Annotated in this window: 52 protein-coding genes, 1 tRNA gene and 1 pseudogene; 28 read left to right on the top strand and 26 right to left on the bottom strand. The window is 68.5% G+C overall.

Annotated features, from left to right (window positions below; genetic code table 11):
* Positions 1–937: cell wall hydrolase (locus Q0V34_RS15115; protein WP_297513307.1), on the bottom strand; the 937-nt coding region annotated here is incomplete at its 3' end.
* 557 nt (positions 938–1,494) lie between these two features.
* Here Q0V34_RS15115 and Q0V34_RS15110 point away from each other — a divergent pair.
* From Q0V34_RS15110 to Q0V34_RS15075, 8 genes are all read left to right on the top strand, one after another.
* Positions 1,495–1,944, top strand: a complete 450-nt coding sequence (locus Q0V34_RS15110; protein WP_297513305.1) for a DUF1810 domain-containing protein — start codon at positions 1,495–1,497, stop codon at positions 1,942–1,944.
* A gap of 238 nt (positions 1,945–2,182) precedes the next feature.
* On the top strand, positions 2,183–2,557 hold the full coding sequence (locus Q0V34_RS15105) for a hypothetical protein (RefSeq protein ID WP_297513303.1): 375 nt from the start codon (positions 2,183–2,185) through the stop codon (positions 2,555–2,557).
* A 35-nt stretch (positions 2,558–2,592) separates the two neighbouring features.
* Positions 2,593–3,024, top strand: a complete 432-nt coding sequence (locus tag Q0V34_RS15100; protein WP_297513301.1) for a hypothetical protein — start codon at positions 2,593–2,595, stop codon at positions 3,022–3,024.
* A 22-nt stretch (positions 3,025–3,046) separates the two neighbouring features.
* Positions 3,047–3,934, top strand: a complete 888-nt coding sequence (locus tag Q0V34_RS15095; protein ID WP_297513299.1) for a DNA/RNA non-specific endonuclease — start codon at positions 3,047–3,049, stop codon at positions 3,932–3,934.
* A gap of 35 nt (positions 3,935–3,969) precedes the next feature.
* Complete coding sequence (locus Q0V34_RS15090; protein ID WP_297513298.1) at positions 3,970–4,914, top strand: hypothetical protein; 945 nt, start codon at positions 3,970–3,972, stop codon at positions 4,912–4,914.
* An 82-nt stretch (positions 4,915–4,996) separates the two neighbouring features.
* Positions 4,997–7,279: an excinuclease ABC subunit UvrB gene (gene uvrB, locus Q0V34_RS15085; RefSeq protein WP_297513297.1), complete on the top strand. Its 2,283-nt coding sequence runs from the start codon at positions 4,997–4,999 to the stop codon at positions 7,277–7,279.
* Positions 7,280–7,348: 69 nt separating this feature from the next.
* Positions 7,349–7,735, top strand: coding sequence for a hypothetical protein (locus Q0V34_RS15080; protein WP_297513296.1), 387 nt, complete (start codon positions 7,349–7,351; stop codon positions 7,733–7,735).
* 160 nt (positions 7,736–7,895) lie between these two features.
* A complete protein-coding gene (locus Q0V34_RS15075; RefSeq protein ID WP_297513295.1) occupies positions 7,896–8,090 on the top strand; it encodes a type II toxin-antitoxin system VapB family antitoxin in 195 nt (64 codons plus the stop codon).
* 162 nt (positions 8,091–8,252) lie between these two features.
* On the opposite strand, the gene Q0V34_RS15070 is transcribed toward Q0V34_RS15075, so the two are convergent.
* The 6 genes from Q0V34_RS15070 to Q0V34_RS15045 all read right to left on the bottom strand — a co-directional run bounded on the left by Q0V34_RS15070 (position 8,253) and on the right by Q0V34_RS15045 (position 12,044).
* Complete coding sequence (locus Q0V34_RS15070; protein ID WP_297513294.1) at positions 8,253–8,837, bottom strand: hypothetical protein; 585 nt, start codon at positions 8,835–8,837, stop codon at positions 8,253–8,255.
* A 160-nt stretch (positions 8,838–8,997) separates the two neighbouring features.
* Positions 8,998–9,462, bottom strand: a complete 465-nt coding sequence (locus Q0V34_RS15065; RefSeq protein WP_297513293.1) for a DUF488 family protein — start codon at positions 9,460–9,462, stop codon at positions 8,998–9,000.
* A 290-nt stretch (positions 9,463–9,752) separates the two neighbouring features.
* Positions 9,753–10,355: a hypothetical protein gene (locus tag Q0V34_RS15060; protein WP_297513292.1), complete on the bottom strand. Its 603-nt coding sequence runs from the start codon at positions 10,353–10,355 to the stop codon at positions 9,753–9,755.
* Between the two features lie 33 nt (positions 10,356–10,388).
* On the bottom strand, positions 10,389–10,685 hold the full coding sequence (locus Q0V34_RS15055; protein WP_297513291.1) for a type II toxin-antitoxin system RelE/ParE family toxin: 297 nt from the start codon (positions 10,683–10,685) through the stop codon (positions 10,389–10,391).
* On the bottom strand, positions 10,675–10,926 hold the full coding sequence (locus Q0V34_RS15050; protein ID WP_297513290.1) for a type II toxin-antitoxin system ParD family antitoxin: 252 nt from the start codon (positions 10,924–10,926) through the stop codon (positions 10,675–10,677). The genes Q0V34_RS15055 and Q0V34_RS15050 overlap by 11 nt, the downstream gene beginning before the upstream one ends.
* Positions 10,927–11,081: 155 nt before the next feature.
* A complete protein-coding gene (locus Q0V34_RS15045) occupies positions 11,082–12,044 on the bottom strand; it encodes an acetyl-CoA carboxylase carboxyltransferase subunit alpha (protein WP_297513289.1) in 963 nt (320 codons plus the stop codon).
* Positions 12,045–12,330: 286 nt separating this feature from the next.
* On the opposite strand from Q0V34_RS15045, the gene Q0V34_RS15040 reads away from it, so the two are divergent.
* From Q0V34_RS15040 to Q0V34_RS15030, 3 genes are all read left to right on the top strand, one after another.
* A complete protein-coding gene (locus Q0V34_RS15040; RefSeq protein WP_297513288.1) occupies positions 12,331–12,531 on the top strand; it encodes a hypothetical protein in 201 nt (66 codons plus the stop codon).
* Between the two features lie 101 nt (positions 12,532–12,632).
* Positions 12,633–14,036, top strand: coding sequence for a cytochrome P450 (locus Q0V34_RS15035; protein ID WP_297513287.1), 1,404 nt, complete (start codon positions 12,633–12,635; stop codon positions 14,034–14,036).
* Between the two features lie 55 nt (positions 14,037–14,091).
* Entirely contained in the window at positions 14,092–14,517 is a 426-nt protein-coding gene (locus Q0V34_RS15030) for an OsmC family protein (RefSeq protein WP_297513286.1), read from the top strand.
* Between the two features lie 34 nt (positions 14,518–14,551).
* Here Q0V34_RS15030 and Q0V34_RS15025 read toward each other — a convergent pair whose 3' ends face one another.
* The 3 genes and pseudogenes from Q0V34_RS15025 to Q0V34_RS15015 form a co-directional block, all read right to left on the bottom strand.
* A complete protein-coding gene (locus Q0V34_RS15025; RefSeq protein WP_297513285.1) occupies positions 14,552–15,610 on the bottom strand; it encodes a CoA ester lyase in 1,059 nt (352 codons plus the stop codon).
* 124 nt (positions 15,611–15,734) lie between these two features.
* Positions 15,735–16,760 carry a mechanosensitive ion channel domain-containing protein gene (locus tag Q0V34_RS15020; protein WP_297513284.1) on the bottom strand — a complete coding sequence of 342 codons (1,026 nt, stop codon included), beginning with the start codon at positions 16,758–16,760 and terminating at the stop codon, positions 15,735–15,737.
* 203 nt (positions 16,761–16,963) lie between these two features.
* A pseudogene (locus tag Q0V34_RS15015) lies at positions 16,964–17,957 on the bottom strand (aldo/keto reductase).
* Between the two features lie 217 nt (positions 17,958–18,174).
* On the opposite strand from Q0V34_RS15015, the gene Q0V34_RS15010 reads away from it, so the two are divergent.
* From Q0V34_RS15010 to Q0V34_RS15000, 3 genes are all read left to right on the top strand, one after another.
* Positions 18,175–18,654 carry a VOC family protein gene (locus Q0V34_RS15010; RefSeq protein WP_297513283.1) on the top strand — a complete coding sequence of 160 codons (480 nt, stop codon included), beginning with the start codon at positions 18,175–18,177 and terminating at the stop codon, positions 18,652–18,654.
* Positions 18,655–18,723: 69 nt separating this feature from the next.
* The gene (locus Q0V34_RS15005) at positions 18,724–19,038 is read left to right on the top strand and encodes a PadR family transcriptional regulator (RefSeq protein WP_297513282.1); all 315 of its coding nucleotides are present in this window, start codon (positions 18,724–18,726) and stop codon (positions 19,036–19,038) included.
* The gene (locus tag Q0V34_RS15000; RefSeq protein WP_297513281.1) at positions 19,035–19,694 is read left to right on the top strand and encodes a hypothetical protein; all 660 of its coding nucleotides are present in this window, start codon (positions 19,035–19,037) and stop codon (positions 19,692–19,694) included. The genes Q0V34_RS15005 and Q0V34_RS15000 overlap by 4 nt, the downstream gene beginning before the upstream one ends.
* A 74-nt stretch (positions 19,695–19,768) precedes the next feature.
* Here Q0V34_RS15000 and Q0V34_RS14995 read toward each other — a convergent pair whose 3' ends face one another.
* The 4 genes from Q0V34_RS14995 to Q0V34_RS14980 all read right to left on the bottom strand — a co-directional run bounded on the left by Q0V34_RS14995 (position 19,769) and on the right by Q0V34_RS14980 (position 23,265).
* Positions 19,769–20,464: a hypothetical protein gene (locus Q0V34_RS14995; protein ID WP_297513312.1), complete on the bottom strand. Its 696-nt coding sequence runs from the start codon at positions 20,462–20,464 to the stop codon at positions 19,769–19,771.
* 76 nt (positions 20,465–20,540) lie between these two features.
* Entirely contained in the window at positions 20,541–20,762 is a 222-nt protein-coding gene (locus Q0V34_RS14990) for an alkylphosphonate utilization protein (protein WP_297513280.1), read from the bottom strand.
* Between the two features lie 83 nt (positions 20,763–20,845).
* Positions 20,846–21,772, bottom strand: coding sequence for a site-specific tyrosine recombinase XerD (locus Q0V34_RS14985; protein WP_297513279.1), 927 nt, complete (start codon positions 21,770–21,772; stop codon positions 20,846–20,848).
* Positions 21,769–23,265, bottom strand: a complete 1,497-nt coding sequence (locus Q0V34_RS14980) for a hypothetical protein (RefSeq protein ID WP_297513278.1) — start codon at positions 23,263–23,265, stop codon at positions 21,769–21,771. Before Q0V34_RS14980 ends, Q0V34_RS14985 begins: the two co-directional genes overlap by 4 nt.
* Positions 23,266–23,325: 60 nt before the next feature.
* On the opposite strand from Q0V34_RS14980, the gene Q0V34_RS14975 reads away from it, so the two are divergent.
* The 5 genes from Q0V34_RS14975 (at position 23,326) to Q0V34_RS14955 (ending at position 27,334) form a co-directional block, all read left to right on the top strand.
* Complete coding sequence (locus Q0V34_RS14975) at positions 23,326–23,922, top strand: shikimate kinase (protein ID WP_297513277.1); 597 nt, start codon at positions 23,326–23,328, stop codon at positions 23,920–23,922.
* 10 nt (positions 23,923–23,932) lie between these two features.
* A complete protein-coding gene (gene aroB / locus Q0V34_RS14970; RefSeq protein ID WP_297513276.1) occupies positions 23,933–25,051 on the top strand; it encodes a 3-dehydroquinate synthase in 1,119 nt (372 codons plus the stop codon).
* A gap of 161 nt (positions 25,052–25,212) precedes the next feature.
* Positions 25,213–26,334, top strand: coding sequence for a chorismate synthase (aroC, locus tag Q0V34_RS14965; protein WP_297513275.1), 1,122 nt, complete (start codon positions 25,213–25,215; stop codon positions 26,332–26,334).
* Between the two features lie 175 nt (positions 26,335–26,509).
* A complete protein-coding gene (locus tag Q0V34_RS14960) occupies positions 26,510–27,058 on the top strand; it encodes a response regulator (protein ID WP_297513273.1) in 549 nt (182 codons plus the stop codon).
* Positions 27,059–27,106: 48 nt separating this feature from the next.
* On the top strand, positions 27,107–27,334 hold the full coding sequence (locus Q0V34_RS14955; RefSeq protein ID WP_297513309.1) for a hypothetical protein: 228 nt from the start codon (positions 27,107–27,109) through the stop codon (positions 27,332–27,334).
* A 156-nt stretch (positions 27,335–27,490) separates the two neighbouring features.
* On the opposite strand, the gene Q0V34_RS14950 is transcribed toward Q0V34_RS14955, so the two are convergent.
* The 3 genes from Q0V34_RS14950 to queC form a co-directional block, all read right to left on the bottom strand.
* The gene (locus tag Q0V34_RS14950; protein WP_297513271.1) at positions 27,491–27,856 is read right to left on the bottom strand and encodes a 6-carboxytetrahydropterin synthase; all 366 of its coding nucleotides are present in this window, start codon (positions 27,854–27,856) and stop codon (positions 27,491–27,493) included.
* Between the two features lie 73 nt (positions 27,857–27,929).
* Positions 27,930–28,562, bottom strand: a complete 633-nt coding sequence (gene queE / locus Q0V34_RS14945; RefSeq protein ID WP_297513269.1) for a 7-carboxy-7-deazaguanine synthase — start codon at positions 28,560–28,562, stop codon at positions 27,930–27,932.
* 136 nt (positions 28,563–28,698) lie between these two features.
* On the bottom strand, positions 28,699–29,427 hold the full coding sequence (gene queC / locus Q0V34_RS14940; RefSeq protein WP_297513267.1) for a 7-cyano-7-deazaguanine synthase QueC: 729 nt from the start codon (positions 29,425–29,427) through the stop codon (positions 28,699–28,701).
* Between the two features lie 479 nt (positions 29,428–29,906).
* On the opposite strand from queC, the gene Q0V34_RS14935 reads away from it, so the two are divergent.
* The 3 genes from Q0V34_RS14935 (at position 29,907) to Q0V34_RS14925 (ending at position 35,258) form a co-directional block, all read left to right on the top strand.
* Positions 29,907–32,744 (top strand): TonB-dependent receptor, encoded by a 2,838-nt coding sequence (locus Q0V34_RS14935; protein WP_297513266.1) that lies wholly within the window; start codon positions 29,907–29,909, stop codon positions 32,742–32,744.
* A 178-nt stretch (positions 32,745–32,922) separates the two neighbouring features.
* The gene (locus Q0V34_RS14930) at positions 32,923–34,446 is read left to right on the top strand and encodes a response regulator (protein ID WP_297513264.1); all 1,524 of its coding nucleotides are present in this window, start codon (positions 32,923–32,925) and stop codon (positions 34,444–34,446) included.
* Positions 34,447–34,529: 83 nt separating this feature from the next.
* Positions 34,530–35,258 (top strand): LuxR family transcriptional regulator, encoded by a 729-nt coding sequence (locus Q0V34_RS14925; protein ID WP_297513262.1) that lies wholly within the window; start codon positions 34,530–34,532, stop codon positions 35,256–35,258.
* Positions 35,259–35,307: 49 nt separating this feature from the next.
* Here Q0V34_RS14925 and Q0V34_RS14920 read toward each other — a convergent pair whose 3' ends face one another.
* The gene (locus Q0V34_RS14920) at positions 35,308–35,622 is read right to left on the bottom strand and encodes an Mpo1-like protein (RefSeq protein ID WP_297513259.1); all 315 of its coding nucleotides are present in this window, start codon (positions 35,620–35,622) and stop codon (positions 35,308–35,310) included.
* A 135-nt stretch (positions 35,623–35,757) separates the two neighbouring features.
* On the opposite strand from Q0V34_RS14920, the gene Q0V34_RS14915 reads away from it, so the two are divergent.
* Together Q0V34_RS14915 and Q0V34_RS14910 are read left to right on the top strand one after the other, a co-directional pair.
* The gene (locus Q0V34_RS14915; RefSeq protein WP_297513257.1) at positions 35,758–36,567 is read left to right on the top strand and encodes an acyl-homoserine-lactone synthase; all 810 of its coding nucleotides are present in this window, start codon (positions 35,758–35,760) and stop codon (positions 36,565–36,567) included.
* A gap of 256 nt (positions 36,568–36,823) precedes the next feature.
* Positions 36,824–37,258 (top strand): helix-turn-helix domain-containing protein, encoded by a 435-nt coding sequence (locus Q0V34_RS14910; protein ID WP_297513255.1) that lies wholly within the window; start codon positions 36,824–36,826, stop codon positions 37,256–37,258.
* A gap of 110 nt (positions 37,259–37,368) precedes the next feature.
* On the opposite strand, the gene Q0V34_RS14905 is transcribed toward Q0V34_RS14910, so the two are convergent.
* Positions 37,369–37,722, bottom strand: coding sequence for a PilZ domain-containing protein (locus Q0V34_RS14905; protein WP_297513254.1), 354 nt, complete (start codon positions 37,720–37,722; stop codon positions 37,369–37,371).
* Positions 37,723–38,082: 360 nt separating this feature from the next.
* Between Q0V34_RS14905 and Q0V34_RS14900 the strand changes: the two genes are divergently transcribed.
* Complete coding sequence (locus Q0V34_RS14900) at positions 38,083–39,063, top strand: glycerophosphodiester phosphodiesterase family protein (protein ID WP_297513252.1); 981 nt, start codon at positions 38,083–38,085, stop codon at positions 39,061–39,063.
* On the opposite strand, the gene Q0V34_RS14895 is transcribed toward Q0V34_RS14900, so the two are convergent.
* Positions 38,999–39,454 (bottom strand): hypothetical protein, encoded by a 456-nt coding sequence (locus tag Q0V34_RS14895; protein ID WP_297513250.1) that lies wholly within the window; start codon positions 39,452–39,454, stop codon positions 38,999–39,001. The two genes, Q0V34_RS14900 and Q0V34_RS14895, sit on opposite strands and share 65 nt — an antisense overlap.
* A gap of 140 nt (positions 39,455–39,594) precedes the next feature.
* On the opposite strand from Q0V34_RS14895, the gene Q0V34_RS14890 reads away from it, so the two are divergent.
* Complete coding sequence (locus Q0V34_RS14890; RefSeq protein ID WP_297513248.1) at positions 39,595–39,876, top strand: BrnT family toxin; 282 nt, start codon at positions 39,595–39,597, stop codon at positions 39,874–39,876.
* Positions 39,827–40,114 carry a BrnA antitoxin family protein gene (locus Q0V34_RS14885; protein ID WP_297513247.1) on the top strand — a complete coding sequence of 96 codons (288 nt, stop codon included), beginning with the start codon at positions 39,827–39,829 and terminating at the stop codon, positions 40,112–40,114. The genes Q0V34_RS14890 and Q0V34_RS14885 overlap by 50 nt, the downstream gene beginning before the upstream one ends.
* A 33-nt stretch (positions 40,115–40,147) precedes the next feature.
* Here the strand turns inward: Q0V34_RS14885 and Q0V34_RS14880 are convergent.
* The 6 genes from Q0V34_RS14880 to Q0V34_RS14855 form a co-directional block, all read right to left on the bottom strand.
* A tRNA-Met gene (locus Q0V34_RS14880) sits at positions 40,148–40,224 on the bottom strand.
* A 44-nt stretch (positions 40,225–40,268) separates the two neighbouring features.
* Positions 40,269–41,318, bottom strand: a complete 1,050-nt coding sequence (locus tag Q0V34_RS14875) for a glycosyltransferase (protein WP_297513245.1) — start codon at positions 41,316–41,318, stop codon at positions 40,269–40,271.
* 51 nt (positions 41,319–41,369) lie between these two features.
* Entirely contained in the window at positions 41,370–42,101 is a 732-nt protein-coding gene (locus Q0V34_RS14870; protein WP_297513243.1) for an HAD family hydrolase, read from the bottom strand.
* A gap of 42 nt (positions 42,102–42,143) precedes the next feature.
* On the bottom strand, positions 42,144–42,284 hold the full coding sequence (locus tag Q0V34_RS14865) for a hypothetical protein (RefSeq protein ID WP_297513241.1): 141 nt from the start codon (positions 42,282–42,284) through the stop codon (positions 42,144–42,146).
* 278 nt (positions 42,285–42,562) lie between these two features.
* On the bottom strand, positions 42,563–45,664 hold the full coding sequence (locus Q0V34_RS14860) for a TonB-dependent receptor (RefSeq protein ID WP_297513239.1): 3,102 nt from the start codon (positions 45,662–45,664) through the stop codon (positions 42,563–42,565).
* Between the two features lie 308 nt (positions 45,665–45,972).
* On the bottom strand, positions 45,973–46,251 hold the full coding sequence (locus tag Q0V34_RS14855; protein ID WP_297513237.1) for a DUF1272 domain-containing protein: 279 nt from the start codon (positions 46,249–46,251) through the stop codon (positions 45,973–45,975).
* Positions 46,252–46,513: 262 nt separating this feature from the next.
* Here Q0V34_RS14855 and carA point away from each other — a divergent pair, with 262 nt between their 5' ends.
* A complete protein-coding gene (gene carA / locus Q0V34_RS14850; RefSeq protein WP_297513235.1) occupies positions 46,514–47,698 on the top strand; it encodes a glutamine-hydrolyzing carbamoyl-phosphate synthase small subunit in 1,185 nt (394 codons plus the stop codon).
* Positions 47,699–47,829: the final 131 nt, after the last annotated feature.

Genomic DNA, 47,829 nt, shown 5'->3' with positions numbered 1-47,829 from the left:
CGGCGTAGACCACCGGCGGGCGACCGTCGGCGGTCAGGTTGGCGATGTCCGACGGCGCGATGTCGTCGACGGTCGCGGGCTGCGACGGCGACAGGCTGGCCCCGCCGTGACGGCCGAAGCGGTAGAAGATGTGCATCCCGACCTGGGCCACGCGCAGCAGGCGCGGACCCCAGCCGGGCGAGACGTTGATCGTGTGGAAGTGCGTCGCCGAGCCGACCTGGTTCGACATGTCGCCGGCCAGGGCGCGCGTGGCGATCCGGCGGGCGCGGTTCCAGGCCCCGACATCGCGCGCGTGGCGCATGGAGCCGTCGCAGGCGAAACTGAACTGGCAGCCGGTGCGGTTATAGGCGCCTTGGAAGACCACGCCGCAGACCGACTTGGGGAAGGCCGGGTGGCGGACGCGGTTCATGACCACCTGGGCGACGGCCGCCTGGCCGCTGGGGGTCTCGCCCCGCGCCTCGTAATAGATCGCGTCGGCCAGGCACTCGAGTTCGCGCGAGCTTTCCAGGGCGTTGCCCAGCTGGAACGGCGCCGCGCCCCCGCCGACATTGAACGGCGAGCCGAAGCTGGCGCGCAGCATCAGCGGGCCGGTGCGGCCGGTCTGGCCGGGCAGCAGGTTCGCGCCCTCCAGGCGCTGAGCCAACAGTTGCGACTGGCGATCGCCGCGCTCGACGGCGGCGAACAGATACGGATCATGACGCCTGGCCACGGCGAGGGCGCCGGGGTCCATACGCGTAGACGCGCTGAGCATGGCCGCGTCGGAGAAGTCTCCCGAAGCGCCTTCCGCCAACCGGGCGACGCGGGCGTGGGTGGAGGCCGATTGGGCGAGCCCACCGAGGAGGTAAACGCCGCCCAGGGCCAGACCCGTGATGGATCCGACCAATACGGCGCCGACCAGCCCGCGCGCGTCCGCGCGCGTCTGCGACTTGATATACAAAACTCGTGTCCTGCGCGGCGAGGGCGTTCCGCCCCCCGACAAAATCGCCTCGAAGACCCCTGGAAAACCACTGTCGGGGACCGCTTCGAAGCGGAGGATCGGCCGTATCACGATGTGGCCAAGATCCTGCTTGTCGCGGCTTATGACGTATCCATGACCGACTCGCAAGCACTTGCCGCGCCGCGACATGACCACCGCGCCCGAGTGTCGCACCCGCCCAATGGTTAACGCCTTGAATTGTCGCAAAAAGCCGAAAGACGTCGAGCGCGGTTTTTTTCTCGAGCCCAAGGCCGCGCCGCGCCTTTGCTCAACCCGGGCGCGCCCCCATTCGAGCCCGCCGCGAGGTTACTCAACCGAACCTGAGTCTCGACCGCGTCGCGGCCCCTAGTCTTCAAACCCGACCCTCTAATCGGAGCGTGAAAAGCCCCGCGCGTCAGACCCCTGTGATGGAATCACGGTTCTGTTCGGCAACGCTCGCATCCGACGCGCGACCGCCGCGTTTCCCTGTCTCGACGGCAGCGCCGGACAGCGGGGCCGCGACCCAGGGGAGGTTTGAGGTGAGTCACGCCGCGACGACGTCCCGCTACAATCTCTCCCGGTTCGTGGAGGCCCAGACGGCGATCCACGAGTCGGCGCTGGCCGAGCTGCGGCGGGGCCTGAAGACCAGCCATTGGATGTGGTTCGTCTTTCCGCAGATCGCGGGTCTGGGTCAGAGCCCCACCGCGCGCTTCTACGCCATCGGCGGCCTGGACGAGGCGCGGGCCTATCTGGCCCATCCGGTGCTGGGTCCGCGGCTGATCGAGATGGTCGAGGCGATCCTCGCCCTCCCCGGCCGCGACGCCAACGCGGTGTTCGGCTCGCCCGACGACCTGAAGCTGCGCTCGTGCCTGACCCTGTTCCGCGCCGCCGATCCGGAAGAGTCGGCGTTCCAGAGCGCGCTCGACAAATACTTCGGCGGCGAAGGCGATCCGCTGACCCTGGCGCGGCTGAAGGGCGCCTCGGACTAGGCAGCGCCTTGCGGCGCGGCGTGGCTCTTGCCTCGGTCGGCGCGGCTTTCGATACATCTCTGCGTTGACATATCGTTAAATTCGCGCGAGCTTTAGGACGCGCGGGGGCGCTGTCAGTCCGAACGGCCGATCGAGGGTCGTCCGTCCTTTCGCATCGACAAAAGTTCCGTTTCATCCGGGCGCCGCCAGACGTCGCCGCTGCACGCGTCTTCGACACTCAAGCCGAGGCCGATCCCGCATGACCATGCCCTTGAAGCAGGTCTCGCAACTCGCCGAGTACGGGCTGGCGATCTGGCTGGCCGTGCTGGCCGCGGTCGTGGTCTATCGCGGCCTGGTCAGCGGGCGGCTGCGGGAGCTGGTCGCCGCGCCGCACGACGGCGGCGTCTCGCCGACCCGCGTTCAGGCCCTGGGCGTCACCGTCGCCTTCGCCGGCTACTACACGACCCTGGGTCTGCAGGCGCTGGCGCGGGGAGACACCAGCCTGCCGGCGATCAGCCCCGAGACCCTGTCGATCTTCGCCGCCAGCCTGGGCGTGCACGTCGGCGGCAAGGTTTACGAGCACCGGCCCAGACCCAAGCCCAAAGCCAAGCGCAAGCCGCGCGGCAAATCCTGATCGCCAACACCGTCTCGCCAGAAAGGACCGTCGCCATGCCCACCACCCCCTGGGGCGTTCTCGCCTACATCGTCGGCGTCGCCATCGTGGTCATCATCCTGGGCTTCGCCGCCGTCGTGGTCTGGCGGCTTATCACCAAGCCCGGCGCCCTGGACGGCCTGATCGCCGAGCCGCTGGGCAGCGAGACGGTCAAGGCGCTGGTCGCGGGTCTGGCCTCCGGGGCCGCGCCGCCGGTCGGCGAGGCCTTGACCAGCGCGGTCCAGTCCGCCGCCGAGGGCATCCCGTCCAAGGCCAGCCTGTCGCGCTTCCAGTTCCTGATCTTCACCTTCGTGGTGGCGGGCCTGTTCCTGCTGCTGTCGATCGAGGCGGGCGCCTTCGTCGAGGTGCCGCCCACGGTGCTGGGGCTGATCGGCATCAGCGGCGGCAGCTTCGTGATCTCCAAGGGCATCTCGAACAGCAACAAGTAGCCGGCCAGCCGGAGGCTCCGCCATGATCCGCTCGTTCCTCGGCGCGGCCGCCCTGGCCGGAGCCGTTCTGGCGACCGCGCCGGCCGCCGCCCAGACCTCGTCCGCTCAGACCGCGTCCGCCCAGGGCTCGCCCGCGCCCGGCGCTCCCACGCCCGCCTGCCTGGCCCGGTTCTCGCCCGTCGGCCTGCCGCGTCATCGCGGCGACGACGTCGCGCTGAAACAGATCCTGATCTGCCGCGACGGCTACGCCCTGTCGTTCAACAAGGCCACGCGCAATCCCGACTGGGTGATCGAGCGTCTCACGCCGGCGGCGCTGAAGGGCGCGGCCAAGCGGGCCGACAAGTTCCAGAAGGACCCGGCGGCGGGCGAGTTCAGCCCGACGCCTCAGGACTATACGGATCCGGCCAACCCGCGTGATCGCGGGCACCAGGCCCCGGCGGCGGACTTCAAGTTCAGCCAGGCCCAGACCAACGACAGCTTCTACATGACCAACATGTCGCCGCAGATCGGGCCGGGCTTCAACCGCGCCCAATGGCGGTTCCTGGAGGAGGACGTGCGGGCGGCCGTGCTGTGCGGCGGCCATCCGGACGTGATCGTGATCACCGGACCGATCTATGGCGGCAGCGCGACCTGGATCGGACGCAACGCGACCAAGATCCTGTCGCCCGCCGCCTATTTCAAGGTGCTGTACGACGTCCAGTCCGGCCGCGCCGTCGGCTTTAGGCTGGAGAACAAATATTACGACAAGACCCCCTCCGACACCTTCATCGTCCCGATCAGCCAGTTGGAGGTCGCCACGGGCCTCGACTTCCTGAGCGCCCTGTCGCGCCGCGACCAGAACGTGCTGGAGCGCAGCAAGGGGACCTTCTGGGGGCACGGCCAGGACTGCGCGAACGCGGCGAAGGACTAGCCCCGCCGCCAGCGGCCTTTCGATCAGGAGCCAGTATGATCACGTTCGACATCGTCGCCAGCGGCGCGCCTCAGGTGAAGGGCTGCAAGTGGACCGCCAAGGTCCGGGGCTCGGCCGATCCGGCGTTCCTGATCGGCGAGACCGTGCCCTACAAGGACGGCGACGGCCAGCATCGCGGCCTCTACCAGCCCAGCCTCAGCAAGCTGCCCAAGCTCTATTACGATCGCCAGGCCGCCGTCGGCGCGATCGGCCTGTGGGCGCACTTCATCTGGCCGACGGTCACGGCCGAGGGCGGCGGCCACCACCTGGTGCTCAACACCTACGACCGCGCCCGCTTCACCTTCGGCTTCTACCAGCTGGCGGCGCACACGCCGAAGGACAACCTGATCCTGCTGTTCCGCGCGCTGCTGGCCCTGCCCAAGGCCGCCGACTACTTCCCGGATCTGCGCCTGGTCGACGGCAAGGTCTGGCGGACCGGCGACGACGGCGTCGCCTACCCCCTGGAGGCCGAGACCCAGGTCCACCGGCCGAACGGCAAGGTCGAGACCCAGCTCGTCGCCTTCATGAGCTATCTCAATCCGGACACCACCTCGGCCGGCGAGACCGAGGCGCTGAACGGCGCCAAGCTGATGCACTGGCTGCTCCACGACCCGCTGGCGGTCGAGGCCTCGGTCAAGGTCGCCTTCGGCATCATGCATCGCAAGATCCGCGCCGCGGCCCAGCAGTACGGCCTGGCGGGCAAGGACCCGCGGCTGGCCATCTGGGTTTCCGACATCACCCACCAGTCGCGTGGCGTGGGCAAGATCCCCGCCGCCCTGGCCAAGCCCGACCTCGCCGCGCAACTGAAGGCCCTGTCGGTGATCGGGATCGAGGACTATCCGGAGCGCTGCGCGACGGTCGCCGGCAAGATCGATCAGCTTAAGGCCGAGGGGGTGTTCCAGGGCGTGACCCTGGGCGACGCCAAACTGCCCCTGACCTGACGCGGCCCTCCCGCCAGGCTGCTGCCACTCGCCGTCAGCAGCCCCCCTAGCCTTCGGGGGCGCGCGCTCCTACCTTGGGGCCATGCCTCGCAGCCAGAACTCCGGCGTCTCCAGCGGATTTGAAGACGTCTCGACGCCCTTCGTCATGGATAACGTCCCAAATGGCGTGGGGGACGTGGCGGTCGGCGTCATGCCGATGCTGTGGACCCCGCACCGCCCCGCGCGGCCGGACAAGTCCGAGGGCGGCAAGAAGTTCAAGCTCGTCTCCGACTACCAGCCCGCCGGCGACCAGCCGACCGCCATCGCCGAACTGGTCGAGGGCATCGAGCGCGGCGACCAGGACCAGGTCCTGCTGGGCGTCACCGGCTCGGGCAAGACCTTCACCATGGCCCAGGTCATCGAGCGCACCCAACGCCCGGCCCTGATCCTGGCCCCGAACAAGACCCTGGCCGCCCAGCTCTACAGCGAGATGAAGTCGTTCTTCCCGGAGAACGCGGTCGAGTACTTCGTCAGCTACTACGACTACTACCAGCCGGAGGCCTATGTGCCCCGGACGGACACCTATATCGAGAAGGACAGCTCCATCAACGAGCAGATCGACCGGATGCGCCACTCGGCCACCCGGGCGATCCTGGAGCGCGACGACGTCATCGTCGTGGCCTCGGTCAGCTGCATCTACGGCATCGGCTCGGTCGAGACCTACACCGCCATGACCTTCACCCTGGAGGTCGGGCAGAAGGTCGACGAGAAGCAGCTGATCGCCGACCTCGTCGCCCAGCAGTACAAGCGCAACGACCAGGCCTTCGAGCGCGGCACGTTCCGGCGGCGCGGCGACACGATCGAGATCTTCCCCGCCCACTACGAGGACCGCGCCTGGCGCGTGACGATGTTCGGCGACGAGGTCGAGGCGATCGCCGAGTTCGACACCCTGACCGGCAAGAAGACCGCCGAGCTGGAGCAGATCAAGGTCTACGCCAACAGCCACCACGTCACCCCGCGCCCGACCCTTCGCCAGGCGATCATCGAGATCAAGAAGGAGCTGAAGGAGCGCCTCGACTGGCTGACCGCCAACGGCAAGCTCTTGGAAGCCCAGCGGCTGGAGCAGCGCACGACCTTCGATCTGGAGATGATCGAGACCACCGGCTCGTGCGCCGGCATCGAGAACTACAGCCGCTACCTGTCGGGCCGAAAGCCGGGCGAGCCGCCGCCGACCTTCTTCGAATACATCCCCGACAACGCCCTGCTGTTCACCGACGAGAGCCACCAGACGGTTCCGCAGATCGGCGCCATGTACAAGGGCGACCGCAACCGCAAATGGACCCTGGCCGAGTACGGCTTCCGCCTGCCCAGCGCCCTCGACAACCGCCCCCTCAAGTTCGAGGAGTGGGACGCCATGCGGCCGCAGTCGGTGCACGTCTCGGCCACCCCCGCCAGCTGGGAGCTGGAACGGGCCGGCGGCGTCTTCGCCGAGCAGGTGATCCGTCCGACCGGCCTGATCGACCCGCCGGTCGAGGTGCGCCCGGTCTCCAAGGACGGCGCCAGCCAGGTCGACGACGTGGTCGACGAGATCCGCCAGACCATCGCCAAGGGCTACCGCACCCTGGTCACCGTCCTGACCAAGAAGATGGCCGAGGACCTGACCGAGTACCTGAACGAGCAGGGCATCCGCGTCCGCTACATGCACAGCGACGTCGACACCCTGGAGCGGATCGAGATCATCCGCGACCTGCGCCTGGGCCACTTCGACGTGCTGGTCGGCATCAACCTGCTGCGCGAGGGCCTAGACATCCCCGAATGCGGCCTGGTCGCCATTCTCGACGCCGACAAGGAAGGCTTCCTGCGCTCGGAGACCTCGCTGATCCAGACCATCGGCCGCGCCGCCCGCAATGTCGACGGCAAGGTCATCCTCTATGCCGACCGGATCACCGGCAGCATGGAGCGGGCCATGGCCGAGACCGCCCGCCGCCGCGAGAAGCAGCACGCCTATAATCTCGAGCACGGCATCACGCCCGAGAGCGTCAAGCGCGACATCAAGGACATCCTCAACAGCCCCTACGAGCGCGGCGACCGCGTGCTGGTGCCGATGGGCATGAGCGAGACCGACGACCGCCCGTTCAGCGGCGACAATTTCAAGGCCGCGCTCAAGGACCTGGAGGCCAAGATGCGCGAGGCCGCCGCCAATCTGGAGTTCGAGACCGCCGCCCGCCTGCGCGACGAGATCAAGCGCATGAAGCTGATGGACCTGGAATTCGCCAACGAGGTCCTCGCCGCCACCGGCGACGAGGTCGACAAGTCCGCCCCCAAACGCCTCCGCGCCGAGATCCGCGAGGAAAAGGCGGCGGAGTTCAGGAAGAAGCGGCGGTAGATCCTCCCCCTCCGCTTGCGGAACGCCGTTCTCCCGGCCAATCTCCCCCAACCTCCGGGGGAGCCTCGCATGACCGCCAGCATCCTGATCGTCGGGCAGGACCCCGACACCGTCGACTTCAACGCCCCCGGCATCGCGCCGGGCATGACCGCCGACAAGGTCCGCGCCGGGGTGGAGGCCGCCCTGGCCGACCTGACCGCCAAGGGCCTGGCCGCCAAGAACCTCTACATCCAGCCCGACCCGGCCGTGGCCGAACGCGAGGTCGCCGAGGCCCTGGCCGCCGCGCCCTATGACGTGGTCGTGGTCGGGGCCGGCGTCCGCGTGCCGCCGATCCGGCTCTTCCTGTTCGAGGCGGTGATCAACGCCATCCACCGCGGCGCTCCGAACGCCCGCATCGCCTTCAACACCCGCCCCGACGACAGCGCCGAAGCGGCGCTGCGGTGGGCGGGGCGGTAGGGCGCTCCTCCCCCTCCGGGGGAGGTGGGCCGGAGGGCCGGAGGGGGCGAGCACCGCCCAGGCCGCCGAGGCTCCCTCTCCTCCCCCTCCTGGGGGAGGGGGACCGGCGAAGCCGGTGGAGGGGGCCGGCGCTGGCGCAAGCCGAGATAGGAGGCTCACCATGCGCGTGACCGTGACGGCCAATCAGGCTCTGGTGGCCGAGGTGATGAAGATCACCGGGGTGAAGACGAAGCGTGAGGCGGTGGAGCTGGGGTTGCGGACGCTGCTGAACCTGCGGCGTCAGGCGGCGGTTCGTGGGTTGCGCGGTCAGCTGGTTTGGGAAGGGGATCTCGACGGGACGCGGGCGGACGGGTGAACCTGGTCGACTCCAGCGTCCGAGCGCTCGCTGAGGCCTTCGACACCCTAATCGCCAGGCAGTGCATCGGGAGCGCTAACGCGATGCTGTTCAGCGATCACGACTTCAAGCCATTCGCGGAGCGGTCGGGATTGGTACCGGATATGGCGTGAATATGTAAATCTAAAGAGCAAGCTCGCCCTGTGTTTGCTCATCTACTCTCAGGACGCCGACTAACAGCCACTGTGTATCTCTTCTTGAGTGGGTCCCTAATGCAAAACGCATTCCTTTGGACAGATATTCATTTTCGTAGGTATCGCGCAGCGATTTAAGCGCTCCCTGTTCCCCGAACTTATCTCTCCTGTGGAAAAAGGCCGTGGAGGTCTCCCAATCATCGCAAGTGTGCCGATGGGTCTTTCCACTTTCCGACTTCCATTTGAAACTAAATTCAAATGGACACGGCTCAAGGGGCTTGGCGGGCTTATCGAACATAGAAATTTGTTTAACGAGCGCAGCATGCTTTGCGCGCTCTTCATGGAGATCCGCGTCCGACTTTCTGCTCCAATTCAGTGTAACATCAACGGGCCGAAGGAGGGTGAGTGTCTCCTGTCGCGCCTCTGCTTCCTGTACACTTTCACGTGTTAAAGCACACGCAATTCTAGATCGCTCGCTCTTATTGAGTTTCTGAATAACTTGAATTGTTTCAGGAACAACCTTCTGGCTTTCCCTTCGGCCGTCATGAGCAGGGGCAGTAAAATCGTATGTCACCCAGTGCCATCGGCCGAATTTCTGCGAATTCTCAAGAACCCGATAGGGGACGGGATAGAGACGCCTCCATGTAAGGTCGCGCGCAACGCCAGCGCAGCAAACCGTCTCGAAATAGTTGCTGCTCCTATGAGGCAGCGCCTTCACTAATATAAGGCACTCGTCACGCTCGCTTGCGATCCGACTCAAATCGACGAACCCCGAGGTGCCGGGCCTTATTGCCCGTCATCGTCTCTATTTTATCAGCCACCAACTTGCGGTGGCAATGGGTTTCGTCACGCTCATAGCAGAGCAGGCAGACAACCTCGCTCTCAGCCACATCAATTACCTTCTTTAAAGCGGCCTGCGCTGCATCGCTCTCTAAGACCTTAGAAAATATAGCCTTAAAGCGCGATAAGTCATTCGCTCGCGCAGCCTCTCGCCCCTCCTTAGGATCGCCTAACTCTCTATAGTGTTGATACGATATTCCCGATTCCGAAAGCAATTTAGATAAAGCCGATTTAGAGAAACCGGGCCGACGGGACTGAGCACGATCACGGATATCAATGACGGTCTGAATGTTTGCTAACTTCAACGTCTCGATGAAGTCTGACAGATCGGCACCTTCGTATCCTATCGTATTCAGCATTGGAGCCCCCTCTTTGGGGCTAAGATGCAAAAAATCCTCCTGCTGGATGGTTAAGAAATATCAAGAAATTGCATGCTCGCCCTCGCCTCGAAGGCCCTGGGCCACAGCCCTCCTTAAATCTCACGCAGGCAAGCGTGCAGGGCTGAGCAGGTCAGTCAAGGATCGCCTCCGGCGACCGCTCCGCGGCGAGGCGCGGCCTCGTCCTTGAGTGACCTGCTCAGCCCTGCGATCGTCTCGCCGTGAGATGTAAGGATAGCTCCTTCCGGCGGGCGGAAGGCAAACTCGCCGTCTCAGTTCGCACCCTCGGGCGGTGGCGGCACCGGCGAGGCGATGTCCACGTCCTGATCGGCGTACGCCGTCATGATCGTGCCCTTCTTGATCGACACATCCTTGCCCTTGATGAAGGGCGCGGCAGGCCAAAACAGGATAACCGTCGCTACCGTCGCGCCAACGCGGGTCTCGCCCTTGGCGCCCTTATTGGCGCGCAGCTTGATTCGATCGTCGCCGACTTTCAGATACAGCAGCCGCACGTTTAGCTTGCCGTTCTTACCTAGTATGCCGTTGTCGCGGGCCTCGACAACCTCGCCAAGGCCACGATAGCCCGCGCGAAGCACGGTTCCGTCCGACAACTTCACGTCGTCATCTAGGCTGACCGTGAAACGATCTCCCTCGTGGGCCGTGGAACTGCTCAGAGCCTCCTCAACCCGGATCTGAAACTCCGTGCCTTCTGGCACCTTGACGCCAGCAAACGCGGCGCTGGCGAACAAAACCCCCGCGACGCCCAGCGCCGTCGAAATCATCAGCTTCATGCTTCCCCCCAGGTTGTGTCGCGACGCTAGGGCCAAGCCTTCGTTGCGTCCAGCGATGATGTCTAGGATTTCGGGTTCGCGCATGACCGCGCGGCTCCATCACGCTCGACCACCTCGCTATCCCCCAAACTCCCCCGCGACCCAATCCTCCCCCGCGTGCCGCACGCGCACGATCAGCGGCCCGCGCTCGTCCAGCACGTACAGGATGATGTGCGACTTGCAGGGATGCACGCGCACCGGCGGCCGGAGTTCGGGGCGCTCGCGGCCGATGTGGGGAAAGGCGGCGATCGCGTCGAAGGCCGCCTCCAGCGTGTCCTGGTAGCGTTCGGCCTGGGCGACGCCGAACATGCCGACGCTCGCCACATAGATATCAATGAGGTCCTGCTCGGCCTGGCGACTGAGCCTAAAGCTCATGATCCACGCCCGCCCGCCGCCGGGCCTCGGCGCGGATCTCCTCGAGCGAGCGTTCGCCGACGCCGCTGTCGAGGCCTTCGTCGATCAGGCGTTGCAGGTGGGCGATCTTGTCGGCGCGTTCCTGGTCGCGGCGGATAAGGTCGCGGACATATTCGCTGGCGTTGTGATAGCGGCCCGAACGGGTCTGGCCTTCGACCCACTCGCGCATCGCGTCGGGAAGGGAAACATTCATCGTCGCCATGGCGCGCCTCCAGTCTCGGAGGATGTCATCCAATGGCAATAGATGTCAAAGCGCGGCGCGTGGAGTCGAGGGCGCGTGAGTCAGCACTAGCCCCCACCTGACCGCTGCGCGGTCTGTCCGCCCCCAAAAGGGGGCGGAGACCTAAGAAAAGCCCCCTACTGCAGCCCCGCCCGGCCGATCGCGTAGAACCGCTCGGCCCGCTGCTTGCGCAGCTGCTCGGCGCTCATGGGGGCCATGGCCTTCAGCTCTTCCTCGACCGCGTCGCCGACGGCCGCGATCGCCGCGTCCTGGTTCGAGTGGGCGCCGCCGGCCGGTTCGTCGACGATGCGGTCGACGATGCCCAGCTTGATCAAGTCCTGAGCGGTGATGCGCATCTGGGTCGCCGCGTCCTTGGCCCGGGCGCCGTCGCGCCACAGGATCGAGGCCGCGCCCTCGGGGCTGATCACCGAATAGATCGAGTGCTCCAGGATCAGCACGCGGTTGGCGCCGGCCAGGGCGATGGCGCCGCCCGAGCCGCCCTCGCCGACGATGGTGGCGACCATCGGGGTTCCCAGGGTCAGGCAGCGCTCGGTCGAGCGGGCGATGGCCTCGGCCTGGCCGCGCTCCTCGGCGCCGAGGCCCGGATAGGCGCCGGCGGTGTCGACGAAGGTGATGACCGGCAGGCTGAAGCGCTCGGCCATGTCCATCAGGCGCACGGCCTTGCGGTAGCCCTCGGGCCGGGCCATGCCGAAGTTGTGCTTCAGGCGCGTGGTGGTGTCGTGGCCCTTCTCGTGGCCCATGACCACCACCGGCTGGCCGCGGAAGCGGCCCAGGCCCCCGACGATGGCCTGGTCGTCGGCGAACTTGCGGTCGCCGCGCAGCTCGACGAACTCGTCGATCAGGCCGGCCACGTAGTCGCGCAGGTGCGGCCGCTGCGGGTGGCGCGCGACCATGGTCTTCTGCCAGGCGTCGAGATTGGCGTAGGCCTCCTTGCGGAGTTGCTGCGCGCGGTCGCGCAGGGCCTGGATCTCGAGGTCGAAGGCGCCGGGTCCAGCGGTCTCGGAGAGCTTGGAGAGCTCTTCGATCTTGCTTTCCAGGTCAGCGATCGGGCGCTCGAAATCGAGATAATGGGCGGCCATGGACTCTTGAACGTCGCCGTGGAGGAAAGGGTGCGAACCTAGAGATGGAATCCCCCGAGGGAAAGGGGCCAGATCGCGTCGCGGAACCGTCGTGAATCCGCCTCGTTTTATCCACAGGGTTGGATGCGCGCCCCACAGGTGAGTCTCGAATCGAGACTCTCTTCACTGGTGAATCGCGACATTGAGTCCTATGTTGTTTTGTAGCAGGTCGCGGAAGTCGACTTGCGCCCCGCGGCCCCCGCCATCGAATATGCGCGGCCCCGCCTGATGAGAGCGCACAGTTCCCATGCAGGTGTTCACCTTCTTCTGTGTCGAGGCCGACGGCTCGGTGCCCCGTTTCGACGTGACGCCGTGCGCCGACGACTCGGCGGCGCGGGCGAGAGCTTTCGAACTGCTCGACATGCACCACCGCTGCGACTTCGTGGAAGTCTGGCGCGGCGCCAAGCGCGTGTTCGACGTCCATACGCAACAGGCCGCCGCCGCGTAATTCAGCGCGCGATGAATTATTGCGTCGCGACCTGAGCTGGCCTAGCTTGCCGGTCCGGGCGGGATCCTCGGCGGATCCCCGAACCGGAAAGTCGCCGTCGCATGGACCAGGCCGTCCCCCTCGCGCCGCCCCCCGCTCGCGGCGTCGTCCCGCCGGCGCCCAAGGTGCATCCCCGCCCGTTCGGCGGCACGATCCTGGGCCAGCTGCGCGTCGCCCGCGAGATGGCCCGCAGCCTGGTCGGCGCCTATACCGAGGACGACTTCGAGGCCCTCGCCACCCCCTACGTCTTCATGGGCCAGAGCGGCCTGCTGCTCAGCGATCCCGTCGCGGCGCGGGCCGTGCTGGCCTCGCCGAAATACGGGCGGCCGGTCAAGGCGGCGCGGCCGTTGAGGCCGCTGGTCGGCGACGGCTTGCTGATGGCCGAGGGCGAGACCTGGCGGCGGCAGCGCAAGAGCCTGGCGCCGGTCTTCACCCCGGCCGCCACGGGCGACCTGCTGCCGCGCTTCGTCGCCGCCGGCGCGGGTCTGGTCGAGGATCTGGCCGGCCGGGACCGCGCCAACCTGGCGAGGGCCTTCCACCGCGCGACCCTGGACGCGGTGCTGCGGGCGCTGTTCTCGCGGCGCGCCGACGCCGAGGGCGCGGTGCTGGCGGATCTGGCCCGCCGCTACATGGAAGGGCCGGCGCACTTCAATTTCTTCGACTATGTCGCCCGGGGCGCCGACGACCTGACCTTCCTGGACGGGGAGCGGCGGCGGGTCGGGGGCCAATGGTTCAAGGCCGTCGACGCGCTGATCGCGGCGCGGCGGGCCTGCCCGCATCCGGCCGTCCTGGACCTGCTGGATCGCCTGCTGGCCGCGCGGACCGAGGACGGCGCGCCCCTGCCCGACCAGGAGATCCGCGACCAGTGCAGCTCGATGCTGGCGGCCGGCTTCGAGACGACCTCCCGCCTGCTGTTCTGGGCCGCCTATCTGCTGGCCCTGGATCCCGAGACCCAAGACCGCGCGCGCGCCGAGGTCCTGGCGGCGCCGGCCGACGAGGTCGCCAGCCTGGACGACCTCAAGCGCTGGCCGCTGCTGCGCGCGGTGCTGTTCGAGACGCTGCGGCTCTATCCGTCCGCGCCGCTGATCGTCCGCCAGGCCCTGGAGGCCGACACGGTGGCGGGCCACGCGGTCGCGCCCGGCTGCATGATCACCATCAGCCCCTGGGTTATCCACCGGCATCGCAAGCTGTGGGAAGACCCGACCGCCTTTCGCCCCGAGCGCTTCATCGACCAGGCTCACCCCTGGGGGATCGAGGCCTTCCTGCCGTTCGGGGCCGGGCCGCGCGTCTGTATCGGGGCCGGCTTCGCCCTGGCCGAGGCGCAGATCGTGCTGGCCAGCCTGCTGGCGCGGTTCCAGATCGCCATGGCCGACGAGCGGCCCGTGCTGCCCAAGGCCTCGATCACCTTGGGGCCCGATCACGAGCCGGACTTCCGGCTGACGCCGATCGGTCAAGCGCGGCCTTGAACGGCGCGGTAGGAAGCACGAGGTTGGACCCACGCTTTTCCAAGGAACCGCCGCCATGACCGACGCCCCGCGCACCCGCCCGTCCGCCACCGCCGACGACAGCGGCCACGGCGGCCTGCAGACCTTCGTCACGGCCGGCCCGTCGACGATCATCGCCGACGTCGCGGTCGCCTCGGGCGGCCTGGACCTGGGACCCGATCCGCACGAGCTGGTCTGCGCCGGCCTGGCGGCCTGCACCAGCATGACCCTGCGGCTCTACGCCAACCGCAAGAACTGGGACGTCACGGCCATGCACGTCGAGGTCTTCCACCACTTCGACGCCGACCAGGTCCCGCACGACCGCTTCGAGCGCGTGCTGACCCTCGAGGGCAATCTGAACGAGGAGCAGCGCGAGCGCCTGTTCGAGATCGCCGAGAAATGCCCGATCCACAAGCTGCTGACGGGGGGGGCGCGGGTGGTGACGACGGTGGGGGAGCAATAAGCTCTCCCCCTTCCCCCTTGATGGGGGAAGGGGATCAAAACCCGTACAGCGCCGCGTATTCCGCGTCCTTGGCCGCGATCTGGCGGGCGCAGTCGACCATCACCTTGGCCTGTTTCCAGGTGGCGTCGTCCTGCATCTTGCCGTCCAGCATCGCCACGCCCGTGCCGTCCGGCATGGCCTCCAGGATGCGCTTGGCGAAGGCGACCTCGGCCGGGTCGGGGCTGAACACGCGCTTGGCGATCTCGATCTGGCTGGGATGCAGGCTCCAGGCCCCGGCGCAGCCCATGAGGAACGCGTTGCGGAACTGCTGCTCGCAGGCCACCGGGTCGTCGATGGCGCCGAACGGGCCGTAGAACGGCTTGACGCCGTGGGCGGCGCAGGCGTCGACCATCTTGGCGAAGGTGTAGTGCCAGAGGTCCTGCTGCACGGAGACGCGCTCGGCGCCGTCGGCGCGCGGATCCTCGATCACCCGATAGCCGGGATGGCCGCCGCCGACGCGGGTCGTCTTCATCGCCCGGCTGGCGGCCAGGTCGGCCGGCCCCAGGCTGATCCCCTGCATGCGCGGGCTGGCGGCCGCGATGGCCTCGACGTTCATCACGCCCTCGGCCGTCTCCAGGATGGCGTGCAGCAGGATCGGCCGCGTGACGCCATGCTTGGCCTCCAGCGAGGCCAGGAGCTGGTCCATGTAGAAGATGTCCCAAGGGCCCTCGACCTTGGGGACCATGATCACGTCGATCTTGTCGCCGGCCTTCTCGACGATGGTCGCCACCTCGTCGAGGTGCCAGGGCGAGTTCAGGCAGTTGATCCGCGTCCAGAAGCCGACGCCCATCGCCTTGAAGTCGATCTCGCGCGCCATCGCCACCAGGCCGGCCAGGGCCGCGCCCTTGGCGTCGGCGGGGATGGCGTCCTCCAGATTGGCCAGGATCACGTCGACGGTCGGGGCGATCTCGGGGACCTTGGCGCGGACCTTGTCCAGGTGCGGCGGCACGAAGTGGATCATCCGCTCGACGCGGGCGGGAAGCTCGCGGTACGGCGCCGGCGCGCCGATCGCCAAGGGTTTGAAAAAGCCGCGCGGCGTCTTCATGCTGGTCACTCCCCGTTCTTGATCCTCCCTCACCCGACCTTTCCCGCGAAAGCGGGGAATTCGGATAGGGGTGTGCTTTTCGCGCTCGCGAGAACCATGCTGCGACGCAGCATGCGCGTCAAGCTTATCGCCGTTAAGTCTTCGCCGCTGGAGGCGGCGGCGGCTTGGGCATCTCCTCGGGATCCTCGCGCTCGAGGTCGGCGGCGGCGTCGTTGCTGGAGACGACGCGGGCGCCCTTGGCCTTGCGGCGGCGGGCCGGCTCCAGGCGCAGGCTGGTCAGGGCGTCTTCGCCCTCCTCGCCGAACAGGCCGCGCAGGCGGATGTCGCGCTGCGGATAGGGCACCTCGATCCCCGCCCCGCGCAGGGCGTCGTCGATCAGCCAGGTATAGGCCGCGAAGATCGCCGCCGGCCGGCGCACCGCCTCGACCGTCGGCCAGACCACCAGCTCGAACTTCAGGGCGTGGTCGCCATAGCCGACCAGCCAGACCTGGGCCCGGCGCACCGCGTCATCGGGCGAGGTGTAGGGCGCGGCCTTGGCGGCCTTCAGCACCGCCTCGCGCACCTTCTCCTTGTCGACCCCGAAGGCGGTGACGAACGGCACGCGCAGACGGCGATTGGTGTTGCGCAGGGTCCAGTTGATCACCTGGTCGTTCACCAGGACCGAGTTGGGCACGATGATGTCGGTGCTGTCATTGGTGCGGATGCGGGTGGCGCGGGGGCCGATCTCGTGCACCACGCCCCGGCCGCCATTGGGCAGCTCGACGAAGTCGCCCACCGCCACCAGCCGCTCGAACACCAGGGAAACGCCGGACGCGAAGTCCTTGATGACGCCCTGCAGGCCCAGGCCCACGCCGACGCCCAGGGCGCCGGCGAACACCGTCAGCGAGGTCAGGTCCAGGCCCATGGTCGACAGGCCCGCCACCCCCCCGATGACCACCAGGCCATAGGTGACGACCTTTTCGACCACATAGAGCGAAGCCGCGTCGCCGGCCGCCTTTTCCCGCAGCCGGCGCAGGCCGGCCGAGGCCACGCGCGCGGCGAACAGAGCGGCCGCCACGATCAGCAGCCCCGCCGCCAGCCCGCCCACCGTCACCGACGCCTTGCCCAACTTCAGGAGTTCGAAGGAATCGAGCGTGCGAAGCGGGTTTTGTCCGGCCATGGGGGCGAGTGTGGGCGGAGGACCCGCCCGCGATCAAGGTCTGTCGCCCTCCTCCCCCTTCTGGGGGAGGTGTCGCGGCCGCGAAGCGCGCCGTGACGGAGGGGGTTGATCATGAGTCAGAAGCGCCGGCGCTGGGGGGCCCCCCCCCCCCCCCCGGGCCCCCCCCCCCTCCCCCAAAAGGGGGAGGAGAGAGGGCGCGGGCGCTACCGCCCGACCATCGCCATGCCGACGGCGGTGTAGCGGTCGCCCGCGACCTCGGTCTCCGGAACCGCGGCGGCGATGCGGGCCAGGTCGTCGGCCGACAGGGTCACGTCCACCGCGCCCAGGTTCTCTTTCAGGCGCGCGATCTTGGTGGTGCCCGGGATCGGGGCGATGTCCTCGCCCTGGTGCAGGATCCAGGCGAGGGCCAGCTGGGCCGGGGTGATCCCCTTCTCGCCGGCGATGGCGGTCAGGGCCTCGACCAGCGACAAGTTCTTTTGCAGCGCCTCGCCCTGGAAGCGCGGCATGTTGTTGCGGAAGTCGTTGTCGCCCAGGCTGCCCGCCTTGATCGCGCCGGTCAGGAAGCCGCGACCAAGCGGGCTGTAGGGCACCAGGCCGATGCCCAGTTCGCGGATGGTCGGCAGGATCTCGGCCTCGATCCCGCGCGTCCACAGCGAATATTCGCTCTGCAGCGCCGCGACGGGCTGGACGGCATGCGCCCTGCGGATCGTCGCCGCGCCCGCTTCCGACAGGCCGAAGTGCTTGACCTTGCCCTCGGCGATCAGGTCCTTGACCGTCCCGGCCACGTCCTCGATCGGCACGTTCGGGTCGACGCGGTGCTGGTAGAGCAGGTCGATCACTTCGACCCCCAGGCGCTTCAGCGAGGCCTCGGCGACCTCGCGGATGTGCTCGGGGCGGCTGTCGACGCCGCGCGTGCGCGAGAAGCCTTGCCCCTCCGGACCGATGTCGAAGCCGAACTTGGTGGCGATCACCACCTTGTCGCGGAAGGGCTTCAGGCCCTCGCCGACCAGAACCTCGTTCAGATAGGGTCCGTAGACCTCGGCGGTGTCGAAGAAGGTGACCCCGCTCGACGGCCTGGGCCAGCAGCCGGTGGGCGTCGGCGGTCTCCATCGCGGTCCCGTAGACCTGGTTCATGCCCATGCACCCCAGGCCGATGGCCGAAACCTCCAGGCCGTCACCGAGCTTGCGCGTCTTCATGGGGAACTCCTTCTTGGCGGGCGGCGGCGCCCTCGCCGCGGCCGGTCTCAGATGGGATCGCGGCGCCGGATCGGCAGGCGCCTGGGCGAGAATCCGGAGGATCGGGCAATCTTCTCGTTCGGACGCGCAATCGACAAGACCCCGGAGATTTCCCGACAAGACCTGTCGGAACGCCGCCCGCCCCGCCGTCCTTGAGGACGCGACGATGGAGACCGCCATGCCCAAGATCACCCCCTTCCTGTGGTTCGACACCCAGGCCGAGGACGCCGCCAATCTCTATGTGTCGATCTTCCCCAATTCCCGGATCACCAGCGTCAGTCGCTACGCCCGCGAGGCGCCCGGCGCCGCCGCCGGCCAGGTGATGACCGTGACCTTCGAGATCGACGGCCAGAAGGTCACCGCCCTGAACGCCGGGCCGATGTTCAAGCTCAGCGAGGCCTTCTCGTTCGTCATCGACTGCGACGGCCAGGACGAGGTCGACCACTACTGGAACGCCCTGACGGCCAACGGCGGCCAGGAAAGCCAGTGCGGCTGGCTGAAGGACCGCTTCGGTCTCTCGAGGCAGGTCACGCCCCGCCAGCTGATCGAGATGACCACCAGCCCCGACCGCGAAGCCGCCGGCCGCGCCTTCCAGGCGATGATGGGCATGAAGAAGATCGACATCGCGGCCCTGCGCGCGGCGTTCGAAGGAGGGTAGGTCGCCACCCTCTCCTGAATCCCAGGAGAGGTGGTTGACGAAAAACTCTACATATGTTGATTAGGGCGCATGACCCGCGCCCCGAACATCTCGCGTCAGACGATCGCCGTGCTGGCAGCGCTTTCGAGCCAACCGCAAGCCTGGCGCTACGGCTATGATCTATCCAAGGAGACCGGTCTGAAGTCGGGCACCCTTTACCCGCTGCTCATTCGCCTGGCCGATCAGGACCTGCTGGAGGCCGAGTGGCGCCAGCCACTGACGCCCGGCCGTCCCCCGCGCCACGCCTATCGCCTGACCGACGCCGGCCTTGCCCTCGCGCGGGACAGACTTTCCGGAGCCCCGTCGGCGGTCACGTCGGCCCTAGTCCCGAAGCCCGCGCAATGACCCTCGCCCAGCGCCTCTTGATGCATGCGGCCGCCGTCATGCCCCCGCGTCGCCGCGCCTGGATCGAGGCGATCCAGGCGGAACTGCCCGCCATCACCGACGAGCGCGAGGCCCTGGCCTTCGCCCTTGGCGGCGTGCTCACGGCCTACAGAGAACGGATCTCGCCCATGCGCCTCGTCCTGCTGATCACGCGTCTGTCGATCGCCGCCGTCACGATCGCGACAGCGATCGTCCACGCGGCGTTTCCCGCCTACTTCCTCGCTGTTTTCGTGGACCTGAAACTCAACGGCATGAGCGGCTGGGCAGGGCGCTTCCACATGTGGCGCGGACGTACCGTCGGGGAGGCGATGGGCCTCATGGGCACGATGCCGCTTTGGCACTTGGCCGCTTTTCTGCTGCTGGCCGGGGCCCTCGGCGCTGCGGCCTGGTCGCTCGCGCGGTGGAACCCGCGTCGCTTGATGTTGGCGATCGCCACCGGCGCGGCGGTCGCCGTCGCCAATGAGCTTGCGCTGAGGCTATCCTGGCCGTTGCCGTTCGTGGTCCACCCGACCGTCTTTTGGTTGGACTATGTGGCGTTCGCCTTGCTGGCGGCGGCTGGCGGCGCGATCTGGGCTCTCAGCCGCCAGCGGGCGGAGCCAGCAAGAGCCGACGCCTAGGCGCCGGACCCCCGCGCCGAACAGATCGAAGCAATCGTAGCGGGCCTGCGGTATCCGGATCGAGCAGGTCGCCGCTACGCCGCCAGCTTCATCAGGCTGCCGGGCGGCATGTCCTGGCGGATCTGGCGGTCGAGGTCCTCGGTCATCGTGTCGAGGTCCTTCAGGCCCTCCTCGTCCTTGACCTCGTCGGAGCGCTCGAAGCGGCCGGGCTGGGTGAGGATGCCCTTGGTCTTGGCGGTCCGCAGCTCGTCCTTCAGGGCCTGGCTGGTCCCGCGCGCGAGCTTGATGAACTCCATGTCGCCGGAGGCCTCGGCCTTGGCCTCGTCCTCGATCCGGTTCCGGGCGCTGGCGGCGGCGGCGGGATCGGCGGCGGCGTCGGGCAGGTTGGCGAAGTCCTCGCCGTAGAGCGCGCCGGCATCCTTGGCCGCCTGGCCATAGTCCTTGACCGCCGCCCGCAGTTCCTTGGCCGCCGCCGCCAGCGCCTTGGCCATGGCCTTGGGATCGTTGGCGTGGATCTTCTTGAGCAGCTTCAGGCGCTCGACGATCCGTTGCAGCCTGGCCTTGGCGCGGCCCTTGGCGTCGCCGACGGCGCTCTTGCGGCCGGCGCGCAGGTCCTGCTTGAGCTTATCGGCCGCCGCCAGGGCCTCGGCGGCCTTCTTGGCTTCGGGCGAGCCGGGGGCCGACGTCGCCGCGTTCGCCGCGACGGGCGCGCCCTTCGCGGTCTTGGCGTAGGCGAGCCGCGCCAGGGCGCCCGCCTGTCCGGTCACCATCACCACCGGCCTTCCAGCCCGCCACGGCGGTTCTCCGCCTGTCTCGAAGGCCAGATCTAACAGGGCAAGGTTAAGCTTATGCCTTTTTGACGAACTCGGTGCGCAGAACCAGGCCCTTGACCTTGTCGACATTGGCCTCGATCTCGTCGGGGTCGCCGGTCAGGCGGATCTTCTTGACCAGCGTGCCGCGCTTGAGGGTCACCCCGCCCGAGCCCTTGACCTTCAGGTCCTTGATCAGGGTGACATTGTCGCCGTCGGCGAGGACGGCGCCGTTGGAGTCGCGGGTTTCGTCCGACATGACGAGCCTTTCGGGAGCGGGCGCCAGGTCGGCAAACCCGTAGATTTCGTGGGGGCTTTCCTAAGCGGCGCCTTGGGCCGGCGTCAACCGGGCGTCTTCTTCCGCCCCAGCGGGTGCTTGGTCTGGACAATGTGCTGGAGATGCTCGCCGGCCACGTGGGTGTAGATCTGGGTGGTGGCGATGTCGGCGTGGCCCAGCAGGGTCTGGATCACCCGCAGGTCCGCGCCGCCTTCCAGCAGGTGGGTGGCGAAGGCGTGGCGCAGCACGTGGGGGCTGACCTTGTCGCGGTCGATCCCGGCGGCGATCGCCGCGTCTTCGAGAAGTTGCCCGACGCGCCGCGCGGTCAGCCGGCCGGACGCGCCGCGCGAGGGGAACAGCCACGGGCTATCCTTCGCGCCCTTGGGCAGGAAGGCCGGTCGCGCGGCCAGATAGGTCTTCACCGCCGCGCGGGCCGCGTCGTTCAGCGGGGCCAGCCGCTCCTTGCCGCCCTTGCCCTTGACGATCAGATAGGCCGGATCCCGCGCCAGGGCCGACAGCGGCAGGGCCAGCAGTTCCGAGATCCGCAGGCCCGAGGCGTAGATCAGCTCGATCATGCAAGAGAGGCGAACGCCCTGGGCGCTGTCCTTGGCGAGGGCGGCGGCCAAGAGGCGCTCGATCTCCTCGCGCTCCAGCACCTTGGGCAGAGGCCGGCCGGCCTTGGGCGCGGCGACGCGCCGGGAGGGATCGTCGGTCCGCCAGCCCTCGCCCAGCACGAAGCGGTAGAACTGGCGGACGGCCGAGCGGCGGCGGGCCGCCGTGGCGGGCGACAGGCCCCGCGCGCCGAGATCCTGGAAATAGGCCTCGACGGTTTGCGCGTCGGCGTCGTCGAGATCTTGGCCCGAACGGCCCAGGAAGGCGCGGGCGTCGTCGAGATCCTTGCCGTAGGCCGTCAGGGTGTTGCGGGCCGCCGCCCGCTCGACGGCCATCATCTCCAGGAAGGCGTCGACCCAGCCGGCCGCCTTCGCGCTCATTTCGTGAAGGCCAGGCCCAGCAGCCCCTCGACGACGATGGCGCGGGCGTCGGCGGTCAGGCCCGCGCGATTGAGGCCCCGGGCGATACGGGCGCGGTCGACCGGCTGCGGGCCGGCCGGGCCGGCGTCCAGCGCGATGGACAGGGCCAGCAGCCCCGCCTCGCCCTTGCGTTTGGCGCCGGCGGCGTCGTCGATCAGCTGGACCCGCGCGGCCGAGGCGGCGGGTCGGCCGAGGTCGAAATTGGCGAACTGGGCGCGCGCGTCGGCGTCGAGGGTCCCGCCCAGGCTGGACAGCAGCCCGGCGGCCATCTGGGCCGGAGAACGGGCGCCCGAGGCCGCGCCCCGGGCGACCAGATTGCCCAGCGCCTGGTTGTCGACCTTGCCGGAGGCCGCCGCGATCAGGGCGTCGAGGATGGCGAGATCGGCGGGGCTGGCGCCCGGCACGCGGTCCTGGACCATGCGGCCGCGAATGGCCTGGGCGCTGGCGACGTCGCCCGCCGCCACGGCCGCGCGGGCCAGCAGCACCGGGTCCTGCAGCGGCGCGCCGGCGGCGGCCAGGGCGGCGATCGAGGCGGCCGAGGCCTGGGCGGCCTCGACGAAGGCCGGCACGGTCTTGGCCTGACGCAGGAAGGCGATGTCGGACGCCTCGGCCGCGGTCAGGTCCGCGCCGGGCGCGACGCCGGCCAGATCGCCCGCCGCCGGGCGCAGCAGCGGCTTCAGCGCCGGCGAGGCCGAGGCGATCGCCGAGGCCGACTGGATGTCCAGGTTCAGCCGCCGCGACAGGGCGTAGTCGAGGCCCGTCTTCAGGGACGCGGTCCCCGGCGCGGTTCCCGCCAGCGCCGCGCCCATCAGGCGGACATAGTCGGCGTCCTCCTTGCCCTTCGGAGTCTGCTGCTGGACCAGCTGGAAGGTCAGCTGGGCGGCGTCGGCCTGTCCGGCCCGCAACTGGCAGAAGGCCCGCAGCCGCAGCCAGTAGGGACCGCCGCGATCGACGGTGAGCGCTTCCTCGGCGCGGCAGGCCTTGTCGTCGTCGCCGGCGATCAGCGCCGCCTCGGCGAGGGCCATCGACAGGCCCGCGCTGCCCGCCACGCCCGGCGCGCGGTCGAGGATGGCGTTGGCGCCCTTGGCCTCGCCCAGGGCGATCAGGGCCAGGCCCCGCGCGCCGCCCATCTCGGGATCGTTGCCCACCGCCGCCGGGGCGTTGGCGCCGGCCGCCAGCAGGCGCCGCGCCAAGCTGGCGAAGGCCGGCGACAGCGGCTTGCCGCCGGCCAGCTTCGGCAGGATGTCGCGCAGGATGTCCGGCGCGGTGTCCTTCCAGAGATCGGCGGGCAGGCCCGTCTCGGCCGCCGGGCTGGAGAAATAGTCCGGCGCGGCCAGGCTCTTGACCTTGACCTCTTCCTGGGCGCGGGCGGCGACGGGCGCGGCGAGCGCGAGACACAGGGCGGCGGCGTGGGCGGAGCGCATCGAAGGAGCCATGAACCGGTTATGACGCATCGCGGGACTCTCGCAAACTTGGCGGTTGGGTCCAGCCTCGTGTAAACCCGCGACCGCATCATGACCGAACCGCCTCCGAGTCCCGAAGACAAGGCCCTCTCCCGCCACCGGCCCGAGGACCTGGCCCCGCTGCGCCAGCGCACCATCGTGCTGGTCGGCCTGATGGGCGTGGGCAAGTCCAGCGTCGGGCGGCGGCTGGCCAATCTGCTGGACCTGCCGTTCCGCGACGCCGACACCGAGGTCGAGGCCGCCGCGGGCCGGTCGATCTCCGAGATCTTCGCCGAGCTGGGCGAGGCCGCCTTCCGCGACGGCGAGCGGCGAGTGATCGCCCGGCTGCTGGACGAGCCGCCGCACGTGCTGGCCACGGGCGGCGGGGCCTTCGTCAATCCCGAGACCCGCGCCCTGATCAACGCCAAGGCCGTGTCGGTCTGGCTGAAGGCCGACGTCGAGCTTCTGGCGCGCCGGGTGTCGCGCAAGGACAACCGCCCGCTGGTGCGCGGCAAGGATCCGGTCGAGGTGCTGACCGAACTGGCCCGGGTGCGCAATCCGGCCTATGCCGAGGCCCAGGTGCACGTGCAGACGGGCGACACGCCGCATATGGTGGCCGTCGAGGCCATCCTGACCGCGCTGCGCGCCCGCCTCCCCGTGGCCGAGTAGGAGTTCCCCGATGATCCGCACCGTTTCCGTGGGCCTGGGGGATCGCGCCTATGACGTGGTCATCGGGCCGGGCCTGATCGATGAGGCCGGCGCGCGGATCGCGCCGGTGCTGGGCAAGCGCAAGCGGGTGGCGGTCGTCACCGACGACAATGTCGGCGAACACCACGGCGAGCGCCTGGCCGCGTCCCTGGAAAAGGCCGGCATCGCCGTCGACCTCATCACCATCCCGCCCGGCGAGGAGAGCAAGAGCTTCGAGGGCCTGGCCGACCTGTCCGACCGCCTGCTGGCCCTGAACCTGGAGCGTGGCGACCAGATCGTGGCGTTCGGCGGCGGCGTCGTGGGCGACCTCGCCGGCTTCGCGGCGGCGATCTACAAGCGCGGGATCGACTTCGTGCAGGTCCCGACCACCCTCCTGGCCCAGGTCGACAGCTCGGTCGGCGGCAAGACCGCCATCGACACCCCGCGCGGCAAGAACCTGATCGGCGCCTTCCACCAGCCGCGCCTCGTCCTGGCCGACCTCGACGTCCTGGCCACCCTGCCCGCCCGCGAGCTGGCTTGCGGCTACGCCGAGATCATCAAGTACGGCCTCTTGGGCGACTTCGCCTTCTTCGAGTGGCTGGAGGCGAATGTCGCCGCGGTGCTGGACCGCGACGTCGAGGCCCTGGTCCGCGCCGTCGGCCGCTCGGTGGAGATGAAGGCCGAGATCGTCGCCGAGGACGAGAAGGAAGCCGGCCGCCGCGCCCTGCTGAATCTGGGCCACACCTTCGGCCACGCGATCGAGGCCGAGATGGGCTTTGGCGACGCGCTCAAGCATGGCGAGGCCGTCGGGGTCGGCATGGCCCAGGCCTTCCGGTTCTCGGCCGGGCTCGGCCTCTGCCCCGGTCAGGACGCCGCCCGCGCCGAGGCGGCCATCAAGGCCGCCGGCCTGCCGACCACCCTGGCCGAGGTGCGGCCGGAGCCCTTCGGCGCCGACGCCCTGATCGCCCACTGCGGCCAGGACAAGAAGGCCGAGGGCGGCAAGCTGACCTTCGTCCTGGCGCGCGGGATCGGCGAGGCGTTCGTGGCCAAGGACGTGGACCGCGACGCGCTGCGGGCGTTCCTGGTCGCGGAAGGGGCCCTAGGCGCTTGACCGTAAAGCCTGTTTAGCGGGTTTCGAGGGTTCCATCCCAACCAGACGGGCTCCAGGCGGGACATGCTCTTTCCGCCTGGCGAAGACCTCCAGCGGCCCTCGCCGGGCGAGTCCGTTTCCCGCTTTTGCTACCCCGCGCGGTTTCCGCTAGAAGCCGCGCTATGTCGCACAACACCTTCGGTCACCTGTTCCGCGTCACCACCTGGGGCGAGAGCCATGGGCCGGCGTTGGGCTGCGTGGTCGACGGGTGCCCGCCGGGGATCGCCCTGACGGCCGAGATGATCCAGGCGTTTCTCGACAAGCGCCGGCCGGGCAGCGGCAAGTTCGTCACCCAGCGCCAGGAGCCGGACGCGGTCCGCATCCTGTCGGGCGTGTTCGAGGACGAGCGCTCGGGCGGTCAAAGGACGACCGGCACGCCGATCAGCCTGATGATCGAGAACACCGACCAGCGGTCCAAGGACTATTCCGAGATCGCCCAGGCCTTCCGCCCGGGCCACGCCGACTACGCCTATTTCGCCAAGTACGGCGTGCGCGACTATCGCGGCGGCGGCCGCAGCTCGGCGCGCGAGACCGCCGCGCGCGTGGCGGCCGGAGCGGTGGCGCGGCTGGTCATTCCGGGCGTCACCGTCCGCGCGGCCCTGACCCAGATCGGCCCGCACGCGATCAACCGCGACAACTGGGATTGGAACGAGACCGAGCGGAACCCCTACTGGTGCCCCGACGCGGCCATGGTTCCGGTCTGGGAAGAGCACCTGGAGACGATCCGCAAGGCCGGCTCCTCGACCGGCGCGGTGGTCGAGGTCGAGGCCGTCGGCGTCCCGGCCGGCTGGGGCGCGCCGCTCTATGGCAAGCTGGACGCCGAGCTGGCGGCGGCCCTGATGTCGATCAACGCCGCCAAGGGGGTCGAGATCGGCGAGGGCTTCGCCAGCGCGGCCCTGACCGGCGAGGACAACGCCGACGCCATGCGCCTGGGGCCTGATGGCGAGCCGCTGTTCCTGTCCAACCACGCCGGCGGGATCCTGGGCGGCATCTCGACCGGTCAGCCGATCGTCGCGCGGGTCGCGTTCAAGCCGACCTCGTCGATCCTGATTCCCCGCCAGACCCTCAACGAGGCCGGCGAGGAGGTCGACCTGCGCACCAAGGGCCGCCACGACCCGTGCGTCGGCATCCGCGGCGCGCCCGTGGTCGAGGCGATGACCGCCTGTGTCCTGGCCGACGCCTTCCTGCGTCATCGCGGCCAGACGGGCGGCGGCGCCTTCGCGCCAGGCGCGAGTCGCCGATAGGCCGCGCGGCGGCGTCCGAAGCCGGCGCGAGACGGTCTCGCCGCTGAAATAGCATATCTTTCGCATTGACCCTGGCGCGGCCCCGGCGCTATGCCTCTCGCCCACGCGTAACCTATGTTATTCCGTATACCCGCATGGCGGGTGTCGGCGGGGTGGCGACGAAGAGGCACAGCGGATGCGGTTCGACCTTCTGAAGGTCCTGCTGGTCGACGACAATCAGCACATGCGCGTCCTGCTGATCGAGATCCTGCGCGCGATCGGCGTGCGGCACGTGTTCGAGGCCATGGACGGCGCCGAGGCGCTGACCATCATGCGCGCCACCGCCATCGACGTGGTGTTCACCGACCTCACCATGGAGGGCCTCGACGGCATCGACTTCGTCAATCTGGTCCGTCGCGCCCCCGACAGCCCCAATCCCTTCGTGCCGATCGTGATGATCACCGGCCATTCGACCGAGCGGCGGGTGCGCGAGGGCCGCGACGCCGGGGTCAACGAATTCCTGACCAAGCCGATCACCGCGCGGGGCGTCATTCACCGCCTGACGCTGCTGATCGAGAACCCCCGCCCCTTCGTGCGGTCCGAGGACTATTTCGGCCCCGACCGCCGCCGGCGCAACGATCCGCGCCACAAGGGCCCCTGGCGCCGCGCCGACGACGCCCTGACCACCTTTATCGACACGCCCGACGATATCGCCGGACGCGGCCATCCGACGCGGAGAATCTAAACCCTTGGTCGGGTAGAAGAGAGTGAACAGCGTTTCGTGAGCTTCACCATGACCTTCCGCCGCCTTGCCCCGCTTGTCGCCATCCTGGCGGCCGTGGCCTTCACCCAGTCGGGTTGCCTCGCCGCCGCGGCGGTCGGAACCGTCGCCGGCACGGCCGTGGGCGTCACCGGCGCCGTCGTCGGCGGCGCGGGCAAGGCCGTGGTCGCCACCGGCAAGGCGGTGATCCCGGGCGGCGGCAAGAAGGATCGGGCGGAGCGAGACGACTATCGGCGCTGAGCCTCTCCTCCCCCTTCATGGGGGAGGTGGATCGTCGCGAATACGCGACGAGACGGAGGGGGTCCGCACATGTTGCGTAGCCTTGGCGCCATCCCCCTCCACCGGCTTCGCCGGTCCCCCTCCCCCAAAGGGGGAGGATAGATCGGTCCGGCGGCTCTACAAACTCAGCGCGCAGCTTTCTCCGATGGTCGGCCGCGACATCACCACGCGCGAGAGGCCTGGGAAGGTCGCCTTCAGCCGCTCGGCGAAATAGAGGCACAGCCGTTCCAGGCTCGGCACCTCAAGCCCTGGCTTGTCGTTCAGCAGGCCATGGTCAAGCTCGGCGGCGATGGCCTTCAGCGCCACGTCCAGGGTCTCCAGGTCGGCGACCCAGCCGGCCTCCTGGAGCTCGCCCCGCACGCTGGCCTCGACCTTGAACGAGTGGCCGTGCAGCTTGCGATAGCGGTGGTCCGACGGACCTTGCTCGATGAAATGGGCCGCGTCGAAATACGCGGCCTTCGTGATCTCGAAGACGGGCTTCATATGTCGCTTCTTATGACTAGGCCTGGGAGGCTCTAGCGCGACGACCCTGTCACCAAGTCGAGCGCCTTATCCGTCAGGGCAGGCCGAGATATTTGTGTGTCTGGACGCTTAAACGCCATTGTGGGTGGGAAAGGCAATAGGCGACGGCCAATTGCGTGTTCCTGTCGCGGTCCGGACCGTCCATCGGCTGCAGATAGAAACGCTCGAAATCGAGGTCGGCGAAGCGCTCCGGCATGGCCTTTTCCTGCGGGAAGACCAGCTTCAGCTCCTGGCCCGAGGTCTGGACGACCGGCGCGTCGGCCTTGGGGCTGACGCAGATCCAGTCGATCCCGGCCGGGGCGGGCAGCGTGCCGTTGCTCTCGACGGCGATCTGGAAGCCGCGCGCGTGAAGGGCGGCGATGGCCGCCGCGTCCAGCTGCAACAGCGGCTCGCCGCCGGTGCAGACGACCAGACGATCGTCGGGTCCGCCGGTCCACTGGGCCTCGACCGCCGCCGCCAGATCCTCGGCGGTGGCGAACTTGCCGCCGTTGACGCCGTTGGTCCCCACGAAATCGGTGTCGCAGAAGGTGCAAACCGCCTTGGCCCGGTCCTCCTCGCGGCCGGTCCACAGGTTGCAGCCGGCGAAGCGGCAGAACACGGCGGCCTTGCCGGCTTGCCCGCCCTCGCCCTGGAGGGTCAGGAAGATTTCTTTCACCGAATACGTCATGCCCCCTTCCCCCTTTGATGGGGGAAGGGCCAGGGATGGGGGTGACAGCGCGTCAGGACGGGGCGCGAGCCGAACCGCCGCGTCACCCCCACCCTGACCTCCCCCATCAAGGGGGAGGGAAATCGCGATGCGGCGCTCATTCAGCCAGCGCCTCACGCCCCGCCGCGTCCCATTCGGCATAGCCCTTCTCGCGGAGCTCGCAAGCCGGACAGGCGCCGCAGCCATGGCCCCAGGCGTGGAGTTCGCCGCGTTCGCCCTGGTAGCAGGTGTGGCTTTCCTCGACGATCAGCCGGACCAGGTCCTCGCCGCCCAGGCGCTTGGACAGTCCCCAGGTCTGGGCCTTGGTCAGCCACATCAGCGGCGTCTCGACGCGGAAATTGCGGTTCATCCCGAGATTCAGGGCGTTCTGCATCGCGTCCAGCGTGTCGCGGCGGCAATCGGGATAGCCGGAAAAGTCGGTCTCGCACATGCCGCCGACCAGCACGTCCAGCCCGCGCCGGTCGGCCAGGGCCGCGGCGTAGATCAGGAACACCAGGTTCCGGCCGGGAACGAAGGTCGAGGGCAGGCCGCGCTCGGTCATCTCGATGGCGCGGTCGGCGGTCAGGGCCGACTGGGCCACCGCGCCGAAGCTTCTGATGTCCAGCACGTGGTCCTCGCCCAGGCGATCGGCCCAGCGCGGGAAGCGCGCGGCGATCTCGCGGCGCACGGTCTGGCGCGCCGCCATCTCGACGACGTGGCGCTGGCCATAGTCGAAGCCGACCGTCTCGACGCGCCCGTAGCGCTCGAGAGCCCAGGCCAGGCAGACGCTGCTGTCCTGCCCGCCGGAAAACAGAACCAGAGCGCCGGGGGCGGTCATCTCGCTCATGCGGGTCTTTCGCTTGGAAAGTGGGGGAACATGGGGCCTCCTCTACACGACGCAAGCCGCGCTCGGAACCGCGCCGCCGCGCCGGGGCCGGAACGGCGGCCCGATCGTCGATACCGATACAACGAACGCGGACGAAGTCATTCGCGCGCGAAACAACGCCCGATTCCCGTGTCGCTTGGCCTTGAGATGGTCCGCGACCGCGATTTCCGTTACGGCAGCGCCACACCCGTTCTTCTAATTTGCCGGAAACTTACGCGCATTAGGAGAACACCACCTCCCGGAAAGTGAAAAGGCGTAACCTATCGCTGTTCACTTACAATCAGGCCAGTTGACAGCTTTCAAACGCAAGTATGCAATCGACAAATGCTGCGAGGGGTTCGCCGTACGCCCGCGTGGTGAAAAACGGTACGGCGCCGAGGAAACATCGACGCTCGCAGGCCCACCCATAAGGCGCCGCTTGCGTCCAGGGAGGGAATTCAATGTCGCAAACTCTGCGTATGCGGAGCCTGTTGGTCATGGGCGCCTCGGCGGTCGCGATCTCGGCTCTCGCCGTCCCCGCGTTCGCCCAGCAAGCCAAGCCCGCGCCGGCCGCACAGAACACCACGGTCATCGAAGAGCTGGTCGTCACCGCTCAGAAGAAGGAAGAGGCGCTTCAGGACGTGCCGATCGCCGTGTCGGCGTTCAGCCAGGACACGCTGCAGGCGCAGAAGATCGACGGCGGCCCCAACCTGCAGCTGGCCATTCCGAACGTCACCTTCGCCAAGAGCAACTTCACCAACAGCTTCAACTTCCAGATCCGCGGCATCGGGGCCAAGGCCGTCGGCGCCTCGGCCGACCAGGGCGTCGGCGTCCACATGAACAACGCCCCGCAACAGTCGGGCAATCTGTTCGAAGCCGAGTTCTACGACGTGGAGCGGGTGGAAGTGCTGCGCGGCCCGCAGGGCACGCTGTACGGCCGCAACGCCACCGGCGGCGTCGTCAACGTGATCACCGCCAAGCCCGTCGACCGGTTCGAGGCCAATGTCCGCGCCGAGTACGGCAACTACAACGCCACCCGTCTGCGCGGCATGGTCAACGTGCCGATCTTCGAGGACAAGCTGGCCATTCGACTGGCGGGAACCTCGCTGAAGCGCGACGGCTTCGTCACCAACACCTTCAACAACCACAAGGTCGACGACCGGGATCTCTATTCGACCCGCGTCCAGGTGATGTTCAACCCGACCGACAAGCTGCGCACCAACTTGCTCTGGGAGCACTTCAACGAGAACGACAACCGTTCCCGCACCGGCAAGCAGCTCTGCACCAAGGATAACGGCCCCGCCACGGTCGGCGGCGTGCCCACCGGCGCGACGCGCGCCTTCCTGACCCAAGGCTGCCTGCCCGCGTCGATCTACGGCGCGTCGGCCTATGGCACGGTGAACTCGTCGGGCACCCTGACGGGCCTGCTGGGCAACATCTTCGGCTTCACCTCGGGCGACGTGAACGCCGGCAACACCACCTCGACCGACCTGCTGCAGATCCAGACCGCGCTCGACCCGATCTATCGCTCGACGTCCGACACCTATCAGTTCACCGTGAACTACGACCTGACCGACGAACTGGCCGTCACGGCCATGACCTCGTACGGCAAGGGCGACATCTTCACCAAGCAGGACTACAACCGCAACGTCGCGACGGTGCCGTTCAACAACACCCCGTTCACCCCGGGCGGCTTCTTCAACGACCCGCAGGTCGGCAACACCAACAAGTTCACGACCATCGACGTCTCGTCGGGCCGCTCCGAGCAGTTCAGCCAGGAACTGCGCCTGCAGTCGAACTTCTCGGGTCCGCTGAACTTCAATGTGGGCGGCATCCACTTCACCTACCGGACGCTGACCGACTACTATGTGATCGGCAACTCGCTGACCCTGTCGTCGCTGGCCCTGAACTTCTCCAAGACCGGCAACCCGAACTGCAATCCGGCGACCACCGCCAACTGCATCGGCATCGACACCGCCTCGAACCCGACCGGCGACGGGCACAACTACTATGACAACCGCACGCCCTACACCCTGGTCTCGGACGCCCTGTTCGGCGAACTCTACTGGCAGGCCAACGACGATCTGAAGTTCACCCTGGGCCTGCGCCAGACCCGCGACAAGAAGGCGGTCAAGAACTACTCGACCGTGCTGCTGGCCCCTGGGTACGGCCTGACCCTGAACCCGACCAACCCCGACCAGCGCGCTCGCTTCAGCGAGCTCACGGGGCGCTTCGGCTTCGACTACAAGGCCCATCTGGGCTTCACCGACGACACCCTGCTCTACGCCTTCTATTCCAAGGGCTACAAGGGCGGCGGCATCAATCCGGGCGTCCCGGCCAATTCGGTCGGCATCCGCCAGACCTTCGACCCCGAATTCGTCAACGCCTTCGAGGTCGGCACCAAGAACACCCTGATGGGCGGCAGCCTGCTCTTCAACGCGACGGGCTTCGCCTACGACTACCAGGGCTACCAGATCTCCAAGATCGTCAACCGAACCTCGGTCAACGAGAACGTCAACGCCAAGGTCTACGGCCTGGAGCTGGAGTCGATCTGGTCGCCGGTGCGCAACCTGCGCTTCAACGCCACGCTGGGCTATCTGCACACCAAGATCGGCGACGGGGTCACCTCGATCGACACGATGAACCGCACGCAGTCCAACCCGGCCTATACGGTGGTGAAGGTGGGTCCGAACGCGTCGTCCGTCGGCGCCAACTGCGTGCTCACCACCGCCGGCGTCGCCACGATCATCGGCGCGGGCGCCGGGGCCACCCTGCCCTTCGCCTGCTCGGGCGCGGCGGCCTATCAGGGCTTCCTGGCCACGCCGGCCGCGCTGGGCGGCGCGGGCCTGCCGGGCCCGACGGCCGCCTTCCTGGCCAACGCCACGGGCCTCTACAACTACGGCGCGGGCTACTCCATCGAGGGCACGGCGGCCAACCTGTCGGGCAAGGAGCTGCCGAACTCGCCGCACTGGACCGCCTCGATCGGCGCCCAGTACAAGTTCGAGCTCTCGGACGGCTGGTCGGCCACGCTGCGCGGCGACTACTACCGCCAGACCAAGCAGTTCGCGCGGGTCTACAACACGGCCTATGACGAGCTGCGCGCCTGGGACAACGGCAACATCACGCTGAAGATCGAAAAGCCCGAGTGGGGCGTGGCGATCGACGCCTATGTCAAGAACATCGGCAACAAGACCCCGATCGTCGACGCCTACACCACCGACGACAGCTCGGGCCTGTTCACCAACGTGATCACCCAGGAGCCCCGCCTGTACGGCGTGGCCATCACCAAGTCCTGGTAAGCGCGACCTGACGCGCCTTTGGAGGGGGCGGCGGATCTTCCGCCGCCCCTTTTTTCGTCCGATGTGGGTGAAAGGCGGAAGGCCCGGGCCGCCCGCCCGCGGCCCGGCGGCGCCACCTTAACGACCCCGCAAGGCCGCTGGGGCAAGTTGACCTCCCAAAGTCCCCGCGAAGCGCCGCATGGAAATGCTGTCCCGTCTGCTCGATCGCCGCGCCCCCATCGCGCCCCATACGCCTTGCGGCGACGTGGCCGCGATGTTCGACGCCGATCCGGCCGCGCCCGCGATCGCCGTGGTCGACAAGGACGCGCTCGCGGGCCTGGTCTATCGGGACGTGCTTTCCGGCATGATGCGGGTGGCCGGCGCCGCTCTGGCCGACACGCCGATCAGCGAGGTCATGGACGCCGCGCCGCGCGTCGTCGACGCCGACACCGCGGTCGACGCCTTCGTCACGCGCCTGGCCGAGAACCCCACCCCCGTGTTCCGCGCCGCCTATGTCGCCGTGGACGCCGCCGGCGGCTATGTCGGCGTCGGCGGTCTGGCCTCGCTGCTCGCCGCCCACCGCCGCCGCCAGCGCGAGGCCGAGGAAGCCATGGCCATGGTCGAGCGCATGGCGGTCGACATCGGCGCGCATCTGGACGGCGTCCTGGCCATCACCGAGCGTCTCGAACAACAGCCGCTGACTCCCGACGCGGCGGCCTTCGTCCGCGCCATCGGCGAGACGAGCCGCGACATGGGCGAGACCGTCGGCCGGGCCGTCGATCTGCACCGTTCGGCGCGAGGCCATCTGGCCCTCGTTCCCGCGCCCACCCGGCTGCGCGACGTGGCCGACGCGGTCGAGACCCGTTGGGCGGCCCGCGCGCACGAAGGCGGTTCGACCCTGCTGGTGTCCTATGACGGCGAGCCCGAATGCGGCGTCGAGGTCGACAGCGACCGCCTGCTGCAGGTCTTCGACGTCCTCATCGAGCACGCCCTGGCCGCCGGCCGCGGCATGATCGAAACGCGCCTGACCGCGCGCGCCGACGGCGATCGGGTCCGCCTGGAAGGGCTGGTGCGCGACAACGCCCAGGGCAAGGCCGACGAGCGCCTGGCCCGCCTCGAAGAGCCGCTGATCGGCGTCGACCTGCAGGACCGCAACGAGATGGCGCTGGGAGTCGGCATGGCCCTGGCCCAGCGCGTCGCCCGCGCCATGGGCGGACCGCTGCACGCCGAGGCCAATCGCGGGGCCGGCCTGACCGTCAGCTTCGCCCTGACCCTCGACCCGGCCCAGGCCGAGGCGGCCGCGACCGAGACGACGGTGGCCACCCACGCGGCCCACATCCTGATCGTCGACGACAACGCCACCAACCGCATGGTCGCCGAGGCGCTGTGCGACATGTTCGACTGCACCTCGGAACAGGCGGTGGACGGGGTCGAGGCGATCGAAATGGCCAAGAGCGGCCGCTACGACCTGATCCTGATGGACATCAAGATGCCGCGCATGGACGGCATCGCCGCCACCCGCGCCATCCGCGAGATGGCCGGCCCCGCCGGCCTCGTCCCGATTGTCGCTCTGACCGCCAACGCCGACCCGGCCGACGTTCAGACCTATATGGCCGCCGGCATGCAGGACGTCGTCGAAAAGCCGATCAAGCCCGAACGCCTGGCGACGGTGCTGGACGCGCTGCTGGGCGGCGAGGCCGTCGAGGAAGACGTCGCGGCCTGAGCCGCTCCACCTTGAATGGCAGGAGCTTGGCGTGGGTTGCATTCCCGCCTAGCGTGCTCCCAAGCTTGAGTATGGAGCGTCGCGTGCTGACCTCTGCGGAACAACAGGCCTGGGCGTTTCTGAGCCAGGCGCCGCATCTGGGCTCGGCCCAAGAGGTCGAGGGTCATTTCGCCCAGGCGATCGCCGCCTTCGGCTACGACAAGTTCTGCGCCACCCTGGTCAATGCCGAACACTACGGCAAGGAGCCGCCCACCCTCAGCCGACGCGACTTCGACGTCTGGGACGGCCGGTACTGGAGCGAGCGCTATGTGGTGCACGATCCCTGCGTGAAGCTGCTCCTGAAATCGCCGCGCTCGTTCGCCTGGACCGACGCCAAGCCGCTGGGGGACGGCCGCGCCCAGGCCATGTGGGGCGAGGCCGCCGATTTGGGCATGAACGAGGGCTATGTCGTCCGCGTCTTCGGCCCCGCCGGTCAGGAGGTGCTGATCCGCATGTCGACGCAGGCTCCCGACACCGACCCCACCGCCCGGGCGGTGATCGAGAGCCTGGCCACCGTGTTCGGCACGATCATGCTCAAGCACTGGGAACTGCAGGACGACAATCCCGACTACGGCGTGATCTCCGAGCGCCAGGCCCAGTGCCTCTACTGGGCCAGCCGGGGCAAGACAGACTGGGAGATCGGCGCGATCCTGGAGCTCTCGCCGCGCACCGTGCACCACCACATCGAGGCGGCCAAGAAGCGCCTGGGCGTGGTCAAGCGCCAGGAGGCGGTGCTGAAGGCGGGCGAATTGGGGCTGCTGAGCAAGCTCTAGGGACCAAGGGCTCCGTCCCCACGGCGAAGGCCGGGGAGATCGGCGGATTTCAAAACTTCCGCCGGCCCGTCACCACCTCGAACCACAGCCGGAAATCGCCCATCAGGCTGTAGAGCGGATACTTGAAGGTCGCGGGCCGGTTCTTCTCGAACACGAAGTGTCCGATCCAGGCGAAGCCGTAGCCGACCAGCGGGGCGGCGACGAAGAACCGCCAGTCGCCGCGCAGCGCGCCCAGCGCCAGGCAGACGATCACCAGGCTGGCGCCCACGACATGCAGCCGCCGACTGACCGGATTGACGTGCTCGGTCAGATAGAACGGATAGAAGGCCGCGAAGGTGCGATAGCGCTCGGATGTCGTCTCCATGGCGGGATGCTGGCCCCTCGTCGACGCCCTGGCAAGCCTCGCGCGCGCGAAGAGAACTAGGCCGTTTGGCCTATCGCGGGTTTCGGGCGCGGCGGCGCTTAATCCCGGCTCCGTCATCGCCCGAGGGGCCGGCCCATGATCCACGTCATCACGTCCGAGAACCGCCATCTCTACGGCCCCCAGCTGTGGGCCATGCACGAGGAGCGCCGGCGCCAGTGCGTCGAGAAGAACGGCTGGGTCGATCTGGTGGTGCTCGATGGCGGCGAGGTCGACGACTACGACGACCACCGCGCCATCTACCTGCTGGGCTTCGACGAGGCGATGACGCTGGAGGTGGGCCTGCGGCTTCGCCCCACCGACGACCGCTGCATGCTGGCCGACAAGTTCCCGCACCTGATCGCGCCCGGCGAGACGCCCAAGAAGGGCCTCGACGTCTGGGAAGCCACCCGCCTGTTCACCACCCAGGCCTATCGCGATCGCAAGGGCGGCCGCCGGGGCGAGCGGGTGTTCGAGTGCTGGGCCGCCGCCTTCGAACTGGCGCTGCGCCACGGCGTGACCCGCTTCGTCGGGATGATCGACATGCAGCTCTATCCCGGCATTCTCAACTCGCCGATCGATACGCGCCTGGTCGGCGTTCCCCGCCCCTACGACTACGGCGTGGTGGCCGGGTCGGAGATCGCCGTGTCCCGGGCGCTGCTCGATCGCGTCCTCGAGGCGATCGGCCGGGAGTCGCCGGTCGGCTACGAGGTCGACGCGCTGGACCTGATGGCGTTCGGCGATCTGGCCGGCGTCCAACGGCAGGTGAAGCGGGCGATGACGCCGCAACTCGTCCCCGGGGCCGAGCGCGACGAGACCCTGGCCGCCGAAACCCTGTTTCGCCTGCACGACGCCAGCGGTCAGGCGCGCCGCATCTGGGCGGGCCGCCAGGAGCGCCTCAACGCCTGATCCCGTCCCTTTTAGCGCTTGCACCTCTGGTAAGAATACGACACGTGTCGTCGCGGAAGGCGGCGCGATACCCGCTTGACGAAAGCTGATCGCGTTGCGGTTGGCGGCGAATCGCCGCGCGGACGGCTAGCTTTTCGAAAAACGGGGATGGAAGCTCAACCGTCGCGACGTAACGCCGCGCCGTTTTGGTCTCGCTTCCGCCGACGTCACGGTCGTGTCATTTTCCCCGAACAACCGTTGGAGGCGGAAAACCAATATGAGCCAAGAAACCGAAGGCCGGCGTCCCAATCCCGTCGACGTCCATGTGGGCGGTCGCGTTCGGATGCGCCGCAAGCTGCTCGGCATCAGCCAGGAGCATCTCGCGGACTCCCTGGGCCTGACCTTCCAGCAGGTGCAGAAGTACGAGCGCGGCGCCAACCGCGTCAGCGCGTCCAAGCTGTACGAGATCGCCAAGACCCTGCAGGTGCCGGTGTCGTTCTTCTTCGACGGCCTGGCCGATCCGCAGAGCGGCGCCGAACTGGACGACGCGACCCAGCACGCCGAGAAGGTGGTGCAGGCGTTCCTGACCACGCCGGAGGGCCTGGAGCTGGCCGAGGTGTTCCCGCGCATCGGGCGCGGTCGCGTCCGTCGCCAGGTGCTCGACCTGGTGCGCGCCATGGCCGACGAGGCCTCCCGCGGGGACGCGGCCTAGGGCTCGTCCAGAGGGTTCCGAGGACTGTCCCGCGCCGCGGTCGGCGCGGATTGAGTAGCGTGGCGAGGCCTCGGTTGGCGGACCGGGGCCTTCGTCGTTTTCGAGCCGCTTCAGCCGGCCGGCGCGTCGGCTCGGGCGGCCCGCCAGATGCGCTTGGCGGCCCCCGCGGCGGCCGGCGTCAGGCCGCGCAGGTCGTAGGTGCGCACGATCCGCAGGCCGAACTCGCGATCGCGCTGCCAGGCCACCGTCACGTCGTGCGCGAGACCCGCCACCAGGTCGACCAGCTGCGCGCGCGCCGGCGGCGCGTTGCTCGACAGCATCTGCACGCGCGCGCCGACGCTCGAGAGATCGCGGATCACGCAGTCCCATGCGAAGGCGCCGCACAGGATCTTGCCCGACCTCTGAGTCTGAATGCGGACCGCGGCCCGCCGGTCCTGTTCCACGTCCGACGCGTACTTCGCCATGGGGGGATAAACGCACGCCGCGGTTAATCGGCCGTGTGAGTTTAGGATTTTCGCAGGGAAGGTTAATGCGCCCGATCGACGAGCCACCGGCATGGGGGGGCGGCGCGACGGGCGACGTCTAACCGAACGTGAGGCTCCCGGCGCATCCCACCCGCCAGGGTTTCGCCGGCCGGAAGTCGTGATCCGGCCGGCGACCTCCTCCTTCCGCATCGTCGAAGACCACGCCGGACGGACGGAATGTCGCGGGCGAGCGCCTACGGCGCGCCTCTCCCCGTGGCGTCATCTCTCTGAGTGCCAACCGACGCCGGCTTGTCGCGTGAATCGGGCATGGATGCTCCAGACTCGGGGGGAGTTCAGATCATGCGGCGTCGCATCTTCGCCTTGACGATGGGCGTGCTGGCCGTGGCGGGAAGCGCCCAGGCCGCCGGTCCCCGCGATCGACTTTATGACCCCGCCGCCGGCGTGCTGGTCGTCGCCCACCGCGCCTGCCACGCCCCGGCCCCCTCGCGCGGCATGACCGGCGAGCTGCCCGAGAACTCCCTGGCGGCCCTGGAGCGCTGCATCGCGCTGGGCGTCGACGTCGTCGAGATCGACGTGCGCCGCACTCAGGACGGCGCCCTGGTGGTCATGCACGACGCCAAGGTCGACCGCACCACCACCGGCAAGGGCAAGGTCTCGGACCTCACCCTCGGCGAACTGCAGGCCCTGCGCCTGAAGGTCGGCGACCAGGCCTTCGAGGCGCCGCCGACCCTCTGCGCCTTCCTGCGCGCCGCGCGCGGCCGCGTCGTGGTCAATCTGGACCTGCGGGACGAAGGCCCGACGGCCGCTCAGGTCGCCCGCGTCGTGCGCGACACCGGCGCTCAGGACTGGGTGCTGTTCAAGGCCCGCGCCGAGGCCGGCGCCGGCCCGATCGCCGACCAGCCCCTCTACCAGAACCTGGCCTTCGTGCCGATCGTCGGCGGCAAGGGCGGTGCGCGGCGCGCGGCGCAGCTGGCCGTGATCACCGCCGCCCAGGCCCGCGGCGCCCGGCCGATCCCCGCCGTCGAGATGGACGCGCTGAACAAGGACGCCTTCGTGGCGGTGCGCGACGCGGCCCAGGCCGCCCGGGTGCGGCTGTGGAGCAATACGCTGAACACCGGCGACCGCCACGCCCTGACCGATCCGGACAAGGCCTGGGGCGACCTGATCGCCGAGGGCGTCAGCATCGTCCAGACCGACCAGCCGGCGGCGCTGCTCGACTACCTGCACGGACAGGGCCTGCGCGGCCTGCCCAGCGTCACCGTCGCAGACGCGCGATCGCCGTCTCCAGCCGCGTCCGCCGGGTCGCCCAGGAGTCGCTGAGCGCGGCGGCTTCGGCCTCCAGCGCCCGCCGACGGCTTTCGAGCTCGGCCTCGGCGTCCCGCTGCTCGGCCTCCGCCTCGGCCAGCGCCGCCTCGGCCTCCGCGAGAGCCTTCTTGCGCCGGGCTTCCGCGGCGGCGGTCGCGGCCGGTTTCGGCTTGGGCAGCTTGTCGACCGCCGCCTTCAGCCCGCCCTCGGCCCGCCGGATCACCGCGCCCGGCGCGGCCAGCGCCGCCTTGGCGTCGGGCGCGTCGGGGTTCTCCTCGGCCACGCCTTCCTTGAACAGGTCCCGGTCGGTCTCCCAGGCCGCCAGCGCCTTGACGCGCGACGTCGCCGCCACCGTGTAGCGATGAAAGCCGTCCGACCACGTGAAGACCTTGGGAGCGCGCGCCATCAGGCCAGAACGGCGGGGTTGGAGATGCCGTTGCGCTCCTGACCTCAATCAATTATTGTAGCTGCAATAATTGTCCAATTACGAGAGCTTGAGCATATATACAACTAAAAGTATAACCCGGTTGGGGGGAGCGCCCAGCCATGGATATCGAATTCGACGAGGAGAAGCGGCGACAGACGCTTGAGCATCGAGGCTTGGATTTCGCCGATGCGGTGCTGGTCTTCGAAGGGCCGGAACTGACATCCGTCGATGACCGTGAGGACTACGGCGAAGATCGGCTTCAAACCGTTGGCCTGCTGAACGGACGCTTGGTCATGGTCATTTGGACACGACGCGGCGAAACGCGCCGGATTATCTCGATGAGGAAGTGCAATGATCGAGAACGAAGGAAATTCCGGGAACTCCTGGATCGATCCGGATGACGCGCCGGAATGGACCGACGATCAATTCGAGCGCGCTCAATTCAGCATCGGCGGTAAAATCATCAGGCCCGCCAATGGAACGCTGACCCGTCCAGGCCGCCCGAAGTCGGAGACCCCTAAGCAGCAAGTCACCCTGCGCCTCGACCGCGTGGTGATCGACAAGCTGCGCGAAGGCGGTCCCGGCTGGCAGAGCCGCGCCAACGCCATCCTGCGCAAGGCCGTCGGCGTCGACGGTTAAGCCATTAGATTTTTAAGAGAAATCAGACCGTCCTGGTGGCGGGGGGCGGGATCGAACCGCCGACCTGTGGGTTATGAATCCACCGCTCTAACCATCTGAGCTACCCAGCCATAGCCAGGACGGACGGGGGTCATACGCCCAAGCGCGCTTCGCATCAAGCCCGGGCGAGCATTCCGTCCAAAGCCGCTTCCAGCCGCCGCGCCAGTTCCGCCGGACCGTAGTCGGCGAGCATGACGGCGCGCGCGGCCGCGCCGAGGCGGCGAGCGGTCTCGCGGTCGCTGATCAGCTCGCCCAGGGCCTCGCCCAGACGGTCCGGATCGTCGTCGGGCACGAGGCGGCCGGTGACGCCCTCCTCGATGATCTCGGTCGGGCCGTCGATCTCGGTGGCCACCACCGGCAGCCCGACCGCCATGGCCTCCAGCAAGGTCAGCGGGAAGCCTTCCTGGTGCGAGGGGAAGGCGAAGAGGTCGCCGGTCGCCAGGAAGCCGGCCACGTCGGCCTTCCAGCCCACCAGCTTGACGCACGGGTCGAGATCGAGCTCGCGGATCAGCGCCTCCAAGTCGCCGCGCTCGTCGCCCTCGCCGGCGATCTCGCAGGTGACGTCGAAGTCCCAGGCGCGCAGGCGGCCGACGGCGCGGATCAGCACGTCGAAGCCCTTCTTGGGATGCAGCCGGCCGGCGGCGACGATCCGGACCGGCTCGCCGTCGCGGGCGAACGGCGCGGCCTGGACGGCCGGAGGGCGCACGGCGTTGGGAATGACATGCACGTGGTCGGCCGGCGCGCCGCGCTCGACCGCCAGCCTGGCCAGGTGCTCGCCGACGCAGAGATAGTGGGTCCCGGGCCGGATGTCGAAGACCGGTTTGTGGACGCAGACGGCCTGGATCACCTCGGCTCCGGCGGCGCGGGCGAACACCCGCGCCGGCCGCTGTCCATGACTGAGGATCAGCCGAGGCCGCACGGCGCGCATCAGGCTCCTGGCGGCGCCGACGGTGATCGGATCCCAGTCGGTGAAGGCGGGGATGGTCGCCAAGGGCGGCTGACGGCCCGCCTGGGCCCGCGCCATCTTGCCGTCGCGACGCGCGACGCCGACGCAGCGCCCCCCGCGCCGCGCAGCCCACGCCTCCAGGATCGGCTGATAGTCCAGGAACACCTGCTCGAGGCCGCCCAGACCCTTGCCCAGCATGGCGTGCAGGATGTCGGTCAAGGCGGGCTCCGGCTTTACGGGCCGCGACCATCGGAGGCCGCGGCGACGGTGTCAACGCGCCAGCGACGCGCCGTGATCCGGCGACGCGCTCAGACTGTCCACCCACGCCGGCAGCGCGCCGATATTGGCCAGTTCGACGTAGCGGGCGTGGCCCGCCGGCGCCTCGGCGGCCTCGTGCGCCCAGACGAGCGGATAGGGGATCAACGCGCCCCAGCAGCCGGCCTCCAGCGCCGGCAGGATGTCCGACCGCATCGAATTGCCGGCCATCACCGCCTGGTCCGCGCCGGTGCCGTGGCGGTCGAACACCCGGCGATAGGTGTCGGCGTCCTTCTCCGAGACGATCTCGACCGCCACGAAGTAGTCGCCCAGCCCCGAGGAGGCCAGCTTCTGCTCCTGGTGCAGCAGGTCGCCCTTGGTGATCAGGACAAGGCGGTAGCGGTCGGAGAGTTCGGCCAGCGCCTTCTCGACGCCCGGCAGGGGCTCGATCGGCTCGGTCAGCATCTGGCGGCCGACGGCCAGGATCTCGCGGATCACCCGGGTGTCGACCGCGCCGTCGGTGACCTCCAGCGCCGTCTCGATCATCGACAGGGTGAAGCCCTTGGCGCCGTAGCCATAGACCCGCAGGTTACGCTTCTCGACCGCCAGCAGCTGCTGTTCGATCCGCTCCGGATCGCCGTGTTCCGACAACAGGTCCAGGAAACGGGCGTGGGAAAGGCGAAACAGGCTCTCGCAATGCCAGAGGGTGTCGTCGGCGTCGACGCCGACGGTGGTGATGGTCGTCATGGGCCGGATCTAGCACACGACGGCGGGTATCCTCATCCCCCGTCAGAACGTCAGGGTGACGAACACCACCGCGCTGATCGGGATGGCGGCCGAAAGCGCCATGTGCAGCAGGGTCTCGGTCAGGCTGAAGGCCGACCGGGCGGCGGCGGGCGGGGTCTTGGCGGACACGGCGGCGGGCGTCATCGGGGGCTCCTTCCACGGTTCAGCTTGCGCCCCAAGGCGTTAACGATCGTGAATCGCCGGTGGTTGTTCCGTTGCGACATGTTGTCCGCCCCGGATCGGCGCCTCCGGATGAAAGTCGCCAAAGACAGCCAAAAAAGAACGGCGCGCCCGGGCGGGGCGCGCCGTGAAATCCGCGCGGGCGAGGAGGTGGAGCGCGCGCGTGAACCGAGGACAAGGCCCGCCCGCCGCGCCTGGATGACCAGAACCGGCGGGCGGAGGAACGGGGGGGAACCCGTGACCTAGAAGCTCATCCGCAGACCGACCAGGTATTGGCGGCCGGGCTTGTAGTAGGTGAACGTGGCGTTGTCGTACTGGAAGTGCGAGCGCAGCTTTTCGTTCGTGATGTTGATCGCGTTGAAGGTCAGCTGCGGCGCGTTCTTGAACCCGAAGATCTTTTCCAGATCGAAGGTCGAGGAGAAGTCCGTCTGCTGATAGTCGTCGGCGAACAGGGCGGCGGCGGCGATGCCGTTCTGGTTGGCGCCGCTGGACTGCGAGCCCTTCCGGAACACGTGGCTCAGACGCAGGCTGACGCCGTTGTGCTCGTAATAGCCCGTCAGGTTGTAGGTGTTCTTGGCGACGCCATAGGCGATGGCCGGACCATCGCTGGTCTGGTCGACGATGGTGGCGTTGGCGTTGAAGCCCAGCCCCTCGACGCCGAACCGGCTGGTCAGGAAGTCGAGCGGCTGCACCCACTGGAACTCCAGGCCGTTGATCGTCAGCTTGTTAGGCACGTTGATCTGCGACTGGATCTGGACCTGCGCCGCGGTCGGGCCGCCCCGCGAGTTGATCGCCGTCTTCTGGGTGTCGTTCAGCGTGTCGTAGGTGATGCCGTACTGGGCCAGGTACGAGAACGGCTGGGTCACGACGTTGTTGGTCGTGAAGCCGGTGATCGCCTTGCGGAACGCGTTGACCGCGATCACGCCTTCCTGGCCGGTATAGAGCTCGAAGCCGAGGTCGAGGTTCTTCGAGAAGTACGGCTTCAGCGCCGAGTTGCCGATCGTGGCCTGGTCGGCCGACGGCGCGCCGAAGCTGACACCCGGCAGCTGAGCGGCCGGATCCGGACGGGTCATCGTCTCCGACACCGCCACGCGGGCCACGGCGTGCTCGCTGACGTTATAGGCGATGTTGGCCGCCGGCAGCCACTTCGAATAGGTGTTCTCGATATAGACGAACTTGACGACGTTCGGGTAGCGCGCGCCATCGGCCAGCTGGGCGCCGCCCGCCAGCGTGTTGCGCGGATCCGCGACCGAGACGCGGCCGCCGATCGTCTGCTTGGTGTGGACGTAACGGACGCCGACATTGAAGCGCAGGTCGTTGTCCAGCACCTGGGTGACGCCGTTCACCTCGGTGAAGGCCGAGGCGTTCTTCTCGTTGATATAGCCGCCGCTGGCGCCGGTGTTGGAGCCGCCGGTCTCGACATAGGCGTCATGCAGCTTGTCGTAGCCGGTGGCGCTCTTGACCTTGGCCCAGTCGACCGTGACGAAGCCGGCCGGGCCGGGCTTCAGATAGCTGGCCAGGGCCGTGGTCGGAATCAGCGAGCCGGCATAGGTCAGGGTGCCGGTCTGGCCGGCGGTGTAGCCCGTGCCATAGCCCGGATAGGTCGGGTAGCCGGTCGGCGCGGCGCCCGGTTGGTTCAGGCCTTGGCAGGGCGGCTGGCCGTTCGGCGACGGCAGGTTGATGCTGGGATTGTCGCCGCAGACCGCGTTCTGCCAGGGCTGGGTGTTGTCGTAGCCGCGGATGGTGCGCGAGACGTCGTCATAGTTGCCGCCGAACTTCAGGTTCAGCTTCTCGTCGCCCCAGGTGAGGTTCGCGCGGGCGCCCTTGGTCTCGTACCAGCGCTTCTCGTCCTGCATGTTCAGGCGACCGCCCGTCCAGACGAAGTTCGCCGGATTGTTCAGGTCGACGCTGCTCTTGATGGTCGGAATGCCGTTCGGATTGTAGGTGTAGTCGACCGTCGTGCCGACGCCCATCGCGGTGACCGGACCGAAGGTCGGGCTTTCGCGGTGGAAGTTGCTCTTGGTGTAGTTGACCTGGCCCTCGAGCTTCAGCTTGTCGCTGATCCGCCAATCGAAGCCCGGATTGATCCCCCAAAGCTCGGTCTTTTCGAGATAGGGCCGGTATTCCAGGAAGAACTGCGAGTTGGCGTAGGTGCCCTTGGTGACCGTGCAGCCCGTCGAGCAGTCGGTCTTGTCGTACTTGGTGTTCAGCGGGATCGCCGCGCCGTTACGCACGATCCAGGCCATGTCGATCCGCTGGAGATCGTTGTCCTTATAGCCGTACATGCCGTCGACATAGAAATGCAGGTCGTCGCTGGGACGCCATTCCAGGCTGCCGACCAGGTTCAGGCGGTCGCGGCGGCCGTACTCGGCCGAGGGACGGCCCAGGCGCGGCAGCAGGCCGTTGTCGATCTGCGAGATCGTGGCGCCGGGGTTGTTGGCCAGCAGGAAGGCCTGGTCGATGACCGTGCCGGCCACCAGGTTCGCGCCCGCGCCGACCGGCACGGTGGCCGGGATCGTCCAGTTGCCGCCGCCCGTGGGGTTACAGCCGCTGGTCGCGCCGCACTGGGCCGCCGACAGGTTCGGGTTGGTGAAGCCGATCGTTTCGTAGCCGCGCGTGTCGGTGTGCAGGCGCTGGCCCGAGACCCCGAACAGCACGCCGAAATTGTCCCAGGTCTTGCTGGCGATCAGCGAGCCCTTGCCGCCCAGCTTGGCGCCGTCCGGCTTCACGCCCTGGACGTTCAGGGTCAGGTGCTGGCCGGGGCGGTCGAACGGACGCGCCGAGCGCATGTCGATATTACCCGCCGCGCCGCCTTCCAGCAGGCTGGCCGAGTAGCTCTTGTTGACCGTCAGCTTGGTGAAGAGGTCGGTCGGGAAGAAGCTGAGGTCGACCGAGCGGTCGGTGCCCTGCGCGTCGGTCGGGCCGGACGAGGCCACCGCGATCGAGGCGCCGTTCAGGGTCACGTTGGTGAAGTTCGACCCCAGGCCGCGGATGGCGACGTTCGTGCCCTCGCCCGTGATGTCGCGGGTGATGGTGATGCCGGGGATGCGGTTGAACGACTCGGCGATGTTGGAGTCGGGGAACTTGCCGATGTCCTCGGCGAAGATGGCGTCGGCGAAGCCGGTGGTCTCGCGCTTGGCGACCGTCGATTGCGCCAGGCTCTTGCGATAGCCGGTGACGACGATCTCCTCGACCGAGCTGTCGGCCGTGGTCGTCGCCGAGGGCGTCGTCGCCGAGGGCGTCGTCTGGGCGTAAGTGGCCTGAGCGGTCGCCAAAGTGGTCAGGCAGGTCGCGCCGATCAAAGCCAGGCGACGAACGGAACCGTGATGTTGAATGGACCTCATGTTTCTCCCCTGTCGTGCAGTGCTCTGGGCACTTGTTTGTTGTCGCCGCGCGGCTCGCCCGCCTCCCCTTCCCGGTCGGCGGCGATTGCGTCCGCCCGGCATTGGTAGCGGTCACACTCGACATCGATACGAGGTAAGTCCTCTGAAGTCAACGTGGTCAGACCTCGCTGTCATACCGGTTGTGGGCGCGTGGCGGCCAAGCCATGCCTTGCGCGCCGCCCTTGTTACGGACGGGGCGATCGCGGTCGCGGATGACAGTGAGGAAAGGGCGGCCGCCTCGGGCCTAGAGCCTGTCTGTTTCGAATGCTCTAGAGCCAGCCGGTCGGCCGCTCGGGTTCGCGTCGCGGCGATGGCGGACGATGCGCCCTCACCACCCGCCGCAGCGACGCCGGGAAGCGATGCAGCTGGCTCTCCGGTCGGATCGGGCGCGGCGCCAGGCCGCCGCCGCAGTCGGGGCAGGCGCCTTCGAAGCGCAGGTCGGCGCAGTCGGCGCAGAAGGTGTGCTCGAACGTGCAGATTCGCGCCGCCACGCTGGCGGGCGGCAGATCCGCGTCGCAGCACTCGCAGTTGGGACGCAATTCGAGCATGGGCCGTCCTCCCGTCTCGTCGCGCTTCGATCGCCTGGAAGCCTTGCATCATAAGGCCTTACGCCCCGCTCGCGCGAGGGCGCGCGTTCGGCGATCACGGGAATGTGGAGACGCGCGAAAATCGCGTGATCGCCAGGGGTTGACCCCCCTGCCCTAACCCCCTAGACACGCCGCCGTTTGCGTGGCGGGCGGGGGTTACCCCTGGCCCGCTTTTTTGCGAAATTAGACACCCCGATCACGCGTTTCAGGAGGCGCTTTAGAGATGTCCCAAGACCTTCTCCCCGGCGTCACCCTGTTGGAAGGCGTAACGGGCGTCCTGGCCCTGGCCGACGGCACGATCCTGCAGGGCGTGGGCTGCGGCGCGATCGGCGACGCGGTCGGCGAGGTGTGCTTCAACACCGCCATGACCGGCTATCAGGAGATCCTGACGGACCCCTCCTACATGGCCCAGATCGTGGCCTTCACCTTCCCGCACGTCGGCAATGTCGGGACGAACAGCCAGGACGTCGAGCAGATCACCGGCGTGGCCGAGACCGCCGCGCGCGGCGCGCTATTCCGCGACACGCCGACCCAGCAGGCCAACTGGCGCGCCGGCGGCGACTTCGACGCCTGGATGAAGGCGCGCGGCGTCATCGGCCTGGCCGGGATCGACACCCGCGCCCTGACCCGCAAGATCCGCGAGACCGGCATGCCGCACGGCGTCATCGCCCATTCGCCGGACGGCAAGTTCGACCTGCCGGCCCTGGTCGCCAAGGCCAAGGCCTGGAAAGGCCTCGTGGGCCTCGATTTGGCCAAGGACGCCTCGACCACCCAGACCTTCACCTGGGACGAGGGCCTGTGGTCCTGGCCGGAAGGCTACGCCAAGCTCGAGGCGCCCAAGTACGAGGTCGTGGTCGTCGACTACGGCGTCAAGCGCAACATCCTGCGCGCCCTGGCCCATGTCGGCGCCCGCGCCACGGTGGTGCCGGCCGACACCAAGGCCGAGGACATCCTGGCTCGCAACCCCGACGGCGTGCTGCTGAGCAACGGCCCGGGCGACCCGGCCGCGACCGGCCAATACGCGGTGCCGGAGATCCAGAAGCTGGTGGACAGCGGCAAGCCGGTGTTCGGCATCTGCCTGGGCCACCAGATGCTGGCCCTGGCCCTGGGCGCCAAGACCGTGAAGATGGAGCAGGGCCACCACGGCGCGAACCACCCGGTGAAGGACCTGACCACCGGCAAGGTCGAGATCGTCTCGATGAACCACGGCTTCACGGTGGACAGCGCGTCCTTGCCCGCGCCGGTGCAAGAGACACACGTCTCGCTGTTCGACGGCACCAACGCCGGCATCGCGCTCTCCGACAAGCCGGTCTTCTCGGTGCAGCACCACCCCGAAGCCTCGCCGGGCCCGACGGACAGCCTCTACCTGTTCGAGCGGTTCGCGGGGCTGATGGATCAGGCGAAGTAAGGCGGGCTCCTCCCCCGCCTGGGGGAGGCGGATCGTCGCGAATACGCGACGAGACGGAGGGGGGTCCGCACCCTGTGCGTAGCCTTGGCTATCCCCCTCCACCGGCTTCGCCGGTCCCCCTCCCCCAAAGG

The sequence above is a fragment of the uncultured Caulobacter sp. genome, assembly GCF_947036865.1.
Classification (GTDB): domain Bacteria; phylum Pseudomonadota; class Alphaproteobacteria; order Caulobacterales; family Caulobacteraceae; genus Caulobacter.
Note: the sequence above shows the minus strand (reverse complement) of the source record. Positions and strands in the feature narration are given on the sequence as shown.

Excerpts from the sequence above, each read along its gene's own strand:
- Q0V34_RS15105 (WP_297513303.1), top strand. The coding sequence starts at position 2,183 with ATGACCATGCCCTTGAAGCAGGTCTCGCAACTCGCCGAGTACGGGCTG.
- Q0V34_RS15100 (WP_297513301.1), top strand. The coding sequence starts at position 2,593 with ATGCCCACCACCCCCTGGGGCGTTCTCGCCTACATCGTCGGCGTCGCC.
- Q0V34_RS15095 (WP_297513299.1), top strand. The coding sequence starts at position 3,047 with ATGATCCGCTCGTTCCTCGGCGCGGCCGCCCTGGCCGGAGCCGTTCTG.
- Q0V34_RS15090 (WP_297513298.1), top strand. The coding sequence starts at position 3,970 with ATGATCACGTTCGACATCGTCGCCAGCGGCGCGCCTCAGGTGAAGGGC.
- uvrB (WP_297513297.1), top strand. The coding sequence starts at position 4,997 with ATGCCTCGCAGCCAGAACTCCGGCGTCTCCAGCGGATTTGAAGACGTC.
- Q0V34_RS15080 (WP_297513296.1), top strand. The coding sequence starts at position 7,349 with ATGACCGCCAGCATCCTGATCGTCGGGCAGGACCCCGACACCGTCGAC.
- Q0V34_RS15075 (WP_297513295.1), top strand. The coding sequence starts at position 7,896 with ATGCGCGTGACCGTGACGGCCAATCAGGCTCTGGTGGCCGAGGTGATG.
- Q0V34_RS15065 (WP_297513293.1), bottom strand. The coding sequence starts at position 9,462 with ATGCTGAATACGATAGGATACGAAGGTGCCGATCTGTCAGACTTCATC.
- Q0V34_RS15060 (WP_297513292.1), bottom strand. The coding sequence starts at position 10,355 with ATGCGCGAACCCGAAATCCTAGACATCATCGCTGGACGCAACGAAGGC.
- Q0V34_RS15055 (WP_297513291.1), bottom strand. The coding sequence starts at position 10,685 with ATGAGCTTTAGGCTCAGTCGCCAGGCCGAGCAGGACCTCATTGATATC.
- Q0V34_RS15050 (WP_297513290.1), bottom strand. The coding sequence starts at position 10,926 with ATGGCGACGATGAATGTTTCCCTTCCCGACGCGATGCGCGAGTGGGTC.
- Q0V34_RS15045 (WP_297513289.1), bottom strand. The coding sequence starts at position 12,044 with ATGGCCGCCCATTATCTCGATTTCGAGCGCCCGATCGCTGACCTGGAA.
- Q0V34_RS15040 (WP_297513288.1), top strand. The coding sequence starts at position 12,331 with ATGCAGGTGTTCACCTTCTTCTGTGTCGAGGCCGACGGCTCGGTGCCC.
- Q0V34_RS15035 (WP_297513287.1), top strand. The coding sequence starts at position 12,633 with ATGGACCAGGCCGTCCCCCTCGCGCCGCCCCCCGCTCGCGGCGTCGTC.
- Q0V34_RS15030 (WP_297513286.1), top strand. The coding sequence starts at position 14,092 with ATGACCGACGCCCCGCGCACCCGCCCGTCCGCCACCGCCGACGACAGC.
- Q0V34_RS15020 (WP_297513284.1), bottom strand. The coding sequence starts at position 16,760 with ATGGCCGGACAAAACCCGCTTCGCACGCTCGATTCCTTCGAACTCCTG.
- Q0V34_RS15010 (WP_297513283.1), top strand. The coding sequence starts at position 18,175 with ATGCCCAAGATCACCCCCTTCCTGTGGTTCGACACCCAGGCCGAGGAC.
- Q0V34_RS15005 (WP_297513282.1), top strand. The coding sequence starts at position 18,724 with ATGACCCGCGCCCCGAACATCTCGCGTCAGACGATCGCCGTGCTGGCA.
- Q0V34_RS15000 (WP_297513281.1), top strand. The coding sequence starts at position 19,035 with ATGACCCTCGCCCAGCGCCTCTTGATGCATGCGGCCGCCGTCATGCCC.
- Q0V34_RS14995 (WP_297513312.1), bottom strand. The coding sequence starts at position 20,464 with ATGGTGACCGGACAGGCGGGCGCCCTGGCGCGGCTCGCCTACGCCAAG.
- Q0V34_RS14990 (WP_297513280.1), bottom strand. The coding sequence starts at position 20,762 with ATGTCGGACGAAACCCGCGACTCCAACGGCGCCGTCCTCGCCGACGGC.
- Q0V34_RS14985 (WP_297513279.1), bottom strand. The coding sequence starts at position 21,772 with ATGAGCGCGAAGGCGGCCGGCTGGGTCGACGCCTTCCTGGAGATGATG.
- Q0V34_RS14980 (WP_297513278.1), bottom strand. The coding sequence starts at position 23,265 with ATGCGTCATAACCGGTTCATGGCTCCTTCGATGCGCTCCGCCCACGCC.
- Q0V34_RS14975 (WP_297513277.1), top strand. The coding sequence starts at position 23,326 with ATGACCGAACCGCCTCCGAGTCCCGAAGACAAGGCCCTCTCCCGCCAC.
- aroB (WP_297513276.1), top strand. The coding sequence starts at position 23,933 with ATGATCCGCACCGTTTCCGTGGGCCTGGGGGATCGCGCCTATGACGTG.
- aroC (WP_297513275.1), top strand. The coding sequence starts at position 25,213 with ATGTCGCACAACACCTTCGGTCACCTGTTCCGCGTCACCACCTGGGGC.
- Q0V34_RS14960 (WP_297513273.1), top strand. The coding sequence starts at position 26,510 with ATGCGGTTCGACCTTCTGAAGGTCCTGCTGGTCGACGACAATCAGCAC.
- Q0V34_RS14955 (WP_297513309.1), top strand. The coding sequence starts at position 27,107 with ATGACCTTCCGCCGCCTTGCCCCGCTTGTCGCCATCCTGGCGGCCGTG.
- Q0V34_RS14950 (WP_297513271.1), bottom strand. The coding sequence starts at position 27,856 with ATGAAGCCCGTCTTCGAGATCACGAAGGCCGCGTATTTCGACGCGGCC.
- queE (WP_297513269.1), bottom strand. The coding sequence starts at position 28,562 with ATGACGTATTCGGTGAAAGAAATCTTCCTGACCCTCCAGGGCGAGGGC.
- queC (WP_297513267.1), bottom strand. The coding sequence starts at position 29,427 with ATGAGCGAGATGACCGCCCCCGGCGCTCTGGTTCTGTTTTCCGGCGGG.
- Q0V34_RS14935 (WP_297513266.1), top strand. The coding sequence starts at position 29,907 with ATGTCGCAAACTCTGCGTATGCGGAGCCTGTTGGTCATGGGCGCCTCG.
- Q0V34_RS14930 (WP_297513264.1), top strand. The coding sequence starts at position 32,923 with ATGGAAATGCTGTCCCGTCTGCTCGATCGCCGCGCCCCCATCGCGCCC.
- Q0V34_RS14920 (WP_297513259.1), bottom strand. The coding sequence starts at position 35,622 with ATGGAGACGACATCCGAGCGCTATCGCACCTTCGCGGCCTTCTATCCG.
- Q0V34_RS14915 (WP_297513257.1), top strand. The coding sequence starts at position 35,758 with ATGATCCACGTCATCACGTCCGAGAACCGCCATCTCTACGGCCCCCAG.
- Q0V34_RS14910 (WP_297513255.1), top strand. The coding sequence starts at position 36,824 with ATGAGCCAAGAAACCGAAGGCCGGCGTCCCAATCCCGTCGACGTCCAT.
- Q0V34_RS14905 (WP_297513254.1), bottom strand. The coding sequence starts at position 37,722 with ATGGCGAAGTACGCGTCGGACGTGGAACAGGACCGGCGGGCCGCGGTC.
- Q0V34_RS14900 (WP_297513252.1), top strand. The coding sequence starts at position 38,083 with ATGCGGCGTCGCATCTTCGCCTTGACGATGGGCGTGCTGGCCGTGGCG.
- Q0V34_RS14895 (WP_297513250.1), bottom strand. The coding sequence starts at position 39,454 with ATGGCGCGCGCTCCCAAGGTCTTCACGTGGTCGGACGGCTTTCATCGC.
- Q0V34_RS14890 (WP_297513248.1), top strand. The coding sequence starts at position 39,595 with ATGGATATCGAATTCGACGAGGAGAAGCGGCGACAGACGCTTGAGCAT.
- Q0V34_RS14885 (WP_297513247.1), top strand. The coding sequence starts at position 39,827 with ATGATCGAGAACGAAGGAAATTCCGGGAACTCCTGGATCGATCCGGAT.
- Q0V34_RS14870 (WP_297513243.1), bottom strand. The coding sequence starts at position 42,101 with ATGACGACCATCACCACCGTCGGCGTCGACGCCGACGACACCCTCTGG.
- Q0V34_RS14865 (WP_297513241.1), bottom strand. The coding sequence starts at position 42,284 with ATGACGCCCGCCGCCGTGTCCGCCAAGACCCCGCCCGCCGCCGCCCGG.
- Q0V34_RS14860 (WP_297513239.1), bottom strand. The coding sequence starts at position 45,664 with ATGAGGTCCATTCAACATCACGGTTCCGTTCGTCGCCTGGCTTTGATC.
- Q0V34_RS14855 (WP_297513237.1), bottom strand. The coding sequence starts at position 46,251 with ATGCTCGAATTGCGTCCCAACTGCGAGTGCTGCGACGCGGATCTGCCG.
- carA (WP_297513235.1), top strand. The coding sequence starts at position 46,514 with ATGTCCCAAGACCTTCTCCCCGGCGTCACCCTGTTGGAAGGCGTAACG.